The organism is Ruegeria sp. CH5 (assembly GCF_056537025.1).
In genome coordinates this window covers 1,342,805-1,400,475 of record NZ_JBQFQT010000001.1, presented here as the reverse complement: position 1 = coordinate 1,400,475, position 57,671 = coordinate 1,342,805, and the positions used below count along the sequence as shown (strand labels likewise).

The 57,671-nt window shown below is 62.7% G+C and carries 45 protein-coding genes (2 of these 45 running past the window's edge); 24 read left to right on the top strand and 21 right to left on the bottom strand.

Features of this window, described 5'->3' with window-relative positions:
* On the top strand, positions 1-754 hold the 3' portion of the coding sequence (locus ACR0JC_RS06925; RefSeq protein WP_217357408.1) for a haloalkane dehalogenase. It extends 170 nt beyond the left edge of the window; only the last 754 of its 924 coding nucleotides appear in the window; its start codon lies beyond the left edge, outside the window; it ends in the stop codon at positions 752-754.
* Positions 755-763: 9 nt separating this feature from the next.
* On the opposite strand, the gene ACR0JC_RS06920 is transcribed toward ACR0JC_RS06925, so the two are convergent.
* Positions 764-1,228, bottom strand: a complete 465-nt coding sequence (locus ACR0JC_RS06920; RefSeq protein WP_244952386.1) for an SH3 domain-containing protein — start codon at positions 1,226-1,228, stop codon at positions 764-766.
* A 191-nt stretch (positions 1,229-1,419) separates the two neighbouring features.
* Between ACR0JC_RS06920 and ACR0JC_RS06915 the strand changes: the two genes are divergently transcribed.
* The 4 genes from ACR0JC_RS06915 (at position 1,420) to ACR0JC_RS06900 (ending at position 8,508) form a co-directional block, all read left to right on the top strand.
* The gene (locus tag ACR0JC_RS06915; protein ID WP_170339979.1) at positions 1,420-2,406 is read left to right on the top strand and encodes a 2-hydroxyacid dehydrogenase; all 987 of its coding nucleotides are present in this window, start codon (positions 1,420-1,422) and stop codon (positions 2,404-2,406) included.
* A gap of 138 nt (positions 2,407-2,544) precedes the next feature.
* Positions 2,545-4,338: a gamma-glutamyltransferase gene (gene ggt / locus ACR0JC_RS06910; protein ID WP_170337774.1), complete on the top strand. Its 1,794-nt coding sequence runs from the start codon at positions 2,545-2,547 to the stop codon at positions 4,336-4,338.
* 88 nt (positions 4,339-4,426) lie between these two features.
* Positions 4,427-5,824 carry an FAD-binding oxidoreductase gene (locus tag ACR0JC_RS06905; RefSeq protein ID WP_170337776.1) on the top strand — a complete coding sequence of 466 codons (1,398 nt, stop codon included), beginning with the start codon at positions 4,427-4,429 and terminating at the stop codon, positions 5,822-5,824.
* A 176-nt stretch (positions 5,825-6,000) separates the two neighbouring features.
* The gene (locus tag ACR0JC_RS06900) at positions 6,001-8,508 is read left to right on the top strand and encodes a GcvT family protein (protein ID WP_170337778.1); all 2,508 of its coding nucleotides are present in this window, start codon (positions 6,001-6,003) and stop codon (positions 8,506-8,508) included.
* A gap of 40 nt (positions 8,509-8,548) precedes the next feature.
* Here ACR0JC_RS06900 and ACR0JC_RS06895 read toward each other — a convergent pair whose 3' ends face one another.
* The 4 genes from ACR0JC_RS06895 to ACR0JC_RS06880 all read right to left on the bottom strand — a co-directional run bounded on the left by ACR0JC_RS06895 (position 8,549) and on the right by ACR0JC_RS06880 (position 11,609).
* A complete protein-coding gene (locus tag ACR0JC_RS06895) occupies positions 8,549-8,884 on the bottom strand; it encodes a carboxymuconolactone decarboxylase family protein (protein ID WP_170337780.1) in 336 nt (111 codons plus the stop codon).
* 69 nt (positions 8,885-8,953) lie between these two features.
* Positions 8,954-9,607 (bottom strand): DUF938 domain-containing protein, encoded by a 654-nt coding sequence (locus ACR0JC_RS06890; protein ID WP_170337782.1) that lies wholly within the window; start codon positions 9,605-9,607, stop codon positions 8,954-8,956.
* On the bottom strand, positions 9,607-10,671 hold the full coding sequence (locus tag ACR0JC_RS06885; protein ID WP_367647262.1) for an NAD(P)/FAD-dependent oxidoreductase: 1,065 nt from the start codon (positions 10,669-10,671) through the stop codon (positions 9,607-9,609). The genes ACR0JC_RS06890 and ACR0JC_RS06885 overlap by 1 nt, the downstream gene beginning before the upstream one ends.
* The gene (locus ACR0JC_RS06880) at positions 10,668-11,609 is read right to left on the bottom strand and encodes an aldo/keto reductase (protein ID WP_254430687.1); all 942 of its coding nucleotides are present in this window, start codon (positions 11,607-11,609) and stop codon (positions 10,668-10,670) included. Before ACR0JC_RS06880 ends, ACR0JC_RS06885 begins: the two co-directional genes overlap by 4 nt.
* A gap of 126 nt (positions 11,610-11,735) precedes the next feature.
* Here ACR0JC_RS06880 and ACR0JC_RS06875 point away from each other — a divergent pair, with 126 nt between their 5' ends.
* From ACR0JC_RS06875 to ACR0JC_RS06865, 3 genes are all read left to right on the top strand, one after another.
* Positions 11,736-12,137 carry a hypothetical protein gene (locus ACR0JC_RS06875; RefSeq protein ID WP_437342829.1) on the top strand — a complete coding sequence of 134 codons (402 nt, stop codon included), beginning with the start codon at positions 11,736-11,738 and terminating at the stop codon, positions 12,135-12,137.
* Positions 12,138-12,140: 3 nt separating this feature from the next.
* Positions 12,141-13,373 carry an HlyD family secretion protein gene (locus ACR0JC_RS06870; protein ID WP_170337786.1) on the top strand — a complete coding sequence of 411 codons (1,233 nt, stop codon included), beginning with the start codon at positions 12,141-12,143 and terminating at the stop codon, positions 13,371-13,373.
* A 70-nt stretch (positions 13,374-13,443) separates the two neighbouring features.
* Positions 13,444-14,064, top strand: coding sequence for a CDP-alcohol phosphatidyltransferase family protein (locus ACR0JC_RS06865; RefSeq protein WP_170337788.1), 621 nt, complete (start codon positions 13,444-13,446; stop codon positions 14,062-14,064).
* A gap of 53 nt (positions 14,065-14,117) precedes the next feature.
* Here ACR0JC_RS06865 and ACR0JC_RS06860 read toward each other — a convergent pair whose 3' ends face one another.
* From ACR0JC_RS06860 to xdhA, 7 genes are all read right to left on the bottom strand, one after another.
* Positions 14,118-15,191, bottom strand: coding sequence for a BMP family ABC transporter substrate-binding protein (locus tag ACR0JC_RS06860; RefSeq protein WP_170337473.1), 1,074 nt, complete (start codon positions 15,189-15,191; stop codon positions 14,118-14,120).
* A 32-nt stretch (positions 15,192-15,223) separates the two neighbouring features.
* A complete protein-coding gene (locus ACR0JC_RS06855) occupies positions 15,224-16,144 on the bottom strand; it encodes an ABC transporter permease (protein WP_170337790.1) in 921 nt (306 codons plus the stop codon).
* 2 nt (positions 16,145-16,146) lie between these two features.
* Positions 16,147-17,229: an ABC transporter permease gene (locus tag ACR0JC_RS06850; protein ID WP_170337792.1), complete on the bottom strand. Its 1,083-nt coding sequence runs from the start codon at positions 17,227-17,229 to the stop codon at positions 16,147-16,149.
* A gap of 62 nt (positions 17,230-17,291) precedes the next feature.
* Positions 17,292-18,809: an ABC transporter ATP-binding protein gene (locus tag ACR0JC_RS06845; protein WP_170337794.1), complete on the bottom strand. Its 1,518-nt coding sequence runs from the start codon at positions 18,807-18,809 to the stop codon at positions 17,292-17,294.
* Positions 18,806-19,741, bottom strand: coding sequence for a xanthine dehydrogenase accessory protein XdhC (gene xdhC / locus ACR0JC_RS06840; protein WP_170337796.1), 936 nt, complete (start codon positions 19,739-19,741; stop codon positions 18,806-18,808). The genes ACR0JC_RS06845 and xdhC overlap by 4 nt, the downstream gene beginning before the upstream one ends.
* A complete protein-coding gene (xdhB, locus tag ACR0JC_RS06835; RefSeq protein ID WP_170337798.1) occupies positions 19,741-22,143 on the bottom strand; it encodes a xanthine dehydrogenase molybdopterin binding subunit in 2,403 nt (800 codons plus the stop codon). The genes xdhC and xdhB overlap by 1 nt, the downstream gene beginning before the upstream one ends.
* Positions 22,140-23,501, bottom strand: coding sequence for a xanthine dehydrogenase small subunit (gene xdhA / locus ACR0JC_RS06830; protein ID WP_170337801.1), 1,362 nt, complete (start codon positions 23,499-23,501; stop codon positions 22,140-22,142). Before xdhA ends, xdhB begins: the two co-directional genes overlap by 4 nt.
* A gap of 345 nt (positions 23,502-23,846) precedes the next feature.
* Here xdhA and dnaE point away from each other — a divergent pair, with 345 nt between their 5' ends.
* Complete coding sequence (gene dnaE, locus ACR0JC_RS06825) at positions 23,847-27,347, top strand: DNA polymerase III subunit alpha (protein WP_170337803.1); 3,501 nt, start codon at positions 23,847-23,849, stop codon at positions 27,345-27,347.
* Between the two features lie 20 nt (positions 27,348-27,367).
* Here the strand turns inward: dnaE and ACR0JC_RS06820 are convergent, their stop codons facing one another.
* The 3 genes from ACR0JC_RS06820 to ACR0JC_RS06810 all read right to left on the bottom strand — a co-directional run bounded on the left by ACR0JC_RS06820 (position 27,368) and on the right by ACR0JC_RS06810 (position 34,639).
* A complete protein-coding gene (locus tag ACR0JC_RS06820) occupies positions 27,368-31,459 on the bottom strand; it encodes a translocation/assembly module TamB domain-containing protein (protein ID WP_170337805.1) in 4,092 nt (1,363 codons plus the stop codon).
* Positions 31,456-33,183 carry an autotransporter assembly complex protein TamA gene (locus tag ACR0JC_RS06815; protein WP_254444928.1) on the bottom strand — a complete coding sequence of 576 codons (1,728 nt, stop codon included), beginning with the start codon at positions 33,181-33,183 and terminating at the stop codon, positions 31,456-31,458. Before ACR0JC_RS06815 ends, ACR0JC_RS06820 begins: the two co-directional genes overlap by 4 nt.
* 232 nt (positions 33,184-33,415) lie before the next feature.
* Positions 33,416-34,639: a urate hydroxylase PuuD gene (locus ACR0JC_RS06810; protein ID WP_170337809.1), complete on the bottom strand. Its 1,224-nt coding sequence runs from the start codon at positions 34,637-34,639 to the stop codon at positions 33,416-33,418.
* A gap of 95 nt (positions 34,640-34,734) precedes the next feature.
* Here ACR0JC_RS06810 and ACR0JC_RS06805 point away from each other — a divergent pair, with 95 nt between their 5' ends.
* Positions 34,735-35,649, top strand: a complete 915-nt coding sequence (locus ACR0JC_RS06805) for a LysR family transcriptional regulator (RefSeq protein ID WP_170337811.1) — start codon at positions 34,735-34,737, stop codon at positions 35,647-35,649.
* A 4-nt stretch (positions 35,650-35,653) separates the two neighbouring features.
* Here the strand turns inward: ACR0JC_RS06805 and uraH are convergent, their stop codons facing one another.
* Complete coding sequence (gene uraH / locus ACR0JC_RS06800; RefSeq protein WP_093963044.1) at positions 35,654-36,010, bottom strand: hydroxyisourate hydrolase; 357 nt, start codon at positions 36,008-36,010, stop codon at positions 35,654-35,656.
* 202 nt (positions 36,011-36,212) lie between these two features.
* Here uraH and puuE point away from each other — a divergent pair, with 202 nt between their 5' ends.
* From puuE to ACR0JC_RS06785, 3 genes are all read left to right on the top strand, one after another.
* Positions 36,213-37,631, top strand: coding sequence for an allantoinase PuuE (puuE, locus tag ACR0JC_RS06795; protein ID WP_170337814.1), 1,419 nt, complete (start codon positions 36,213-36,215; stop codon positions 37,629-37,631).
* A complete protein-coding gene (locus tag ACR0JC_RS06790) occupies positions 37,628-38,116 on the top strand; it encodes an ureidoglycolate lyase (RefSeq protein ID WP_170337816.1) in 489 nt (162 codons plus the stop codon). Before puuE ends, ACR0JC_RS06790 begins: the two co-directional genes overlap by 4 nt.
* A 66-nt stretch (positions 38,117-38,182) precedes the next feature.
* Positions 38,183-39,610: a uracil-xanthine permease family protein gene (locus ACR0JC_RS06785; RefSeq protein WP_093962810.1), complete on the top strand. Its 1,428-nt coding sequence runs from the start codon at positions 38,183-38,185 to the stop codon at positions 39,608-39,610.
* Between the two features lie 40 nt (positions 39,611-39,650).
* Here ACR0JC_RS06785 and ACR0JC_RS06780 read toward each other — a convergent pair whose 3' ends face one another.
* The 3 genes from ACR0JC_RS06780 to ACR0JC_RS06770 form a co-directional block, all read right to left on the bottom strand.
* Positions 39,651-40,640, bottom strand: coding sequence for a type I glyceraldehyde-3-phosphate dehydrogenase (locus ACR0JC_RS06780; protein ID WP_170337818.1), 990 nt, complete (start codon positions 40,638-40,640; stop codon positions 39,651-39,653).
* Positions 40,641-40,694: 54 nt separating this feature from the next.
* A complete protein-coding gene (locus ACR0JC_RS06775) occupies positions 40,695-41,018 on the bottom strand; it encodes a hypothetical protein (protein ID WP_170337821.1) in 324 nt (107 codons plus the stop codon).
* Between the two features lie 111 nt (positions 41,019-41,129).
* Positions 41,130-41,963 carry a bifunctional allantoicase/(S)-ureidoglycine aminohydrolase gene (locus ACR0JC_RS06770; protein WP_170337823.1) on the bottom strand — a complete coding sequence of 278 codons (834 nt, stop codon included), beginning with the start codon at positions 41,961-41,963 and terminating at the stop codon, positions 41,130-41,132.
* Positions 41,964-42,140: 177 nt separating this feature from the next.
* Here ACR0JC_RS06770 and ACR0JC_RS06765 point away from each other — a divergent pair, with 177 nt between their 5' ends.
* Entirely contained in the window at positions 42,141-42,497 is a 357-nt protein-coding gene (locus tag ACR0JC_RS06765) for a hypothetical protein (protein ID WP_170337825.1), read from the top strand.
* Between the two features lie 7 nt (positions 42,498-42,504).
* On the opposite strand, the gene ACR0JC_RS06760 is transcribed toward ACR0JC_RS06765, so the two are convergent.
* Positions 42,505-43,440 (bottom strand): 2-hydroxyacid dehydrogenase, encoded by a 936-nt coding sequence (locus ACR0JC_RS06760; protein WP_170337828.1) that lies wholly within the window; start codon positions 43,438-43,440, stop codon positions 42,505-42,507.
* Between the two features lie 129 nt (positions 43,441-43,569).
* On the opposite strand from ACR0JC_RS06760, the gene ACR0JC_RS06755 reads away from it, so the two are divergent.
* The 4 genes from ACR0JC_RS06755 to ACR0JC_RS06740 all read left to right on the top strand — a co-directional run bounded on the left by ACR0JC_RS06755 (position 43,570) and on the right by ACR0JC_RS06740 (position 47,255).
* A complete protein-coding gene (locus ACR0JC_RS06755) occupies positions 43,570-44,805 on the top strand; it encodes an acyl-CoA dehydrogenase family protein (protein WP_170337830.1) in 1,236 nt (411 codons plus the stop codon).
* Position 44,806: 1 nt separating this feature from the next.
* Entirely contained in the window at positions 44,807-45,622 is an 816-nt protein-coding gene (locus ACR0JC_RS06750; RefSeq protein ID WP_254430688.1) for a thioesterase family protein, read from the top strand.
* A gap of 68 nt (positions 45,623-45,690) precedes the next feature.
* Positions 45,691-46,338: a DUF1007 family protein gene (locus ACR0JC_RS06745; RefSeq protein WP_170337833.1), complete on the top strand. Its 648-nt coding sequence runs from the start codon at positions 45,691-45,693 to the stop codon at positions 46,336-46,338.
* The gene (locus ACR0JC_RS06740) at positions 46,323-47,255 is read left to right on the top strand and encodes a nickel/cobalt transporter (RefSeq protein WP_170337835.1); all 933 of its coding nucleotides are present in this window, start codon (positions 46,323-46,325) and stop codon (positions 47,253-47,255) included. Before ACR0JC_RS06745 ends, ACR0JC_RS06740 begins: the two co-directional genes overlap by 16 nt.
* Positions 47,256-47,257: 2 nt before the next feature.
* Here ACR0JC_RS06740 and truA read toward each other — a convergent pair whose 3' ends face one another.
* Positions 47,258-48,025, bottom strand: a complete 768-nt coding sequence (gene truA / locus ACR0JC_RS06735; protein WP_170337837.1) for a tRNA pseudouridine(38-40) synthase TruA — start codon at positions 48,023-48,025, stop codon at positions 47,258-47,260.
* 112 nt (positions 48,026-48,137) lie between these two features.
* Here truA and ACR0JC_RS06730 point away from each other — a divergent pair, with 112 nt between their 5' ends.
* From ACR0JC_RS06730 to ileS, 6 genes are all read left to right on the top strand, one after another.
* Entirely contained in the window at positions 48,138-49,550 is a 1,413-nt protein-coding gene (locus tag ACR0JC_RS06730) for a YcjX family GTP-binding protein (RefSeq protein ID WP_170337840.1), read from the top strand.
* Positions 49,547-49,990, top strand: a complete 444-nt coding sequence (locus ACR0JC_RS06725; RefSeq protein WP_170337843.1) for a GNAT family N-acetyltransferase — start codon at positions 49,547-49,549, stop codon at positions 49,988-49,990. Before ACR0JC_RS06730 ends, ACR0JC_RS06725 begins: the two co-directional genes overlap by 4 nt.
* A 3-nt stretch (positions 49,991-49,993) precedes the next feature.
* A complete protein-coding gene (locus ACR0JC_RS06720; protein ID WP_480763551.1) occupies positions 49,994-50,983 on the top strand; it encodes a YcjF family protein in 990 nt (329 codons plus the stop codon).
* A 60-nt stretch (positions 50,984-51,043) separates the two neighbouring features.
* The gene (locus ACR0JC_RS06715) at positions 51,044-51,754 is read left to right on the top strand and encodes a VIT1/CCC1 transporter family protein (RefSeq protein WP_170337847.1); all 711 of its coding nucleotides are present in this window, start codon (positions 51,044-51,046) and stop codon (positions 51,752-51,754) included.
* A gap of 107 nt (positions 51,755-51,861) precedes the next feature.
* On the top strand, positions 51,862-54,588 hold the full coding sequence (locus tag ACR0JC_RS06710; RefSeq protein WP_170337849.1) for a DUF2339 domain-containing protein: 2,727 nt from the start codon (positions 51,862-51,864) through the stop codon (positions 54,586-54,588).
* A 166-nt stretch (positions 54,589-54,754) separates the two neighbouring features.
* Positions 54,755-57,671: the 5' portion of an isoleucine--tRNA ligase gene (ileS, locus tag ACR0JC_RS06705; RefSeq protein WP_170337851.1), read on the top strand. It continues 2 nt past the right edge of the window; only the first 2,917 of its 2,919 coding nucleotides appear in the window; it begins with the start codon at positions 54,755-54,757; only part of the stop codon is in view: it crosses the right edge, with 1 base visible at position 57,671.

Sequence of the window (57,671 nt, the reverse complement as noted above, 5' to 3'; positions counted from 1 at the left end):
GCACGGCGAGCCCAGTTGGTCTTATCTGTACCGTCACATGATCCCGCCAGTCGCCGCTGCAGGCCACCGGGTCATCGCTCCGGACCTTGTGGGTTTCGGTAGATCCGACAAACCCGTCGACCGCGACGACTATACCTATGCGCGGCATGTCTTCTGGATGGGTGAGGTCCTGCGTCAACTCGATCTGCAGGAAATCACCCTGGTCTGTCAGGATTGGGGCGGATTGATCGGGTTGCGCCTATGGGCCGAGATGCCGGACAGGTTCGCCCGGGTCGTTGTCGCCAACACGGCCTTGCCAACCGGGGACCAGCCCTTGGGCGAGGCGTTTGCTGCCTGGCGACAGTTCAGCCAGGAGGTGCCGGACTTCCGCGCCGGGCGCATCGTCTACGGCGGAACGGTTTCAAAGCTGACCGAGGCCGAGGTCGCCGCCTATGACGCGCCGTTCCCTGACGATCGTTACAAGGCCGGGGCACGACAGTTTCCGATGCTGGTGCCTGACCGCCCCGACGACCCCGAGTCGGAACCGAACCGCCAGGCTTGGAACGTTATCCGCGGTCTGCAAACTCCTGTCCTGACGGCTTTTGGCACTGAGGACAGGATCATGGCCGGGGTGGATGGGGTTTTTCAGAAGCTTTGTCCTGGTGCGGCGGGACAGAACCATGTTGTGCTGCCGAAAGCCGGTCACTTCCTTCAGGAGGACGTGCCCCAGGAACTTGCGGAAACGGTTCTGGCCTTCATCCGCGAGACGGCCTGAGCAGGGGTCTCACTCCCGGATTTCGTCGGGCTCCACGCCCCAAAGATTGCTTTTGAGGGTCCAGCCGCGATAGCCACCGGCCGAAATGCGGCACCAATCCACCGTGCAGGTGCCCAAGCGGGCCACGACGCCTGTTTCGAAATGAGCGTTGACCGGGGATTTGGGATCGGGGCTGGCATAGACCGGCAGCATGTCCGATTCAATCAGAACCGTGCGGACACCTGACAACAGAGCGTAGTGGACCCATCCGCCGGCCCCGTCGCGATCCTGAACCTTGCGCCAGTTGCCGTATTCGGCCGTCACCTGAAGTGGCATGCCACGGCGCTTGAAAACCCAGTCAACACGATGAGTCAGCGAAGGGCCGCGGCGTACGTTCGCCTCGGCCGCCTTCATCGACACGTAGCGCGGCAAAGGCAGGTTGGTCACCTGCCCACGTTTTTCCTGCGCATGCGCGATTGCGCCTGTCAGGAACAGAAGCGTTGTTAGAAATGCCAGAACCGGGCGTTTCGCCCTCAAGAAAGCACTCACTGCCTGCCCGCTGATTTGCCTGTCTGCCGTGTTTCAAAAAAGGTTGGGGCGATGCCCATGGGGTTCTTGTGCCCCGGCTGATCCTGCGCCACGATGCCATGACGCGCATCGGAATGCAAAGCGGTAGGAGGGCTGAAGTGCCAAGAGAACGTCTGAGTGTTGTTGTAACGCGACGGTTGCCCGAAGTGGTCGAGACACGTCTGAGCGAGTTGTTCGACGTCCGTTTGCGTGACACCGATACTCCGATGACGCGCGACGAGTTGGTCGAGGCGGTCAAACAAGCCGATGTGCTGGTCCCAACGATCACGGACACGATCGACGCGGGTATTTTGGGCCAGGCCGGAGAGCGGCTGAGGCTGATTGCGAATTATGGTGCCGGTGTCGACCATATCGATGTCGCGACGGCGCGTCAGCGCGGCATCCTGGTCTCGAACACGCCGGGTGTTCTGACCGACGATACCGCCGACATGACGATGGCGTTGATCCTTGCCGTAACCCGCCGGATTCCCGAGGGTCTGTCGGTTATGCAAAAGGGGGACTGGACCGGCTGGGCGCCGACGGCATTTCTTGGCGGGCGGATAGGAGGCCGGCGTCTGGGCATTCTGGGTATGGGGCGGATAGGACAGGCCGTCGCGCGCCGCGCCCGTGCCTTCGGAATGCAGGTCCACTACCACAACCGTCGCCGGTTGCGTCCCGAAATCGAACAGGATCTTGAGGCGACCTATTGGGAAAGCCTCGATCAGATGGTGGCGCGTATGGACGTGATCTCGATCAACTGCCCATCAACGCCGTCGTCATTTCATCTGATGAACGCGCGACGTCTTAAGCTGATGAAGCCGACGGCGGTCATCGTGAACACGTCGCGGGGCGAGGTGTTGGACGAAAACGCGTTGACGCGGATGATCCGGGCGGGCGAGATCGCCGGGGCCGGGCTGGACGTCTACGAGCACGGAACCGACGTGAACCCTCGACTTCGGCAGTTGCCGAATGTCGTGCTGCTGCCGCATATGGGGTCGGCGACGCTCGAGGGGCGCATCGAGATGGGCGAAAAGGTCATCATCAATATCAAGACGTTTGAAGACGGGCACCGGCCGCCCGATCAGGTCGTTCCCGCGATGCTGTAAGAAAACGCCAAGGCATACGATTTCCTGCTGTTTGGAAGGCAGAGCTTCGCCGTCTTTGGGGGTCGTCCCCGCACATGGTTGCGGGGCAGCACGGTGGCGTGCACTGTCAGATTCAGTATTTGGATAAGGAGGTTTTTTATGTGCTCCAATTGGTTCCCTACTGTTGTGGCCTGCGCGCTGACCCTGGCGAGTCCAGTGTTTGCCCAGCAAACCGCCGATGAGGTCGCGCCCGAGGGTGCATCCGACGGCCAGGTTCAGGCCTTGACCGACGAGGTGATCGCCGCGCTGAAGGCCAAGGCCGACGGCGTGCCTGTCAAAGCTGAAACCTGGATGGTTGCGGCGGCCAACCCGCTGGCCGTCGAAGCGGGTGCCAAGGTTCTGGCAGCAGGTGGAACGGCAGCGGATGCAATGATCGCCGTTCAGGTTGTCTTGGGCCTGGTCGAACCGCAGTCCTCGGGATTGGGCGGGGGCGCCTTTCTGGTCTGGTACAACGCGGCCAGCGGACGCCTGACCACCTTGGATGGGCGAGAAACCGCGCCGAGAGAGGCAAGCCCGACCCTGTTTCTGGACGAAAGCGGCGAGCCGCTCAAATTTTTTGACGCGGTTGTTGGCGGGCTTTCGGTCGGGACACCCGGCACGCCTGCATTGTTGGAGGAAGCCCATCGGCGCTGGGGGCGCAGCCCCTGGCCCGGTCTGTTCGAGGATGGTATCCGCCTGGCTGACGAGGGGTTTGTCGTTTCGCCGCGGCTGGCGGGCTTGATTCAGGCCGACGCTGAACGTCTGGCACGCTTCCCTGACACGGCCAACTACTTCCTGCCGGACGGCGAGCCGCTGGCCCAGGGTCAGCGCCTCACCAACCCAGACTATGCCGAAACCCTGCGCGTTCTGGCGTCCGAAGGGGCTGCGGGCTTTTATGGAGGAGAGATCGCGGCGGACATCGTGCGGACTGTCCGAAACGCTCCGGGCAACCCGGGGGTTCTGTCCGGAGTTGATCTGGCGTTGTATCAGGTGATCGAGCGCGAGCCGATCTGTGCCACCTATCGCAGCTATGAAGTCTGCGGGATGGGTCCGCCGTCCTCGGGTGCGCTGACGGTTGGGCAGATCCTTGGCATTCTCGACAATTACGATTTGGCGGCGATGGGTCCCGAAAGCGCCGAAGCGTGGCGGCTGATCGGCGATGCCTCGCGCCTGGCCTTCGCGGATCGCGGTCGCTACATGGCCGACAGTGATTTCATTCCGATGCCGACGCAGGGCCTGATCGATCCGGGCTATCTGGCCGAGCGTGCCGCGTTGCTGAATGACGCTGGGGCGTTGACCGAGGTTGCGCCGGGAAATCCTGAGTTTGACCACGCGCTGAACTGGGCAGACGATGCGTCGATCGAGCTGCCGTCGACGTCCCATATTTCGATCGTGGACGCCTATGGAAACGTGCTTTCGATGACCACGACAATCGAGAACGGTTTTGGTTCGCGTCTGATGACCAACGGCTTTCTGCTGAACAACGAACTGACCGACTTTTCCTTCCGGACCCACAGGGACGGGGTTCCGATTGCCAACCGGATCGAACCGGGCAAACGCCCCCGTTCCTCAATGAGTCCGACGATTGTCATGCAGGACGGGTCTCCGGTTCTGGCGATCGGGTCTCCGGGTGGCAGCCGGATCATCGGTTATGTTGCAAAATCAATCATTGCCTGGGCGGACTGGGGTATGGACGTCCAGCAGGCGGTCGCCCTTCCTCATCTGGTGAACCGTTTCGGGACCTATGATGTCGAAGTCGGCACAAGCGCCGAAGGCTTTGCGGACATGTTGGGCGAGCTGGGCTTTGAAGTGAACGCGCGGGATCTGACCTCGGGCCTTCATGCCATCGAAATCCGCGACGGTCTGCACGGCGGAGCTGATCCCCGTCGAGAAGGGATCGCACTGGGCGAGTGATCACGTCGCAGCGATGGGTATTGCCCCTGTGGCGTGGGCCTTCTAGTCATTGTCTGGGCCTGCGCCACTGCACCAAGGGAGGGTTGCCATGGTTGAAGCGACAGCATTGTTCCGCAATGCGGCGGGGATCGACACCGCCATCAGCATTCTGAAACAGCGGTTCGGGGACCGGTTGCAGACCGGCGCCTCGGTCCGCGAGCAGCACGGACACACCACGACCTGGATCGAAAACCAAAGCCCGGATGCGGTGGTCTTTCCCAATTCGACCGAAGAGGTCTCGGACATCGTCAAGACCTGTGCGGCGCACAAGGTTCCCGTGATCCCTTTCGGCACCGGAACGTCGCTGGAAGGTCACGTAAACGCGCCGGCCGGCGGCGTTTGCATCGATCTTGGCGAGATGAACCGGGTCTTGGCCGTGAACGAAGGTGATCTGGATTGCGTCGTGCAGCCCGGGGTCACCCGCGAGGACTTGAATACCCATCTGCGCGACAAGGGGCTGTTCTTTCCGATTGATCCCGGAGCCAATGCCTCATTGGGCGGGATGGCGGCGACCCGAGCGTCCGGTACCAATGCGGTTCGCTATGGAACGATGAAGGACAATGTCCTGAGCCTCGAGGCGGTTATGCCCGATGGCAAAATTATCCGTACCGGTCACCGGGCCAAAAAATCTTCGGCAGGCTACGATCTCACCCGCTTGCTTGTCGGTGCCGAGGGCACGCTGGGCATCATTACCGAACTGACTCTGAAACTGCACGGCATCCCCGAGGCGATCACCTCGGCCCGGTGTTCTTTCCCGACGGTGGATGCGGCCTGTCAGGCCGTGATGACGACCATTCAATTCGGCGTTCCGGTTGCCCGGATCGAACTGCTGGACGCGATGTCGGTCAAGGCGGCCAACGCGTATTCCGGGCTGAAGCTGCCGGAAACGCCGTTGCTTCTGCTCGAGTTTCATGGCTCGGAGGCCGGCGCAGCGGAGCAGGCCGAAACCTTTGGCGAAATCGCCGAGGATTTTGGCGGCACCGGCTTTGTCGCTACGGCCAGCACGGAAGAAAGGTCCAAGCTCTGGCAGGCGCGGCACGACATGTATTGGGCGTCCCTCCAGCTTCGGCCCGGAGCGCGTGGAATCTCGACGGATGTCTGCGTCCCGATCTCGCGCTTGGCCGAATGCGTCACCATGGCTCAGGACAAGGCAGCCGAGTTGGACCTGCTGGCCCCGGTCGTCGGTCATGTCGGGGACGGAAACTTCCACACGCTGGTGCTGATCGACATGGACGATGCCGACGAAGTGGCGCGGGCCAGTCAGTTTGTCGGATGGCTCAATGATCTGGCGATCTCGATGGACGGGACCTGCACGGGTGAGCATGGAATCGGGCAGGGCAAGAAACCGTATCTGGTCCGGGAACTTGGGGATGCGACCCGGTACATGGCGGCGATCAAGGCCGCGCTGGATCCTGACAACATCATGAACCCCGGCAAGATCGTCTGACCAGGCCGGGAAAGCGCACGCAACCATCGGCTGTTGGTGTATGCCTGTTCGCGGATTCGCGTCCCAACGTGTACGGCAGGTCGGTTTTGCACCGTTTTGCGTCGGATGGACTTGGCGCTGATTGGTCTCGTTCGGCATAAACCTTGCCAAACAGACTCAATCCGGAGAGCGGGCGTATGAAAACCCAAGTCAAAGCACTGGTCGTTGGCGGTGGCGCCGTTGGGACCTCGATAGCCTATCACCTGGCCAAGGCGGGCTGGGATGATGTCATGCTGATCGAGAGGGACGAGTTGACCTCGGGCTCGACCTGGCACGCTGCGGGTCTGCTTCCGCTGTTCAACATGTCCTATGCGACAACCCATATCCACAAATACTCGGTGGATTTCTACAAGACGCTGGAAGAGGAAACCGGCCTGAATGCGGGGTTCGCGGTGGTCGGAAACCTGCGCATGGCGCAGACGCAGGACCGCATGGATGAGTTCATGCTCTATGCCTCGACTGCGGAGACCTGCGACGTCAAATATGAATGGTTGACGCCCGAGCAGATCAAGGAGCGCTGGCCGCTGATCGAAACCTCGGATCTGAAGGGCGCGCTTTACCATACCGAGGACGGTTACATCAATCCGGCCGACGTGACCCAGGCGATGGCCAAGGGTGCCCGCCAGCGCGGTGTCGAGATCGTGCGCAAGATGCAGGCCGATGCGTTCCATTGGAACGGAACCCATTGGGAAGTCACCTGCACCAAGATGGTCGAAAAGGGCGGCAACCTTGTCCCCAGCGACGAGCAGGTGGTCATCACCGCCGAGCACGTGGTGACCGCTTCGGGAAACCATGCCCAGCGTACCGCCAAGCTGCTGGGCATCAAGATGCCCGCGATCCCGGTCGAGCATACCTTCATTGTCATGGACAAGGATCCGGAACTGGTGAAATGGCGTGAAGCCGGCAATCCGGAACACCCGGTCGTGCGCGACGCCGACAACGAATCCTACGCACGTGAGGAGCGCGGCGGCTGGATCCTCGGCATCTACGAGCACGGTGCCCCGGCACGCTTCGAATACGGTGTGCCCGACAGTTTCCGCGCTGACCTGTTCCCTCTGGATCTGGACCGGATCGCCGATCAGTACATGGCCATGGCCGAGCGTGTCCCGTCCTGTGCCGAGTCCGGCCTGAAGGACGATTTCAACGGTCCCATCTGCTATACGCCTGATGGCAACCCGCTGGTCGGCCCGGCGCCGGGCCTGCGAAATATGTGGCTGGCCGAAGGGTTCAGCTTTGGCATCACCGCCGCCGGCGGCACCGGCTATTATCTGGCGCAGATGATGGTCGATGGCGAAGCCGAGATCGACATGGCTTCGCTGGACCCCAAACGCTATTCGTCCAACTGGATGACCACCGAATTCGCCGCGCGCAAGAATGAAGAGTGCTACGAGCACGTCTACATTCTGCACCACCCGGACGAAGAGCGCGAGGCCTGCCGTCCGCTGCGCACCGTTCCGGCTTATGATCGTCAGAAAGCCCGTGGCGCGCAGTTTGGGTGGGTTAACGGTTGGGAACGCCCCAACTATTTTGGCCCGGTCGATGCCTCCGACAACTTCGACAAGGAAAGCCGCAGTTTCCGCCGTGGTGGATGGTGGCAGTATGCCGTCGAAGAAGCCAATGCGATCCGCAACGGTGTCGGCCTGATCGACGCGTCAGCCTTCACCAAGCATGTCGTCAAGGGCCCCGGCGCCACGCAGTTCCTCGACTGGTTCACCTGCAACAAGCTGCCCAAGGTCGGCCGCATCAACCTGACCTATGCGCTGACAGACCACGGCACCACCCGCACCGAATACACCATCGTGCGGCTGAAAGAGAACGAGTACTACCTCGTCTCGGCCGGTGCCTGGACCGAGTATGACGCCGACTTCCTGCGCAAGGCGGCCGAGGACAAGATAGACGAGTTCGGCTACATCGAGATCCAGGACGTGACCACCCAGTGGGGCGTCTTTGCCATCGCCGGACCGAAATCGCGCGATGTGCTGAGAGAGGTCATCAAGGACGCCGAGCCGGAAACCGCCCTGTCGAACAAGCGCTTCCCGTGGCTGTCGGCACGTCAGATCGAACTGGGCATGTGCCCGGTCAACGCGATCCGCGTGGCCTATACCGGCGAGCTGGGCTGGGAACTGCATCATCCGATTGAGATGCAGAACTACTTGTTCGACCTTCTGGAGACGGCCGGCGAGAAGCACGGCATGAAGCTGGTAGGTGCCCGCGCCCAGAACTGGCTGCGGCAGGAGAAATCCTATCGCGCCTTCGGCACCGAACTGGGCCGCGACGCCACCCCGCTCGAGGCCGACCTGCCGCGTTTCGTCGATCTGGACAAGGAGTTCCACGGCAAGGACAAGCTGATCGAAACCGGCGTACGGGTGAAATGCTGTACCCTGCTGATCGACGGGCCCGAGGATGCCGACCCGTGGGGCCGCGAGGCGCTGTATACGCCCGAAGGTGAGCGCGTGGGGCGTCTGACCTCGGGCGGGTATTCGGTTGCTTTTGAGAAATCCATCGGCATGGGCTATGTAAAGCCCGCACTGGCCGTGGAAGGAACCAAACTGAAGGTCAAAATGCTGGACCAGCTGTGGGATGCGGTCGTGACGTGCGACAGCCCCTATGACCCCAAGAACGAGACCATCCGCAAGGACGGTTGATCGGACAGAGGCCCCGGACAACTCCGGGGCCTTTATTTGGCTATGCGCTGAGTTCGTCGAAGCACTCCAGCGCCTTGGCTGCGTACATCATCGACGGACCGCCACCCATCTGGATCGCCATGGCCAGAACGTCCGAGAATTCCTCACGCGAAGCGCCGGCCTTGACCAGTGTTTCGGTGTGCAACGAAATGCAGGGTTCGCACCGTACTGCGATGGACATGCCCAAGGCGATGAACTCCTTGGTCTTGAAGTCCAGTGCTCCGCCTTCCTTGACCGATTTCCCGAGCGCGCCGAAAGCGCGGGCGGTATCTGGTATGGCTCCGTTCAGGTTGCGCAATCCGCTGCGCGTTTCAGCAAGCTTGTCTGACCAGGTCATGTCTTGTGCCTCTTTTACATATTACATCTTGCATATGTATCAGCGGCGTCGGAACGGCTTTGATCTTGATCAGATCGAGGGCTTTTCTGCGACAAAAGCCAGATTGTTCGCAGGCATTGGAACCACTCCGAAAACCCGCAGCCCTGTGCTTTCCAGATAGTTGCTGATCTGGCTGTCGTCCTTGTAGCCTATCTCGGGGTCTCGCCGGGTCAGGTCGGCATGAAAGCGTCGGTCGCCGTCGCTGATCAGCTTGCCCTGGCGCATGAACGGTCCGTAGAGAACGAACCGCCCCCCGGGGCCAAGGGCCAATGCGGCCTCGGACAGAACATTCCGGGCTTCTTTCCAGCTGATCAAATGCAGGAGGTTGATCAGAATGATAAGGTTCTGGTTGCCAAAGTTGTGGTGCCACCCGGGCAGGGTTGCGTCCAGCTCGACGGCGGGAATGATGTTTGGCAGGTCCTCCCCATAGGCGTCGATGCTGGCCCGGCGGGCGGGATCGATCTCGCTCGGCTGCCAAGTGAGGTCGGGAAAGATACGGGCAAATGCGGCGACGTGTTGGCCCGTGCCGCTGGCCAGTTCCAATGCGTTTCCAGTTGCGATGGGCATCTCGGCCAGCAACGCGCACAGGGCGTCCGTATTTCGGCTGGCCGCAGGGGCGATCATCTTCGCGCCGTCACCCTGAGAGGCGACGCTTGCCGTCGGAGGCAGTTTCCGCCCGCCCATCAGCGTAACCGGGACACGGTAAGCGCGGAGACCATCGCAGCATCCAACTCGGGCGCGCGGCCAAGCGCAAGATCCGCAACCAATCGCGATGCTGCCGGTGCGGTTTGAAACCCGTACCCTCCCTGACCGGCAGACCAGACAAAAGTTTCATCCGACGGGTCGGGGCCCAGAACAAGCGTGCCATCCGGGGCAAAGCTGCGCAGCCCGGCCCAATTGGTCTCGACACGGGTGACCGGGCTGGTCACCATTTCTTCGTATCGGGCTAGGCCCTCGGCCAGCACCATATCGTCGGCATAGGCGTCATGCGGTTCGACCGGGTCGGCCTCGGACGGTGACACCAATAGCTTGCCGGCATCCGGTTTGGCGTACCAGGTCTCACCCGCGCCCAGCATCATCGGCCAATTTTTCACCTCATTGCCCCCGGGTGCTGGCAGTCGGGCCATGGAACGGCGGCGCGGCGTGATCCCGATCGGTGCGATCCCGGCCATCCTAGCGACCTCGTCCGCCCAGGCGCCAGCGGCATTGACGATAGAGCGCGCTTGAAAGACCTCGGCCGCTTCCACCAGCCAATGGCCGTCCTTGCGGATTCGCACCACTTTCTGGCGGGTCAGTACCGATCCTGCGTTGGCGCGAATGGTGCGGGCGAAATCCTGCAGCACGCGGTCGGTGTCGATGTCGTAAGCGCCCTCACTCAGCGCCGCGTATGCGACGGTTTCCGGGTTCAGGACCGGAACATGGACCATCGCATCGGCGACTGAGATTTCTGTCATTCCCAGCTCGCTCAGGTCTTTGCGGAACTGCTCGGCCTGATCACTTTTGGCCACCAGCATCAACCCGCGCGGGGTCAGATAGTCGTTCGTAAAAAAGAACTCGGCGCTGGCCTTGTTCAGAGCCACGACCGAAGGTGGGCCATAACCTTCTTCGAACAATGCCGCCGATCGCCCCGAGGCGTGATAGCCCAGCGCGTCCTCGGCCTCGAGTACGGCTACCGTCCCATGCTCGGACAGACGCGCGCCGGCGCTGAGGCCGGCAATGCCGCCGCCGATGATCAGAAAATCAATCACTGGACCTCCTCCAGCCGGTCCGTCGCCGGTGGCGGTGTCTGGCTGAGCGCCGTGATGCGGGCATAGAGCTCGGCCGGTAGGTCGAACGTTAGAGCAGCGAGCGACGGCGCCAGCTGTTCGGCAGATCTGGCCGATATGATCGGCGACGGGGCAAACGGGCTGGCGGCAACCCAAGCGACGGCAAGCGTCGCCGGATCCACACCGGTCTGATGCCCCAAGAGGGCCAACTCGGCAGCTGTTTCGGCCATCCATTCAGCCCCATAGCGGCTGGCGTATCGGTCATCTTCGGACAGTCGGCCGACTGCACTGCCATCGGTGTACTTTCCGGTCAGCAACCCGCCACCCAGCGGCGAGTAAGCAAAAACCGAGATACCTTGATCCGCACACATCGGCAGGATCTCGACCTCGGCCTGCCGCTTGACGAGGTTGTACATCGGTTGCAGCGCGTCGATTGTCAGGTCGAAATCTGCGGCGACGCGTACGGCTTTCATCACTTGCCAGGCGGCAAAATTAGACAGGCCGACATAGCGGATCTTGCCCGCGTCTTTGAGCTGGGCAAAACACTCCATCGTTTCGGCAAGATCGGTGTCCGGATCGAACCGGTGCAGGTACAGCAGGTCGACCATGTCCTGATCCAGACGTTTGCGGGACATGTCGAACTGCGCACGGATGTTGGCCGCGCCGGCGCCGCCTGTGTAGCCCGCTTTGGTGGCGATCGTCAGTTGCTCGCGCTGAGACGCGATCATCTGGCCCAGCAAGGTTTCCGACGCACCGTCGGCATAGACATAAGCCGTATCGAAATGCGTGATGCCGGCCGCGCGACAGGCGTCGAACATGGCCCGGCTTTGTTCGGCATCGGCGCGGCCCCCGAACTGCATCGTGCCAAAAGTGAAACGGCCAATGTCAGTGCCGTCGGGATTGGAAAGCCTGAGTGTCATGAGAGTGCCTGAAATGAGCCCGACAAACGGGGGACTTTGATCAATTGTCGTCCCAAGTTTTAATCAGGGTTGAATTTGAGCATCAACCCTTCCAAACATTCACAACCAAAAACGCAGGAGGGCAGGGTGACCACCGCAGACCTACACCCAATGGCCACAGGGCACATTCCGTCATATGTGACCCAGGCGGATGGCAGCGATTTTCTCTTCAATTTCATGGTGATCTTCACGGTTGGTCTGATCCTGCTGATCGGTGTCGCCTATTTCACATTGCACTCGATCCCCGAGAAGATGGCCCATGAGAACAACCACCCGCAGTTTCAGTTGGTTGGTATCCTGGCGTTGTTGGCCCTGTTTACGCACAACGGATTGTTCTGGGTTGCCGCCATCCTGGTTGCGGGTTTTCAGTTTCCGGACTTTGCAGCGCCCCTGCGCGCGATTGCAGATGCAATTCGGTCGCTGTCACCCGGTGCGTCTCCTCCGCCCGCCGAGCCCGACCCTGAGCCCGCCGCTCCGCAGGAGCACTGACGCATGATCGAAACATTTTTGTGCGCACTGGTCACCGTTCTGCCCGACTTTCTGTTCCGGCGCTTCGTTCAGGGAAAGCGCATTGGTCACGAAATCACGCTGTTCACCATGTGGTACGAACTGCGCTGGGGGCTGACCGCCTGCGCGATCCTTGCGCTGACGGTGATTACCACGCTGTTCTACTTCCATCCGGCAAGCAAAACGGCGGCGTCCTATTTCCGGACCGTGACGATTCTTCCGCAACTGGGTGGGCGGGTGTCCGAGGTATATGTCACCAACAACCAGATGGTCACCGCGGGCCAGCCGATCTTCCGTATCGAGGATTTCACCCAGCGCGCGCAGGTCGAAGCCGCACATGCCCAGATCGCGCAGATACAGGCCTCGCTGAAGGTTGCGCAAACGGATCTGGCCGAGGCCGAAGCCGGCATTGCAGGCGCGCAGGCGGCGCTGGCGCAGGCGCTCGAGGATTTGGAGCGCAACACGACACTGCGCGACCAGGGATCCAGCGCAGTCCGCCTGACCGAGATCGAGCGACTGGAGAACCTTGTCGCCGAGCGCGAGGCAAAGGTTCTGGCCGCGCAATCCCAAAAGGCGGCCGTTGTTCAGAAGATCGAAGAACTGATCCCTGCCCAGTTGGCCAGCGCCGAAGCGCAGCTGGATGCCGCTCTGGCCGAATTGGACAAGACGACAATCAGCGCCGGTGTGACGGGCCGTGTCGAACAGTTCGGGCTACGGGTCGGCGATTTTGTCAGCCCGCTGATGCGCCCGGCGGGGATTCTGGTTCCGACGGATTCCGGCCGCGACCGGTTTCAGGCGGCTTTCAACCAGATGTCTGCGCAGGTGATCAAACCGGGAATGATCGGAGAGCTGGGCTGTATGACACGGCCATTCACGGTGATTCCGGTCGTTGTGGTCCAGGTGCAGGATGTGATCCCTTCGGGACAGATCCGGCCCACCGACGAATTGCGCGACGTTCAACAGAACACAACCCCCGGATCAATCCTCGTGTATCTCGAGCCGCTTTATGAAGGGCTGGCCGACAAGGTCCCCCCGGGCAGCAACTGTCTTGCCAATGTCTACACCGACAATCACGACAGGCTTGAACACGAAGATTTGGGTTTCTGGGAAAGGGCATTCCTGCATGTCGTGGACACGATCGGTGTGGTTCATGCGGCAGGCTTGCGACTGCGTCTGATCCTGATGCCGGTGAACACGCTGGTTCTAAGCGGTCACTGATGGCGGGAACGTGAGTGTTCTCGCGCTATTGTGTCTGGAAATGGCGCCTGTCCCCGGTTAACTGCCGCACATGTTTGATGCGCAAATCCGCCCGATTATCGACCCGGCCCTGAACGCTCAGGGCCGTTTTCTCGCGCGGTTGGGCTTTACGGCAAACCAGGTGACGCTGATTGGGCTGGCTCTCGGTTTGGTCGCAGCGGGCCTGATCGTGACAGGCGCGACGTACTGGGCGCTGCTGCCGTTACTGCTGTCGCGTCTCGCGGATGGCTTGGACGGTGCTGTTGCGCGTGCCCGGGGCGGGACCGATTTCGGCGGCTATCTGGATATCACCTGCGACTTTCTGTTCTACGGCGCGATCCCCTTCGCATTTATTCTGGCTGACCCGGCTGCCAATGGCGTGGCCGGTGCTTTCCTTTTGCTGTCCTTCTATTTCAACGGCACCAGTTTTCTAGGCTTTTCGCTGCTGGCCGACCGGCACGGTTTGAAGACCGACGCCAGAGGGCAGAAGGCCCTGTATTTTTCCGGTGGTTTGCTGGAGGGGGCAGAAACGATCGGTTTCCTTGTTCTTTTGTGTCTGGTGCCAGATGCGTTTGCCGCTTTGGCGTGGATATTCGGCAGCTTGTGTTTCCTGACCGCCATATCCCGGATCGTGTTGGCAGCGCGCAGTTTCGGCAACCGTTCCGGGAACTAAAAAAGCCCGCCGTTTCCGGCGGGCTTTGGGTTTGCTTACAGTACATGCCGCGCTTATTGCGGGATGTCGCCTTCCAGCCCTTCGACATAGAAGTTCATGCCGGCCAGAGTGCCATCATCGGCCACTTCGCCCTCGGCCAGCCAGGCGCTGCCGTCCTGCTTGTTCAGCGGTCCGGTGAACGGGTGATAGCTGCCATCTGCAATCGCGGCTTTCAGGGCCAGCGCCTCTTCTTTTACGTCGGCCGGCACGGCGTCGGAAATCTCGCCGATTTCAACCATGCCTTCCTTGATGCCGTCCCAGGTGTTCACCGACTCCCAGGTGCCGTCCATCACGGCTTGGGTGCGTGCGATGTAGTAAGGCGCCCAGTTGTCGATGATCGAGCTAACGCGCGGCATCGGAGCATATTCGCTCATGTCCGAGGCCTGGCCGAAAGTGATCACGTTGCCGGCTTCTTGTGCGGCCGCCTGCGGTGCGGTCGAGTCGGTGTGCTGCAGGATCACGTCTGCGCCCTGTTCTATCAGAACCTTCGCCGCGTCGGCCTCTTTCGCCGGATCGAACCAGGTGTAGGCCCAGACGATCTTGAACTCGACATCCGGGTTCACCTTCTTGGCGTGGATGAAGGCCGAGTTGATGCCGCGGATCACTTCGGGGATCGGGTACGAGCCGATGTAGCCGATGATATTCGACTTGGTCATCTTGCCGGCGATATGACCTTGGACAGCGCGACCCTCATAGAAACGCGCCGAGTAGACCGACACGTTGTCGGCGGTCTTGTAACCCGTGGCGTGTTCAAATTTCACGTCCGGGAATTTCTTGGCCACGTTGATGGTCGGGTCCATGTAACCGAACGAGGTGGTGAAGATCAGGTCCGCACCTTCCAGCGCCATCTGAGTCATGACGCGCTCGGCATCCGGGCCTTCGGGCACCGATTCCACGTACACGGTTTCGACCTTGTCGCCAAAGTGCTTCTCGACGGCCTGACGGCCCTTGTCGTGTTCATAGGTCCAGCCGCCGTCGCCCACCGGGCCGACATAGACGAAACCGACCTTTGTCTTGTCCTCGGCCACGGCGCCCGTGGCAAGGCCAAGTGCCATGGCGGCGCTTGCCAGAAGTGAAGTGAATTTCATTTAGTTACTCCCCAAGTTGGTACAGTTGGCCCCTAGTGCGAGGCGTGGAAGGTCCGGCCCAGTGAGGCAGGTGCGCTGCTCTTGTCGGCCGAAAGGATCACAAGCACAAGGATCGTGATGATGTAGGGCGACATTGCCAGATACTCGACAGGTATGGCAACGCCCGCTGCCTGCAGATTAAGCTGCAAGACCGTGATTCCGCCAAACAAATAGGCACCCAGCAAGGCGCGCCACGGTTTCCAGCTGGCAAACACCACCAGAGCCAGAGCAATCCACCCGACTCCGGCGGTCATGCCTTCGGTCCACTGAGGGACCCGGATCAGGCTGATATATGCACCGCCAAGCCCCGCACAGGCCCCGCCGAACAGGATCGCCATGATGCGGATCTTGATGACCTTGTAGCCGAGGGCATGCGCCGCATCATGGTTCTCACCCACCGCACGCAGGATCAGCCCGACGCGGGTGTATTTCAACGTGGCCCACACCGCTGCCGTCAACGCGACTCCGACATAGAGGATCGGATCATGTTGGAACAGGATCGGGCCGATGACCGGAATATCGCTGAGCAGCGGGATGTGGATGTCCCCCATGCTGGGCGGTTTGATGCCCACATAGCTTTGGCCTAGAAGGGCACTGAAGCCCAAGCCAAACAGCGTCAGCGCAAGACCGCTGGCCACCTGGTTCGCCAGCGCGAACTGGGTCAGCAGAACGAACAGCAGCGACAGTAGCGCACCGCCAACGGCCGCCGCGACGAAACCCAACCATGGCGAGCCTGTCTCGACCGAGATGGCAAATCCGCTGATTGCGCCCACGATCATCATGCCTTCGACGCCGAGGTTCAGAACGCCGGCCTTTTCGACGACAAGCTCTCCGATCGCCGCGAGCAGAAGCGGGGTTGCGGCAACCATCAACGAGGCCAGCAAAAGAACGGGATTGATTTCTCCAAGGTCCATGGTCACGCCACCTCGCTACGGGCCGCACGGATGCGGTAGTTGGTCAAAAGATCGAAGGCCAGCAGGAAGAACAGAAGCATTCCCTGGAACACCTGGATGGCCGCAGCGGGCAGCCCCAGCTGGGATTGTGCGATTTCGCCACCGATATAGGTCAGCGCCATCAGGCCGCCGGCCAGCAGGATGCCCACCGGGTGCAGACGGCCCAGAAACGCAACGATGATCGCGGTAAAGCCGTAGCCCACGTTGAAGTCGATGCTCACCACGCCGGACGGGCCCGAGACCTCGAACATGCCGGCAAGACCGGCCAGCGCGCCCGACAGCCCCAGGCAAAACAGGATCAGCCGCGGGGGATTCACGCCAGCAAATCGCGCCGCGCGCGGAGCTTCGCCCGTGAGGCGGATGTGAAACCCCAGCATGTGCCGGTTCAGCAGGACATAGGCAAAGATCACCGCGATAAAGGCCGCGACGACGCCCCAGTGCATGCCTGTTCCGGCGAACAGTTCAGCATTGTGGGCGCTTTCATAGGACTGCAGGTTGCGCGAGCCGGGAAATCCGAACCCTTCAGGGTTTTTCAGCAGACCCAGCGACATCGAGGCCAGAAACTGCTCGGCCACGTAAACCAACATCAGAGAAACGAGAATCTCGTTGGTTCCGAACCGAACCTTGAGAAGGGCCGGGATCATCGCCCAGATCCAGCCGCCGAATGCGCCGGCGATCACCATGATGGGAAAGACGTACCACGCATCCAGAGGGTAGAAGGCCAGGCCGGCCGCGGCGCCGAAGATAGCGCCCATGATGTACTGGCCCTCGGCGCCGATATTCCAGATACCGGCGCGGAAGCCCAGCGATAGACCGATGGCGATCAGAACCAACGGTGCGCCCTTCACCAGCAGTTGCGGTCGGTAATAAAATGAGAACTCTCCGAACAGGGGTTCCCAGAAGATGGTTCCGATCGCTTCGACCGGGTTCTTGCCCAGAATTGCAAACAGCAACCCGCCGAAAACCATGGTTGCCAGCACTGCGACCAGAGGGGTGGCATACGACCACGCCTTGGACGGCTGTGGCCTTTTCTCCAACACTATCATTTGCTCATCCCCCCAAAGTCTTCGTCTTTTTTGGATTTTTGCGCCAGAGGCGGCAGCTTAGGTTACACATGGGCCACCTCCATCCCATGCGCGCCGCCCATCATCAGACCGATCTCTTCGACGGTCAGGCCAGTTGTGGGACGCGGAGCGCTGAGGCGCCCTTCGTTCAAGGCGGCGAAACTGTCGGAAATCTCCATCAGCTCATCCAGATCCTGGCTGATGCAGACCACCGCCGTTCCCTTGGCCGCAAGGTCCAGAATGGCCTGACGGATCGCAGCGGCTGCGGCGGCGTCGACGCCCCAGGTCGGCTGGTTCACGACCAGAACTTCGGGGTTTTGCAGGACTTCCCGGCCGATGACGAATTTCTGCAGGTTGCCGCCCGACAGCGACCGCGCGGCGTTTTCCGGCCCCGGGGTCCGCACGTCGAATGCCTGAATGATCTTCTCCGCAAAAATGCGGGTGTCAGCCCATTTCAAAAAACCGTTCTTCTCCAAAGACTCGCGCACCGAGCCGGTCAGCAGAGCGTTTTCTGTTAGGCTCATGTCCGGCGCCGCGGCATGTCCCAACCGCTCTTCCGGGGCCGTCAGCACACCCAGTCTGCGCCGGGCCGTCGGACCCAGTTTGCCAATCGGCTGGCCGTTGAAGCGGATCGCATCCGCGTCCGTCAGGATTTCACCGGACAAAACGCCCAGCAGTTCGTCCTGACCGTTGCCGGCCACGCCGCCGATGCCTAGAACCTCGCCCTTGCGGACGGTCAGGTGCACGTTCTTCAGCGCGGTCCCGAATTCGGAAGGGGACGGGACCGAAAGCCCGGTAACATCCAGCGCGACGGGTCCGAACTCGCGCCCAGACCGTTCAGGGGTCTGAAGGGCTGATCCCACCATCATTTCGGCCATGTCGCGGGCGGATGTTTCGCTGGGTGTGCATTCACCCACATTCTTGCCCAGCCGTAGAATGGTGGCGTGGTCGCACAGCGTGCGGATTTCCTCCAGCTTGTGCGAGATGTACAGGATCGAGGTCCCCTCCGACCGCAGCTTTTTCAGTGTTTCGAACAGGATATCTACCTCCTGCGGCGTCAGGACCGAGGTCGGTTCGTCCATGATCAGCAGCTTTGGGTCCTGCAGCAGGCAGCGGATGATCTCAACCCGCTGGCGTTCACCGGCAGACAGGTCACCAACCCGACGATACGGATCCAGTGGCAGGCCATAGGTCTCCGAGACCTCGCGAATGCGCGATGCCAGATCACCCATCGGCGGCGGGCTTTCCATGCCCAAGGCGATGTTTTCGGCCACGTTCAGCGCGTCAAACAGAGAAAAATGCTGGAACACCATGGCGATGCCATCGGCACGGGCCGCGCGCGGCTCGGCCGGCGCATAGGGTTGGCCGCGCAACAGCATCGTGCCGCTGTCCGGCTTGACCAGCCCGTAGATCATCTTCACCAGCGTGGATTTTCCTGCGCCGTTTTCGCCCAGCAGGGCGTGAACTTCGCCCTCACCGATATCAAAGGACACGTGGTCGTTGGCCACGACGCCGGGATAGGCCTTGGTCAGCCCCTGCAAGCTCAGTAGTGGAGTGGTCACGCGCTCTGGTCCTTCTTCAAGTCGTTCTGTCGGGCGGGGCGCAGGATTTGCGCTGCCACACCAACTGCGATCATCTGCGGGTGCTTGCCCAACGATGGGTCACCGATCGGGCAGGTGATCCGGGCGATCTGAGCCGGTGAGTGACCCAGCGCAGCCAGGCGCGAGCGGAATCGCGCCCATTTCGTAGCCGAGCCGATCAGCCCGGCAAAGCGAAAACCGTGCGTCAATAGCCGGTTGCACAGTTCCAGATCCAGATTGTGTGAATAAGTCAGCACCAAGTGCTCGGCTTGAACCGGTGCGTGGTGTACGAGCTCGGCCGGGTTCGCTGCCGGAACCACGGTTACACCTGCTGGGATGTCAGCTGGAAACCGGTCGGCGGCGGTATCCACCCAGGTGATGGCAAGATCGGGGAGAGGCGACAGCACATCCACAAGCGCCCGTCCGACATGACCGGCCCCCCAGATCCACAATTGGCGGGTCGGTGTGTGCACCGGCTCGATCATCCAGCCGTCAAGCAATTGCGGGTCAGGCGCGATACCCTGTGCGCGTGCGGTTGCCAGCAGCCGCTTGACCGACAATGGCATGTCACCACCGGCAGTCGGGCGTGCGATGACGGTATCGTCCAGGGCCTCGATGGATTTCAGGTCATAGACCTCGCTCAGCAGCGTTACGGCACCGCCACAGCATTGCCCGAGGTCGGGACCCAGCGCATGGCGGGACAGGCAGGTTGGGCTTTGCTGGACCCGGGCGGCCTCAGTCGCCTGATACTCCAGCGTGCCGCCCCCGATCGTGCCGGATTGCCCGCCCTTCCAGACCAGCATCGCGGCGCCGACCTCGCGCGGGGACGAGCCTCGGATTGCGGCAATGACCACGCGGGTCACCTTGCCATGCGTCTTGACCGCCTCCCTCAAAGTCTCCCGGTCAAATCCCATCAGGTACCTCCACGCATGCGTTGAATGGCGGTCCAGACCTCTTCGGCGGTGGCCGGGGCATTGATCGCAGGATACCCGTCGCCGCAGGCCGCAACCGCGTTCGACAACGCCAGCCAGGCCGAGATGCCCAGCATGAAAGGCGGCTCGCCCACTGCTTTTGAGCGATAGATGGTGTCTTCGCGGTTCTGACCATCCAAAAGCGCAACGTTGAACACACCCGGTCGGTCCGAACAGGCGGGGATCTTGTAGGTCGATGGCGCATGGGTGCGCAGCCGGCCTTTGTCGTCCCAGACCAGTTCCTCGGTCGTCAGCCAGCCCGCACCTTGCACATAGCCGCCCTCGACCTGCCCGATATCCAGCGCAGGGTTCAGCGAAGCACCTGCGTCATGCAGGATATCGGTCCGAAGGATGCGGTTCTCGCCGGTCAGAGTGTCCACGGCGACTTCGGTCACCGAAGCTCCATAGGCGAAGTAGAAGAACGGGCGCCCGCGTCCGGCAATCCGGTCCCACTCGATCTTGGGGGTCTTGTAGAACCCGGTTGCCGACAGGCTGACACGCCCCTGATAGGCCAGCGCCGCCGCCTCGGCAAAGCTGTAGCTTTCCTCGCCCACGCTGACCCGGCCATCGGCAAAGACGACCGCCGATGGATCGGTCTGATGCCGCTCGGCCAGATAGGCGGCCATCCGGTCGCGGATCGTGTCGCAGGCGGCCTTGACCGCCATCCCGTTCAGGTCGCTGCCCGACGAGGCCGCCGTGGCCGAGGTATTCGGCACCTTCGCGGTATCGGTCGCGGTGATCTTCACCATCTCCAGCGGAATGCCGAACCGCGCGGCCGCTACCTGCGCCACTTTCTGGAACAGGCCCTGGCCCATCTCGGTGCCGCCATGGTTCAGATGCACCGAGCCGTCCTGGTAGACATGCACCAACGCCCCGGCCTGGTTCAGATGGGTGAGCGTGAAGGAAATCCCGAACTTGACCGGTGAAAAGGCGATGCCCTTCTTGATCACGCGGTTTTCGGCATTCCACTTCTCGACCGCCGCCTTGCGGGCTGCGTAATCGCAGGACTCCAGCAGGGCTTCGGTCATTGGGTGCAACTCGAAATCGGTGACTTCCATACCGTAGGGGGTGGTGTTGCCACCCGCGGGGACGGGGCGCACCACCGAGCGGCCGGTTTCGACCGCGCCGCGGCTGGTCAGATCCTCATGCGGATCCGGGTGGCCCAGCGGCTTGTCCCGCACCGGTTCTTCAACGCCTGCGTGCGCCGGTTCATAGTAGTTTCGCCGCCGCAGCTCGACCGGGTCCAGACCCAGCACATGCGCGGCGTGATCCATCACCCGCTCGATGCCGACCATGCCCTGCGGCCCACCAAAGCCGCGATAGGCGGTTGCGGACTGTGTGTTGGTCTTCAGCCGATGGCTCTCGATCCGCGCATTGGGCAGAAGGTACGCATTGTCCGAATGCAGCATCGCGCGGTCGGCGACCGGCAGCGACAGGTCCTGCGCCCAACCGCAGATGGCGTAGTGCAGGAAGGAAACACCCTGAATATGGCCGTTTTCGTCAAAGCCGGCTTTGTAGTTGATGCGGAAGGCGTGACGCTTGCCGGTGATGGTCATGTCATCATCCCGGTCATAGCGCATCTTGCAGGCACGGCCGGTTGCCCGTGCCGCAACTGCGCAGGCCACGGCCAGCGCGTTGCCTTGACTTTCCTTGCCGCCGAACCCGCCACCCATCCGCCGGGTTTCGACCCGCACCGCGTGCATGGGAACGCCCAAAGCGTCGGCCACCTTGTGTTGAATCTCGGTCGGGTGCTGGGTCGAGGAATGCACCAGCATGTCGCTGCCTTCATTCGGCACCGCCAGCGCGGCCTGACCTTCCAGGTAGAAATGCTCCTGCCCGCCGATCTCGAACGTGCCTTCGATCACATGCGACGCCTGCGCGATGGCGGCATCCGCATCACCCTTGGCATAGATGCGGGGGCCGTCCTCGAACCGGCTGTCTGCGGCCAGAGCCTCTTCGATCGTCAGGATCGGCGTTTCCTCGGCATAGTCGATCTTGCCCAGCCGGGCGGCCTTGCGCGCCGCCAGATGGCTGGTGGCGACAACCAGAAACACGGGCTGGCCCACGTAATGAACGGTGCCGTCGGACAGCAGCGGTTCGTCATGGATCGAGGGCGAGACGTCATTGGCAAAGGGCAGGTCCTCGGCGGTCATCACCATCACGACCCCCGGGGCCGCGCGGACATCTGACAGGTCCATCGCCGTGATCCGGCCCTTGGCGATCGGGCTCAGGCCGAACGCCAGATGCAACGTGCCCTTGGGGGTCGGAATGTCGTCAACATAACGGGCGACGCCGGACACATGCAGGGGTGCGGCGTCATGGGGCAGCGGCTTGGTCACGCTCATGCCGACACCTCCAGCACATTGGTCAGCTCGCCCTGGTCTTCCAGGAAATAGCGTTCGAGCATGGCCTTTGCGGTCTCCAGCCGGTAGCGGGCCGAGGCACGCATGTCGCTCATCGGGGCATAGTCCTCGGCAAAGGCCGGCAAAGCGCTTTGAACGGTTTCCGCCGTCCACGGGCGACCGGTCAGCGCGGCCTCAACCTGTGCCGCGCGTTTCGGCACACCGGCCATTCCGCCAAAGGCGATCCGGGCTTGCGAGACGACGCCGCCCGAAACGATTATGTTGAAACAGCCGCATACGGCCGAGATATCCTGATCGAACCGTTTGCTCAGCTTGTAGCATTTCAGCCGGTCGGGTTGACGCAGAAAGCTGACCGCTTCCACGAACTCGCCGGGCGCGCGATCCTGCTTTCCATAGTCAATGAAGAAATCTTCGATAGGGATCGACCGCCTCTCGTCGCCCTTGCGCAGGTGCAGCGTGGCCCCCAGCGCGATCAGCGCGGGCGGATTGTCTCCGATGGGCGAGCCGTTGGCGATGTTGCCGCCCACTGTGGCCGCGTGGCGCACTTGAACGCTGGCATAGCGCCGGATCATCTCGGCATAGGACGGATGCAGATCGGCCATCGCCGCGCCCATGCGGTTCATGTCCACCATCGCGCCGATGTGCACCTCGTCTTCGGTGATCGAGATCTCGTTCAGATCGTCGCAGCCGCCCAGAAAGATCACCGGATCAAGGTCGCGCAGCTGCTTGGTGACCCAAAGGCCGACATCGGTGGCACCCGCGATCAAAGTTGCACCGGGATGGGCGGCAAAGACTTTGGCCAGTTCGTCGGATGACTTTGGGAGAAGGGGCGAGGCCGGCTTGGCCGCGACCGGCTTGTCCTTGACCCAGACCGGCACCGGCTGGTTTTCGACGACCTTTGCCGCGCGGATGATCGGCGCATAGCCGGTGCAGCGGCACAGGTTGCCGGCCAGTTGCGTGTCATGATCCGTCGTGCCGTTGGCGTGGCTGGCCACCATCGACATCACGAAACCGGGCGTGCAGAATCCACATTGCGAGCCATGAAGGTCCACCATCGCCTGCTGCACGGGATGCGGCTCGCCGTCGGGCCCGCTCGCCCCCTCGACCGTGCGCACTGCCTTGCCGTGCAGTTGAGGCAGAAAAAGAATGCAGGAATTCAGCGCCTTGGCGCCGGCCTCATCCGTCACCATGACGGTGCAGGCCCCGCAATCGCCCTCGTTGCAGCCTTCCTTCGTGCCGGTCAGACCGCGATCCTCGCGCAGCCAATCCAGCAATGTGGCCGTCGGATCGACATCCGCCAGCTCCACTGTCTCTCCGTTCAGAAGAAACGTGATATTCATTCTTGAAACCCGTCGCCTTACCCGGTTGCGCCCATGGGTGCTCCTGTCTCGATGCGACGTAGAGAAAGAAGCGGGCTTGTAGCTTGCCTGAAGATGTTAGAAACAGCCTGTGCGCGCTGGCAAGAAAAACTGCCTGCCGAATGTACCATTCCCGATCCCATGCCTTGATATGCACCACGTCATTATTATCTAGGCATCTGAATTGAAAGAGATTTTGGTGTAACCCAGGTGGCGTCGACTGAAGCACCTTCTGGAATCTCCGAATAATGCGCGACTATTTTTTCAGCAATCAGCCCTAACTGTTCCGGCTTTTTCCCGGGTCGCGAGTGCGATAGCCTGCCTCGTATGAGCAGTACTCCTCGATTCATCCACCTCCGAGTTCACACCGAATACTCCCTTCTTGAGGGGGCGGTGCGCCTGAAGAAACTGCCAACGCTGTGCGAGCAGATGGACATGCCCGCAGTTGCGGTGACAGACACCAACAACATGTTCGCGGCGCTGGAATTCTCGGTCACCGCAAGCGGTGCGGGTGTGCAGCCGATCATGGGCTGCCAGGTTGATCTGGCGTATGTTCAGGCGCAGCCGGGGGAAAAACCCAAGCCCCCTGCGCCGATTGTACTGCTGGCACAGTCTGAGACGGGGTACGAGCATCTGATGAAGCTCAGCTCGTGCCTGTATGTGGACAAGGGCGGGCAGTTGCCGCAGGTCACGCTTGAGGAGTTGGCTGCGCATTCCGATGGGCTGATCTGCTTGACCGGCGGACCGGACGGCCCCGTTGGCCGCCTGTTGCAGCAGGGCCAGCGTCCGGCGGCCGAGGTGCTGGTAGATCGGTTGGCCGCGATGTTCCCCGATCGCCTTTATATCGAACTGCAACGTCATCCCGGAGAGGATGGCCAGCCCGAGGCCGAGCGCCTGACCGAGCGCGGCCATGTGGAAATGGCCTATGCCAAGAACCTACCTCTGGTGGCCACGAATGACGTCTATTTCCCGACCTCGGATATGTATGAGGCGCATGATGCGCTGATCTGCATTGCCGAGGGTGCCTATGTCGATCAGCAGGAAGGTCGCCGCCGCCTGACCGCGCAGCATTACTTCAAATCGCCGCAGGAAATGGCCACGCTCTTTGCCGATCTGCCCGAGGCGATCGACAATACGGTCGAGATTGCCAAACGTTGCGCCTTCATGGCCTACAAACGGGATCCGATCCTGCCGAAATTCGCCGATGACGAGGTCGAGGAGCTACGCCGCCAGGCCAACGAGGGTCTGCAGGCCCGACTGGCGGTGATCCCGCACGCTGTCCCACCCGAGGAATACCAGAAGCGTCTGGATTTCGAATTGGACATCATCGAGGGCATGGGGTTCCCCGGTTACTTCCTGATCGTTGCGGACTTCATCAAATGGGCCAAGGATCATGACATCCCCGTCGGTCCGGGCCGTGGCTCGGGCGCGGGTTCGCTGGTGGCCTATGCGCTGACGATTACCGACCTTGACCCGCTGCGCTACAGCCTGCTGTTCGAACGCTTCCTGAACCCCGAACGTGTGTCGATGCCCGACTTTGACATCGACTTCTGCATGGACCGCCGCGAAGAGGTGATCCGGTATGTTCAGCAGAAATACGGCCGCGACAAGGTTGGCCAGATCATCACCTTCGGCGCGCTCCTGTCCAAGGCTGCGGTGCGCGATATCGGACGGGTACTGCAGATGCCCTACGGCCAGGTGGACCGCCTGTCCAAGATGATCCCGGTCGAAGGCGTCAAGCCGGTGTCAATCGAGAAGGCCCTGAAAGACGAACCGCGCCTGCGCGAAGAGGCCCGCAACGAAGAGGTGGTCGACCGCCTTCTGACTTACGGCCAGCAGGTCGAGGGACTGCTGCGCAACGCTTCGACCCACGCCGCCGGTGTGGTGATCGGCGACCGGCCGCTGGACGAGCTGGTACCGCTCTATCAGGACCCCCGCTCGGACATGCCTGCCACCCAGTTCAACATGAAGTGGGTTGAACAGGCCGGTCTGGTGAAATTCGACTTTCTGGGCCTCAAGACTCTGACGGTCATCCAGAACGCCATGGACCTGATCTTCAAATCCGGCCGGCCATTGCACGTGGCGGCCGACGGCCGGCAGCTGTACGAGCCGGCCGAGGGGGCCGAGAACCAGATCAACGCCATCCCGCTGGATGACCCGGCCACCTACAAGCTTTATTCCGCGGCCAAGACCGTGGCGGTGTTCCAGGTTGAAAGCTCGGGCATGATGGATGCGCTCAAGCGCATGAAACCCACCTGCATCGAGGACATCGTGGCCCTCGTCGCGCTCTACCGCCCCGGCCCGATGGAGAACATCCCGACCTATTGCGAGGTCAAGAACGGCCAGCGCAAGATCACTTCGGTCCACCCGCTGATCGACCACATTTTGGAAGAAACGCAAGGCATCATCGTCTACCAGGAGCAGGTGATGCAGATCGCGCAGGTCATGGCGGGCTACAGCCTCGGAGGCGCCGACCTGCTGCGCCGCGCGATGGGTAAAAAAATCAAAGAGGCGATGGACGCCGAGCGCCCGAAATTCGAGGCCGGGGCAGCCGCGAACGGGGTAGATGCCAAGAAGGCGTCCGAGGTGTTCGACCTTCTGGAGAAATTCGCCAACTACGGCTTCAACAAATCTCACGCGGCGGCCTACGCGGTGGTCAGCTATCAAACAGGCTGGCTGAAGGCGAACCACCCGGTCGAATTCATGGCCGGTGTCATGAACTGCGATATCCATCTGACCGACAAGCTGGCGATCTATTTCGAAGAGGTCCGCAAGGGTTTGGAACTGCCCTATGTGCCGCCTTGCATAAACCGGTCGCAGGCGACGTTTGATGTGGTGGATGGCAAACTGGTCTATGCGCTGGGCGCGCTGAAAAACGTGGGCGTCGAGGCGATGAACCTCGTGGTGCAGGGCAGGGGCGACAAGCCTTTCGTCAACCTCTTTGACTTTGCCCGCCGGGTCGATCTGAAGAAGGTCGGCAAACGGCCGCTGGAGATGCTGGCCCGTGCGGGGGCCTTTGACGAGCTGGACAAGAACCGCCGCCGGGTCTTCGAAAGCCTGGAACAGCTGGTGCAGTATTCCGCGGCGATCCACGAACAGAAGAACTCGAACCAGGTGTCGCTGTTCGGCGAGGCGGGCGACGATCTGCCCGAACCGCGCCTGTCGAAATCGCCCGACTGGCTGCCCGCCGAACGGCTGAGCGAAGAATTCAAGGCGATCGGCTTCTACCTGTCCGGCCACCCGTTGGACGACTACATGCCGGCCCTGAAACGCAAGCAGGTGATGACGCTGGACGAGGTTACCGAAAAGGCACGCTCGGGTCCGTTGATCGCCAAGATGGCCGGTGTGGTCGCCGGGCGACAGGAGCGGAAATCGGCCAAGGGCAACCGGTTCGCCTTTGCACAGCTGTCCGACCCGACGGGGGCGTACGAGGTGACGCTGTTCTCGGAAGCCCTAGAGAAATCACGCGAATACCTGGAAACCGGCGCGCAGGTCGTGCTGACGGCCGAAGCCACGATGGAGGCCGACCAGCTGAAGCTGCTGGCGCGCTCAGTCGGGCCGGCGGATTCAGTCGTGGCCGAGGCTGGCGCGACCGGGCTTCGTATCTTTTTGGACCAATCACAGGCGCTGTCGACGGTCGCGAGCGTTCTCGCGAATGCTGCGGGAGCGGCCAAAAACGCCTCGAAAGGGCCGATCCATTTGTGTCTGCTGGATCCGGGTTTGCCGGGCGAGGTCGAAATGGATCTGGGGCAGGAATTCCCGATCAATCCCCAAATCAAGGGTGCCATCAAATCACTGGATGGGGTCTTGTCCGTCGAAGAGGTCTAGGGTGGCGGTCCCGCCCAACCCTAGTAGTCACGCTCGAAGAAAATCCCGATGCCGGTATCGCCGCGCCCATCTACGGTGCCGCGCACCGTCACGCTGTCGCTGACGTCCAGGTTCAGGTTCACCTCGGTGTCGCCTTCGGTGTTCACGGTGAAATCGGTGTACAGGTTGTCGCTCAGATAAGCGCCGGCGCCCAGACGCCCGCCGCCGCCCTCGGTCGCGCCGACGTCGACGGTATCTACGCCCGTGGCCTCCCGAACGCCCTTGGTGGCATCGCCACCGGCACCGCTCAGCTGGGCCAGCGACGCGGCCATCTGGGCAATGACAAACGGGGACAGTTCGGAAAAGCGGTTGCCGAACAGCAGCATGGCCAGCGCCTCTTCGGCGGGGCGTTCGGGGTCCGAGAACACATCGACTGTCGGAGAATCCAGCGGGCCCGCGATTTCCAACGTCGCGGTTCCATCCGAAGTGCTGGCCGAGGATTCGAATTCGATATACGGCGTCAGGTCGCCCTGCAGGCTGACCACGCCTTTGGTCAGCGCCAGCCTCCGGCCAAGGATGTCCAGATTACCGCGGATCAGTTCGATCTGGCCCGATGGGATGACGGATTTGGTGGTGCCCTTGATGAAGATCGCACCGCCCAATTCAGCATTCACACCGCGGCCCCGCACGAAAACCGCCTTGGGGGCCAACAGGCTGATGTCGAGAGAGATGCGAGAGTCCGATTGCGACGTTTCCTCTTTTTCAACCAACTGCGCCCGTTCCCGAGTGACGTAGCTGGCATTGCTTTCGTTCACGTGTTCGATCTTCGGGATCGGCGCGGCCCCCACCGCGCCAGATGCCGCGGCCAGGTTGATGTTGGTCTCGCCAAACGTGATCTGCCCGACCAGCGAACTGTTCCCTGCCAAGGCGCCCGTCATTGCGATCTGGCCGTTCAACGTGGTCTCGTACAGAAGATTGTCCGTCAGGACGAGATTGTTGATTGCAGTTGTGATCTGCGCGTTGAACGGCGGTGTAAGGTCGACCGGGCCACTGACCGTAAATCCGCCTCCGGCGCGCATGCCGCCGCGCATCGAAATCGTTGCGCGGCTGTTGGCAAGGTCTACAGTTCCTCCGATATCGGTGATGGTCTGCCCAACGCTGGGGATCGCCATCGACGTCCCTGAGGTGGTGATCTGACCACTCAGTGACTCCAGCGCCGGCTTGCCCTTCAACGCCAGGTCGAACCGGGCCGATCCGTCGATCTTGTTGGGCGTGATGAAGATGTTTGCAATGCCCAAATTGACGCCGCCCTGTGCGGAGATGTCGGCATTGCCCGAGGCTTCGTCGTAGGTGCCTTTGACTGCACTGCTGATCTCGGCCGGTCCGGCGGCGTCGGCATCAATGGTCCACACGCCGTTCTGGCGCGTTGCATTGCCTTTCGCCGTCAAGCTGCCCGGAAACTCGGGCGCAAAACGTTCGACCCGATCGAACTTGGCGTCAAAGTCCAGGTCGGCCGAGCCATCCGTATTCACGCTGCCGACAAGATTGGCGTAGGACGTCTCCGGGCCGGTCACTCTGACCGTGCCCTCGACACCGCTGGATGTGGGGGCCACATTCCCATTCACCTTCAGCGGTCCAGTCAGGGTCTGTGAAACCCGGGCGAGGTCGTCCAACGCGGCGGAGAAGCTCAGCCCGCCGCTTTCGCGGCTCAAGATGCCGGATGCGTTGGCGGACAAGGCTGTCCCTGCAAGCCGGAAGTTGCGGATGTTCAACCCTTCCTCGCCGTTCGATGCGTCGACTGTCAGCGTCGTCTGTCCGGGGATCAGCGCATCCACCGCTTGGATTCCGGTCAGAATGTCCTTTGCGTTGGTTTTGCCCTGTACATCGAAGACTTTGCTGCCACGGGCCCCTCGACCGGTCACATCCGCCGTGACCGCGCCCGCCAACGTACGGCCTGCCAGTCCGGAAAAGACGGACAGGTCGGGGGCATCGACCTGCGCTTGACCGTCAAAGGCCAGGTTTCCGGTCGGATCGTCGATGGTTGCCGCGACTTGGGCATTCAGCGCGGCTGCGTCAACGGTCGCCTTGCGAATTTCGATCCGGTCACCCGTGCGCGCGCCGTCGAAGTTCAGGACGACGCGCCCGGTCACAAGCGGATCCACCTGATCCAGGCCGGTTTGTAGGTCAGTAGTAGTCACCTGCGCAGTGCCATCAAACTCAAGGGTCTGCACGGTGCCCTTGCCATCCACTTGGGCCTGAACGGCCCCCGCAAGGTCGCGCTTGGCGAGGCCGGAGAATACCGAAAGGTCAAAGGCATTGACGCGGGCCTGGCCGTCGATGGTCAGATTGCCGTTCGGAGTGGTGACCGCGCCATCCGCCTGTGCGTTCAGGGTTTCGCCGTCGATGGTGAAAGCGCGGATCAGGATGCCGGTTGCATCCCGCTTGGCGTCCAGCGTGATGTCCGTCTCGCCCGCGATGATGGGGTCGATATCGTCCCGACCAGTGGACAGGTTTTGTCCGGAAACGGCCAGCTTGCCGTCAAAACTGCCCTCCAACGGCGAGCCCGCCCCCTCGACCCGGACCGATGCCCGGCCGCCCAGATCTAATTTGGCGACCTCAGAGAAACGAGACAGATCGGACGCCGTTACCTTTGCCGATCCGTCAATCTTCAGACCGCTTTCAAGCCCGCTGACGACAGCATCGGCGGTCGCCGAATAGTCGGTTCCCCCAAGTTCGAGACCCGAGAGTCGGAGCGATTTGTCCCGTCCGTATTCGAACTGGCCATCCAAGGTGACGCGATCGCCCACCGCTGTGTTCAGAGCAGGGTCAGCCAAGTCCAAACCGTCCAGAGAGGCTTGAAGATCTCCGGTCAGGTCCAGACCGCCAATCTGAGTCAGGGTGCCCTGTGCGGTCAACCGCGTGTGCGCAATCTGGACTTGGGGTGTGACAACATTCTCGGTCGTCAGGCTCAGGTCCCAATGATTGCCGTTTTCGTGGTCGAACAGGGCAGAGAGCTGTGCGGCCTTGACGGATGTGTCTCCTCCACCGAATGGCAGGACCACGTCGTCCCCGGCCGGTGGCGAGATCCGTGCCTGGACGGCTGCCAGTTGCAGCGCCCCGCCTGTTCCAAGGCTGAGCTGCGCTTCCAGTTTCAAAGCTTCGGACGTGATGTCCGCCTCGGTAATCTCCAGCGCACCTTCGGCTCCGGTACGGCCATCGACATACAGACGTGTATCCGTACCGAAGAAGGTATCCATGTTGGCGGCCAGAAATGGGGTCAGGTCGCCGCCCAGGTCGGCGGTAAAGGCAATGCCTTCGTCTGCCGCCCCTTCGGTCTTCTCGATCCCGCGCAGGCGCACCTGGCCCGAGACACGGTCGACATTGTCACTGCTCAGCCCGATATCCGCCGTGAAGTCGGTGATCGGACCGGACCCTTTGGCCGTCAGGCCGATGGGCGGGCTGTCCGGTATATTCAATGCGGTCGAAATCAGCCCACCTGACGCCTCGGAGACGGTCAAGTCCAGGTCGATTTGCCGGCTTTCGTTCTGGAAACCGGCCACAAGATTTATCTGATCGCCGGCCCGGTCCAACCGGTTGATGTCCAGCTTGGTGTCCAGCGCGCCATCGGCCAGATTCAGGTTTCCGTCCACTGAAAGGTCTGCTGCAACGCCGATCAGCGGTTCGCCCAGAGACAACTCGTCAATGCGCAGTTCACCGATCTCGATCGCCACGGGCAGTTCGGGCAGTTGAAAGGGTTTGGTCTCGGCGGTGGCGGCCGGTTCGTCCGTGGTGGTCTTGCCGGGCGCGCGTGCGATGTCGATTTCTTCGGCGGTCAGGGCGTTCACGGAAAACCGGCCGCGGATCAGGGCCAGCCGGTTCCAATCCAGCTCGGCGTTCTTGATGGTCAGCCAGACCCCTTCGTCGTCGGCCACCGTGATCTCCTGGATGCGTGCGCGAGAGCTCAGCGCGCCCTCCAGCCCGATGACCCGGATATTGCGGTTGTCCCCGGATAACGTGTTCTGCAGGAAATCGGTCAGCAGACCACCGCTCTCTTCCTCTTGCGCGGCCACGGGGCCGGACAGGGCAAAGGCGGTTGCCCCGACCGCCAGAGGATATGAAAGGTAACGCCTCAAAATGCTTGCCCAATCCCGATATAGAACTGCAGCCCGTTGCCCGTGTCACCTTGCACAGGCACCGCCAGGTCCAGCCTCAGCGGGCCGAAGCCGCCCAGATCGTACCGAACGCCAAGGCCCGCGCCCGCGTGGTACTCGGCGCCACTGCCGATGAACGAGGACGTGTCTACGATACCGTAGTCGTAAAACCCAACAAGAGACAGCTTTTCAGTGACCTTGCCGCGCACCTCGCCCGACAGGCCAAGAAAGGACTTACCGCCGGCAATGCCCGTGCCGACGGGGACACCAAGGCTTTCATAGGGCTGACCGCGAACGGTGCCCGCGCCGCCGGAGAAGAACAGGAAATCCGGTGTGACACCATCCGCCGGGGGGCCGAGAATCGATCCAAGTTGCACCCGACCGGCCAGCACGATCCGGCCGCCAGTGCCCAGGCTGGTATAGGCGCGACCGTCGAAAAACAGGCGCAGCCCGGTATCCGTGCCCGAGATGCCGACAAAGGGCATGAACTGGCTGTCCAGGTAATACCCGCGGGTGGCGCTGACCTTGCTGTCGCGTTTGTCCCACTCGGACCGGAACGGAATGATGAAATATCTGAACTTGCGGCCGTCACCATAGGCGTCGTCAGCGTTCGAGATGGAAAAGCCCACAGCCGCCTCGGCATACAACTCGTCCGAGAACGTCCGCCGCGCACCATAGGTCAGCGAGGCAACCGACACGCTGTAATTGTCGGTATTTCGGCGCTCGAGCAGCGCGCTCCAGAAGGTGTTGTCGTCCGGGCCCAGTCGGTCGGGCTGATCCAGACGCAGACCCAACCGCCCGTCGATATCCTCAGACCCGCCGATGTTTCGGATGGCGGCCTCAAAGCGCAGCCGTTGAGCGCGGCGGAACACGTTGCGGTGGGTCCAGGTCGCGGTCACGTCCAAGCCATCGCGCGAGGCCAGTTCGACCCCAAACGTCAAGCGGCGTTTGGGCAAGTCCTCGAAGGTGGCGTCGAAATCCAGCGTGCCGTCCGGGTTCGGCGTGTCCCGTTCCTGGATCGAGACGGTGCTGAACGTACCGGTCCGCCGCAGCCGTGTGCCGACCTTTTGCAGCTTTTCGGGCGAGTAGACCTCGCCCGACGGGAAACCGGCGATTTTCTCGATCGAACTGTGGCGGACATCGGTGCCGCCTTCGATATACATCTTGCCGAACTTCAGCCGCGGCCCCTGATCCAGGTCGATCCGGGCGTCCAGCTGGGCCTGTGCGTGCCGGGCGATGATCTGTTGATCGCGCAGTTTCGCTTTGGCGTGGCCCGCGTCCTTCCAGGCCTGAATCCCGGCCGAAGTCGCCTGTTGAATGGCGCCGGTCGTGGCCAGCTTGCCGGGGGCAAACTCTTCGGGCAATTCGGTGTCGGGGGCCAACGGCTGTACGACCGCGGTTCCGAAATTGTACGCTTTGCCGGGGCGAATTGTGATCGTTGCCCGATTGATCTGCGCAGGAACGCTCAGCGAGCTGAGATCTGCCGCTTCCTTCCCGTCCAGCTTGATGCTGACCGACGGGCCGAAATATCCGGCATCATAGAGGATTTGCACGATCGTTCGGTAATCCGACAACGCGGCTGACAGAACTTCAAGCGGCGTGTCCAGACCCCGGTTGTCGGCAGTCATGACCGAGGACGTTTCCTCAATCTGCTTTTTCAAGTCGTCCGACAAACCTGGCGCTGCAAGCGATGTTTCCAGTGCCATCGCACAGGTCGGGGCGAGGGCAAAAAACACACCCGCACACCAGTTCTTCAGACCGCCCCTACGTCTGCTCGCCTGCATCAAATGGCTCCACCTGTCCCGGGCCGCATTGATTTGCGCTGCTTGTCGCGGCGCCGCGATCCCTTGGGAAACAGTTAGACCATCTCAAACCGCTCAGGCAAAGAAATAAACGCGGTTCTCCCAGTTCCCATGCGAAGTTGTGGAAAAGCTGCCGCTACAGGCCCGCGTTTCGGAACCAGCGGATAATGGCCTCGCGGTCCTCGGGTTCCATATAGGTGACGTTGGCCGGCGGCATCGCGTGGCTGACGCCAGCCTGCAGATAGATTTGCTCGGCATTGCGCGCGATGTCACCTTCGGTTTCCAGAAAAACACCCTTGGGTGCCCAGAGGATTCCGTCCCAGACGGGCTCGCGCGCGTGGCACATGGAACAGCGCCCCAAGACTACGTCATGGGCTTCTTCAAAGCCGCTGGCCTGCACAAAGCGCTCCTCGAACGGGGTCAGAGGCTGCGCCTCGGCCTCTTCCAGCGGTTTGTACATCGGCGCAGTGGACAGCCACATGATGGCGATGAACAGCAGGGCCGTCACAAGCCAGGTCCAGGTCGGGTTGCCGGCCCGGGCGTGGCGGGTATTGAAGTAGTGCCGGATGGTGACACCCATCAGGAAGATCAGCGCCGCGATGATCCAGTTGTATTCGGTCGCAAAAGCCAAGGGATAGTGGTTCGACAGCATCAGGAAGACCACCGGCAAAGTCAGATAGTTGTTGTGGGTCGAGCGCAGCTTGGCGATCTTGCCGTATTTCGGGTCCGGGGTGCGGCCGTTTTTCAGGTCGTCCACAACGATCCGTTGGTTGGGCATGATGATGAAAAACACATTGGCCGTCATGATCGTGGCGGTGAAGGCACCCAGATGCAGCATCATCGCGCGGCCGGTGAATATCTGATTGTAGCCCCAGCCCATCGCCACCAGCAGAACGAACAGCAACAGCATCAGCAGGGTCGGACGCTCGCCCAGCCCCGATTTGCACAGGAAATCATAGATCAGCCAGCCCACGGTCAGCGACGCCGCCGAGATCAGGATGCCCTGCCACAGCGCCAGATCGGCCTTCTGTGCGTCGATCAGATACAGCTCGCCGCCCACCCAATAGACGATCATCAACAGGGCCGCACCGCTGAGCCAGGTTGCATAGCTTTCCCATTTGAACCAGGTCAGGTGGTCCGGCATCCGCTCGGGCGCCACAAGGTATTTCTGGATGTGATAGAACCCGCCGCCATGCACCTGCCATTCCTCGCCATCCGCAGGACCGGGGATGTCGCGGTTCAGGCCGAGGTCCAGCGCGATGAAATAGAACGACGATCCGATCCAGGCGATTGCCGTGATGACATGCAGCCACCGCACCGCAAATGCCATCCAGTCCCAGAACACGGCGAATTCATACATGCAAAGCTCTCCGATTGCTTGCCGACACACTAGGCAAACGGGGTTTTCTTCGGTATTCCCGTATATTGTCAAACTGTATCAAAAAAAACGAAAAGATGTCCTATCTCGACAATATCCGTACCTTTGTCCGGGTCTATGATCTTGGCAGCATGTCCGCGGCCGGACGCGATCTGCGAATCTCGCCAGCGGTGACTTCGGCGCGGATTTCCCAACTCGAAGATCATTTGGGTGTGCGATTGTTCCAGCGTACGACCCGAAACCTCAGCCCGACCGAGCAGGGCCGGGCGTTCTACCCCGGTGCGGTTGCGGTTCTGGATGCCGTGAACGAGGCCGAGGCGCAGGTCGTGCACCTGACCGAAGCGCCCCGGGGATCGCTTTTCGTAGCGGCCCCACTGGGGGTCGGGCGACGGCTGTTGGCGCCTCAAGTCCCTGAATTTCTTGCCGACTACCCCGAGATTGACGTGCGGTTGCGCCTGACGGACAGGTCTGTTGATCTCACGACCGAAGGGCTGGATCTGGCGTTCTTCATCGGTCAACCCGAAGACAGCACTTTGCGGATCCGCAAAATCGCGGATTGCCAGCGTGTCTTGTGTGCGGCGCCAGACTATGTCGCGCGCCGAGGCATGCCCCGGACCGGGGCGGAGCTGATCTCGGACCGGCACGAATGTCTGAACCTGCGATTCCCCGGGGCGACCGAGTTCCAATGGCTGCTGCAGACAGCCGAAGGACCCAAACGGTTTGCAGTGTCCGGGCGGTTCGAGTGCGACGATGGCGATGTTCTGACTGATTGGGCGCTGGCTGGGCAGGGGATCGCTATGAAACCCGTTTTTGAAGTGGCCGAGCATCTCAAGGCCGGGCGATTGGTGCCCGTCGCCGTCGACACGCCACCGGTTTCGGTCCAGATGGCGTGTCTCTACACGCATCGGCGACATCAAGACCCCAAGGCGCGCCTGTTCATGGATTTCATGATCTCGCGGATCGGCGACGTGGTGCGGATGTCGCAGGTCTGAGGGGTCAGCTGCCCCGGTAGGTCGAATACCCGAATGGCGACAGCAAAAGCGGCACATGGTAATGCGCCTCGGGGTCGGACATGCCGAACCGGATCGGTATTTGATCAAGGAAAAGAGGGTCTTCAACGGCTTGCCCGGAGGCCCGCAGGTAGTCGCCCGCAAAGAAGATCAACTCGTAGATACCGGTCTTGAAAGTCTTTTCCGGCAGGATCGGACTGTCGGTGCGCCCGTCCGCATTGGTTTCCATCTCAACCAGTTTCCGGTGCGAATTGCCGGACACGCGGTACAACGCGATTTTCAGCCCCTCGGCCGGACATCCCCGCGCCGTGTCCAGAACATGGGTCGTCAGATAGCCTGCCACGAGTTGCTCCTGCTGTTGTCTGCACGTTTCGTCTTCGGATGCCATTTTAAGCAATCCGGTTTGCATTGCCCACCTTGCGGCAAAGGCCATGGCGCAGGGAACGCCGAAACAACCGGAAACAGCGTTCGGATTGATTTGATAATCCATCACGGTTTTATGGGATAAACCGAATGGAAGCCTGAAATTGAAGACGGAAAGCAGAATGCAGCCCCCCCGATACCCCCGCGACATGATTGGATACGGAGCCAACCCGCCAGAAGCCCAGTGGCCGGGCGGGGCCAAGCTGGCAGTGCAGATCGTGCTGAACTATGAAGAGGGCGGCGAAAACTGCGTTTTGCATGGCGACGCCGCGTCCGAGGCGTTTCTGTCCGAAATCGTCGGTGCCGCACCCTGGCCCGGCCAGCGTCATTGGAACATGGAATCCATATATGAATACGGCGCTCGCGCCGGTTTCTGGCGGCTGCATCGCCTGATGGCCGACCTGCCGGTGACCGTCTATGGCGTGGCCACCGCGCTGGCGCGCTCGCCCGATCAGGTGGCGGCGATGAAATCCGCCGGGTGGGAAATCGCCAGCCACGGGCTGAAATGGGTCGAACACAAGGACATGCCCGAAGACGAGGAGCGCGCCCAGATCGCCGAGGCGATCCGCCTGCACACTGAGGTGGTCGGAGACCGTCCACGCGGCTGGTACACGGGGCGGTGCTCGGACAACACCGTGCGGCTGGTGGCCGAGGAAGGCGGGTTTGCCTATGTGGCCGACACCTACGCCGACGATCTGCCCTATTGGATGCACACCGGCGGGCGCGACCAGCTGATCGTGCCCTATACGCTGGACTGCAACGACATGCGATATGCCACGCCGCAGGGGTTCAACTCGGGCGACCAGTTCTTTGCGTATCTGCGCGACAGTTTCGATGCGCTCTATGCCGAGGGGCAGGCGGGCGCGCCCAAGATGCTGTCGATCGGTCTGCATTGCCGCGTGATCGGTCGGCCGGGCCGGGTGATGGCGCTGAAGCGGTTTCTGGACTATGCGCGCGGCTTTTCCGATGTGTGGTTCGCGACCCGGTTACAGATTGCCGAACACTGGGCCGCGCATCATCCGCCGCAGGACCGCCCGCGCCCCTCGCAGATGGACCGCGACGCCTTCGTGGCGGCCTATGGCGGCATTTTCGAACATTCGCCCTGGATCGCCGAGCGCGCCTGGGCGCTGGAACTGGGCCCCGCCCATGATACGGCGGGCGGGCTGCACAACGCGCTGGCGCGGGTGTTCCGTTCGGCCTCGCCTGAGGAACGCCTCGGCGTTCTGACCGCGCATCCGGATCTGGCGGGAAAGCTGGCACAGGCCAAACGCCTGACGGCCGAAAGCACCTCCGAGCAGGCCTCGGCTGGGTTGGACGCCTTGACCGACGCCGAGCGCGAAGCCTTCACCGATTTGAACACGCGTTACACCGAAAAATTCGGCTTTCCCTTCATCATCGCGGTGCGCGACCACGACAAGGCCTCGATCCTGCATGCGTTCCAGCGGCGCATCGAGAATGACCGCGAGACCGAACTCGCCGAGGCTTGCCGTCAGGTCGAGCGCATCGCCGAGTTCCGGCTGCGCGACGTGCCGCCCTCATGACGCGGATCATTCCTATCGCGCCGCTGACGGCCCAAGCCTTTGCACCGTTCGGCGATGTGCTTGAGGTTTCGGGCACGCCGGACAAGATCATCAACCAGGGTCAGTGCGGGCGATACCATGACCGGGCGGTTCTGGATTTCGCGGATGGGCGCGCGGGGATCAGCCTGTTCGATGCCAATCCGCGGGCATTGCCCTATCAACTGGACATGGTCGAACGTCACCCCCAAGGCAGCCAGGCTTTCGTTCCCATGACCAACCAGCCGTTCCTGGTGATCGTCGCGCCGGATGAGGATGGCGTTCCCGGCCGGCCGCTGGCCTTCGTGACGCAGCCGGGGCAGGCTGTGAACTACCATCGGGGCACGTGGCATGGCGTGCTGACGCCGCTGCACGCGCCTGGCCTGTTCGCTGTAGTCGACCGTATCGGTTCGGGTGCAAACCTCGAGGAGCACTGGTTCGACACCCCTTACGAGGTGGTTGAACGCTAAGCCAATTTTGAAGCCGTCGGAGAAGCGGCAAGACCCCCATGAGAAAACAGGGAGACAGTTGAGATCATGGCCGAAACTTCGATAGGAACACCCGATCAGCTTCGGGATCCGAATTACACGCCTGCGCTGCACAAGGCGATACCACTTGGGATTCAGCACGTTCTGGCAATGTTTGTGTCAAACGTGACCCCCGCCATCATCGTGGCCGGTGCGGCCGGGTTTGGCTTCGGGTCGAACTCGCCCGATTTTCCCGAGCTGCTGTATCTGATCCAGATGTCGATGCTGTTTGCAGGGCTGGCGACCTTGTTGCAGACCATCACGCTGGGCCCGGTTGGTGCGGCATTGCCCATCGTTCAGGGAACAAGCTTTGCGTTCCTGCCAATCATGATCCCATTGGTGGCTGGCAAGGGCGTCGAGGCCCTTGCCGCGCTGTTCGGAGGCGTTCTGATCGGCGGTATCTTTCACGCCTGCCTTGGGATGTTCATTGGCAAGATCCGCTTCGCTCTGCCGCCATTGGTCACCGGCCTTGTTGTGACGATGATCGGATTGGCACTGGTCAAGGTCGGCATCCAGTATGCGGCGGGTGGTGTCCCTGCGATCGGCACGCCGGAATACGGATCGCTGCTCAACTGGTCTGCGGCACTGGTCGTCGTGATCGTCACGCTGGGCCTCAAGTTCTTTGCCCGCGGAATGCTGTCGGTGTCTGCTGTTCTGGTCGGACTGGCTGTCGGCTATGTCTACGCCCTGATGGTCGGGATGGTGACGTTCGAAGCCATTGGAACAAGCTGGTCGCGGGCTGCTGGTTTCGCGCTGCCGGTGCCCTTCAAATATGGGTTCGAGTTTTCGCTGGCGGCGGTGATCGGCTTCTGCCTCATGGCTTTCGTGTCAGCGGTCGAAACCGTCGGTGACGTTTCGGGCATTACCAAAGGTGGCGCGGGTCGCGAGGCCACGGACAAAGAGATCGCGGGAGCGACCTACGCAGATGGTGTTGGTACGGCGGTTGCCGGTATCTTTGGCGGTTTGCCGAATACCTCGTTCAGTCAGAACGTTGGTCTGATCGCGATGACCGGTGTCATGAGTCGCCATGTCGTCACGATTGGTGCGCTGTTCCTGATCCTGTGCGGACTTGTTCCCAAGGTCGGCGCAATAATACGCACTGTTCCGATCGAAGTTCTGGGGGGCGGCGTGATCGTCATGTTCGGCATGGTGGTGGCTGCCGGTATTTCGATGTTGTCTGACGTGGACTGGAATCGCCGCAACATGGTGATCTTCGCTATCTCGCTGTCGATCGGGCTTGGCTTGCAACTGGAACCCGGCGCGGTTCAGCATTTGCCGGACACAATCCGCATCCTGATGACAAGCGGACTGCTGCCCGCAGCGCTGATCGCCATCGTGCTGAACCTCATTCTGCCGCATGAACTGGCCGAGGAGTCGACCGAAGAGGTCTCGGGCGGAATGGCCGGTCACGGCGCTGGCAGTCTGCCGCACGACTGAAACCTGTAGCTCAGCCCTGCAGCGCCAAGCGCGCTGCGGGCTATTCCGACTGGGCCATCATCCCGGCGACATCGAGCATACGGGCCGAAAAACCCCACTCATTGTCGTACCACCCGAAAACCCGAACCTGGTTTTGCCCGACGACCCGCGTTTCCGGTCCGGCAATCACCAGCGATTCCGGTCGCGCACGTAGATCAGACGAGACCAGCGGCAAGTCGGTCCAGCCGAGCACCTTTGATGCCTCGACGGCGCGGCGCAATTCGGCCGAGAACAGCTCGGGTTCCATTCCTTTTTGCAGGGTCACAACCAGATCGATGGCCGAGACGCTGGCAGTGGGCACCCGCACCGCCGCACCGGAAATTCTCCCGGCCAGATGCGGCAGAATCACGTCGATCAGATGGGTCGCGCTTGACGTTGTGGGCACCATCGACAAGGCCCCAGCCCGCGATCGCGCTAGGTCGCCGCGCGGAGCGTCCACCATCGGCTGGCTGTTGGTGTAGCAGTGAATCGTGGTCATGTGCCCAGATGCGACCCCACCGATCCCGTCCAGAAGTTTGACCAGCGGCGCCAGCGCGTTGGTGGTGCAGGACGCGTTCGATACGATCCGGGCATTGCCCAGCATGTCTTCGTTGGCACCCAGAACGATCGTTGTCTCGGCGGCCGGGGACGGGCCGGAAATCAGCACTTTGCCAGCCCCTGCCTGGAGGCCCCGGATCGCCACGTCCGAACTGCGCGCGATACCCGTGCAATCCAGCATCACGTCCACGCCGGACAGATCGACATCGGCAAGGTCGTCGCTGTGGCTCAGTGGAATCGAATGTCCATCCACCTGTAAGGCCCCGGCGCTGGTTTCGACCGAACCGGCATAGGGGCCGAACGTGCTGTCGTACTTGAACAGATAGGCACAGGTCTCCAGCGGTGCGATGTCGTTGATCAGCACCACCTGAACATCCGAACCCGCTGGCAGGGCCATGACCTGCCGCAGGATCGTGCGGCCGATGCGGCCGAATCCGTTGATTGCGAGTTTCATGCGCAAGCTATGGCAGGCCGTTTGACCGACCTCAATGCCCGTATGGCGTCGCCGCTATCCGCAGCTGACCTGCGAGAAGAACTGGCCCGAAATATTCTGGTACATGCTTGACCGGATCACCTTGCACCCGGTTGCCTGCTGGATGGCCGCAATGGCCTGAACCGTGCGCAGGCGCGGTGGCGGGCCGAACGGGTTGAGGTTGTTGTTGTCGCGGGTCGCACGATACACGACAGGGGCATCCGCAACCTGCGTCACAGCCCATGTGCGGCTCATGACGGATACGGTTTTGGTCGCTTCCTTCGCCACGACCGGGGCGGTGTCGACGGCGACCATGAGGCCGATCATGGCCAGTGCCGTCAGAGGGGCGCGCAGTTTCATCGACCAATCTCCACGAATGAACAAAGCGAAATCACCTCTGATTTCAGCAAATTCCGCCGTCCCTGTGAACCCCTGCCGACGCAAAAGCCCGTTTTCAGGACCTTTTGCAGGTCATCGTGTGGACAGTTTCAACGGCATGTGCCGATTGACGTCCTTGTACAGTAGGTACCGGAATCGCCCCGGCCCACCCGCGTAGCAGGCTTGAGGACAGAACGCGCGCAACCACATGTAGTCACCGGCCTCGACCTCGACCCAATCCTGGTTCAGTCGATAGACGGCCTTGCCCTCAAGCACATAAAGCCCGTGCTCCATGACATGCGTTTCGGCAAAGGGGATGACCCCACCTGGTTCAAACGTGACAATGTTCACATGCATGTCATGGCGCAGATCACTTGGATCCGCGAAGCGCGTGGTGGCCCAGCGACCTTCGGTGCCGGGCATTGGGGTTGGGGCGACGTCGCGTTCGTTGGTGATGATCGGATCGGGGGCCGGCAATCCGGGTACGGCCTCATAGGCCTTGCGCACCCAATGGAACCGGGCCACGGCGTCAGAGCGGTTCTGCAAGGTCCAATCGGACCCGGGCGGAATGTAGGCATAGCCGCCTTTGTCCAGCACGTGGACCTGCCCCGCAAGGGTCAGGGTAACCGACCCTTCGACGACGAAGACCACGCCTTGAGCCTCCGGGTCCGTCTCGGGCGTATCGCTGCCGCCGCCCGGCTGGACCTCCATAATGTATTGCGAAAACGTCTCGGCAAACCCGCTGAGGGGGCGCGAAAGGACCCACAGTCGGGTCTGTTCCCAAAACGGCAGAAAGCTGGTCACGATGTCGCGCATCGTGCCTTTCGGGATGACGGCATAGGCGTCAGTGAACATGGCGCGGTCGGTCAGCAGCTGAGTCTGGTCCGGAAGCCCGCCGGTGGGCGCGTAGTAGTTTTGATGAGCCATTCCTGTGCCTCAAGCTTGGTTTCCGGTTACTATGGTCGCATCAGCGGCGGGCCGATAGCGCCGGCAGTCCGATAGGTTTGTTCGGCATTATTTGAAGGTCCGGCCGCGGGGGCTTGGCCCTGATTGCATGGATGTATATTCTTGGTGCAGATCAATTTTCACGAAAGCGAGTTTCGCATGACTGTCCGGTTGCCTGCTGCCCTGTTTGCGCTGTTTTTGTCGGGTGTCGTGGGGGCGGTCGATGCCAAGCCTCTGTCCCGGATCATCGCTGAAACGGGGCTGAGCCCGGAAGACTATCAGGTTCTGGACGCGACGACGTCTTCGATGCTGTCAGGCGGAACCCCAAGCGTCGGGCAGGAGCGGAACTGGGTCAACGAGAAAACGGGCACCAAAGGCACGGTCAGGATACGGGACGTGAAGGACAACTGCGTTCACTTCCAGCACTTTGTGCAGCCGTCCGGGGCGGCGCCCAACCCGGAAATCCGCACTCGCCAGTGTAAGGATGCCAGCGGTAATTGGGTTCTGACGCCGTAATCGCGGCTCAGTAACCGCGGCTGCGATCAACCTCGTGCAGCAGGGGCTGACCTGCGCTCAGCCGCAGATAGTTCTGGGCGACATCCGCCAACGCATCACCCAGATGCCATCCCGACACATGCGGTGTGATCGTGACCGCCGGGTGCCGCCATAAGGGGCTGTCTTTGGGCAACGGCTCTTGTGCGGTCACATCGAGAACCGCGTGCCCAAGACGACCCCGGTCAAGTGCCTCGATCAAGGCCTCCTCGTCGATCAGGTCGCCACGTCCCGCATTCAACAACTGGCTGCCGTCCTTCATCGCGCCGAGCATTTCTGCGTCAAACAAGCCGATGGTTTCGGGGGTCGAGGGCAGGATCGCGCAGACATGGTCGCAACAGCGCAGTATTCCCGGCAAAGCATCCTGCCCGTGCAGACAGGTCACATCTTCGATTTGCTTGGGCGACCGGCTCCAGCCGATGACCTGGAACCCGACATCGCGCAGCATGAGGGCGGTACGGCTGCCGATATGGCCCAGCCCCAGAACTCCGACTACGGTGTCAGATGTCAGCACCGGCGCTTTCGGCCGCCACTCGGCCCGCCGCTGAGCGTCCGCGTGAAAGCCCATGTTCCGGTGAGCGTACAGGATATAGGCCAGAAACCACTCTGCGATGCCTTGCGCCGGGGCGTCCGGCTTCAGGCGGGCCACGCGGACATGCGCGGGAAGGGCGGGGTTCGACACGATTGTCTCGACCCCGGCGCCCAACTTTTGCACCAGCTGCAGATTGGGCAGGCGGCTCGCGTGATCGTCCCGCAGGCCGACAACCGCCACCATGGTGACCTCGGCCGGGTCACCAATGGTGCTTGGCGTGCGCACATCGGCAGTTGGTGCATGTCGCCGTACTTCTTCGGCAATCTCGGCATCGCTCATCCAGTCGGACAGCCCGGTATCGATCAACAACGCCATCTGCGCCCCTCTTCCGTTTCAAATTGATTGCAAGTGACGTGCCGTCACGCGGCTGGACACAGTTGCCGCAGCTAAGCCATCCTCGGCGCAAAGGTAAAGCCCGGTTCCGGGATCTACGGAGGATTCTTCATGAACATGTCATTCGTCTTGCGCGAGGAGAACCGGGCACTGCTGGAGCGGGTCCGCGACATGATCCGCAACGAGATCATGCCCTTGGAAGAGGAATACCAGGCCGAGATCAACAAAGGCGACCGCTGGCAGTATACCGAACGCCAGGCCGAGATCCTTGAAGGCTTGAAGGCCAAGGCCAAGGCGGCCGGTCTGTGGAATTTCTGGCTGACCGACAGCGAAAAGGGGTTTGGCCTGACCACAGTCGAATACGCCTATTTCGCCGAAGAGATGGGCAAGACCCCGCTGGGCGCCGAGGTGTTCAATTGTTCCGCCCCCGACACCGGCAACATGGAGGTGTTCGAGCGCTACGGCACCGAGAAGATGAAAGAACAGTGGCTCAGGCCGCTGCTCGAGGGCGAGATCCGCTCGGCCTATCTGATGACCGAGCCCGACGTGGCCTCGTCGGATGCCACGAATATCTCGATGTCCTGCGTGCGGGACGGGGATGACTATGTTCTGAACGGCGAGAAATGGTGGTCGTCCGGTGCGGGCGATCCGCGCTGCAAGGTCTACATCGTGATGGTCAAGACCGGCGGCGACGACCTGCCCAAGCACAAGCGCCAGTCGATGATCGTGGTGCCCGCCGACACGCCGGGGATCGAGGTGCTGCGCCCGATGGAAGTGTACGGCCATGACGACGCGCCGCACGGGCACATGCATATCCGGTTCACCGATGTCCGAGTGCCGGCCGAGAACATCCTGCTGGGCGAGGGCCGCGGGTTCGAAATCGCGCAGGGGCGCCTCGGGCCCGGTCGCATCCATCACTGCATGCGCGCGATCGGCCAGGCCGAGATGGCGCTGGAACAGATGTGCAAACGCGCCCTGCAGCGCGAAGCCTTCGGCAAGAAACTGGCGCAGCTGGGTGCCAATTTCGACATCATCGCCGAGTGCCGGATGGAGATCGAGATGGCCCGCCTGCTGTGTCTGAAGGCCGCGTGGTTCATGGATCAGGGCGATGCGCGCGCGGCGGCCCCGTGGATCAGCCAGATCAAGGTCGTGGCTCCGCGCGTTGCGCTGAAGGTCATTGACGAGGCGGTGCAGATGTTCGGCGGGCAGGGCGTCAGCCAGGATACGCCGCTGGCCACCGCCTGGACGCATGTGCGCACGCTGCGGCTGGCCGATGGCCCGGATGCGGTGCATCGCCGTCAGGTGGCGCGGGCCGAACTGAAAAAACATACCCAGGAAAAGATCTGAGATGCAGGACGCGGCGATGCAGCCAGTGGTGGGTGAGACCGCCTATTTCCGGGTCGCGCCCGACGGGGCCTTTGTCGGCAATGACCCGGCGCGTGGGCCGTGGTCGGCTGACCACTGTCATGCCGGCCCGGTTGCGGGCCTGATCGTGCGCGCGGCCGAGATCGAGGTCGGCCCTGACAAGATGCTGACCCGCCTGACCGTCGATCTGCTGCGCCCGCTGCCTCTGTCCGGTCTTCGCGTGGCCGCCGAGACCGTGCGCCACACCAAGACGCTGGCCACCACGCGCGTCACCGTGCATGATCTGGACGACACGCTGTGCGCCACCGCCACCACGATGCATTTGGCGCGCCGGGATTTGGGGCCGGTGCCGAATGTGGCGATCCAAGGCCCCGACCTGTCGCAGATCGAAGACGGCCCGTTTCCCATCGGTGAAATGCGGCATGACCTGCCCGGCTTTGCCCATCATTCCGAGGTGGCCTATCCCAAAGGCGGCAACCAAGGGGCGGGGCCAAAAACCATCTGGATGCGTACCCCGCCTCTGCTGCAGGGCGAAACCCCCTCGCCGATCCAGTCGCTGTGCCCGCTGGCCGATTGCGGCAACGGAATTTCGTGGAATGCGCCGACCTCGGAAATGGGGTTCATGAACACCGACCTGACGGTGCAGATCCACCGCGAGCCGACCTCCGACTGGCTCGCCTCGGACTCCGTGTCGCACTGGCAGCCCAGCGGCATCGGGATGTCGCAGTCGGTTCTGTACGATACTCAAGGCCCGATCGGCACGGCGCTGCAGACGCTGGTCCTGTTTCCGCCGAAATGAGCGGCAAAATCCGTGCTTACCGCCGAACCGCGTTGCCAGCGCCGGTCGGGCACCCTATCTTCGCGTTCATGCGCTGGATACCCACCTTGTTCGCCTGTTGCCTGCCGTTTACCGCGGTGGCGCACCCGCATGTCTTCATCGACACCGGGCTGGAATTCATCGTGGACGAGTCGGGCAACCTGACCCATGTCCGCGTCACCTGGGCCTATGACGAGTTCTACTCGCTGCTTGTGCTCGAAGACATGAGGTTGGATCAGGACGGCGACGGCGTACTGTCCGAGGCGGAGGAGCAGCGCCTCGCCGGTTTCGACGCGCAGTGGGTCGAAGGATACAACGGCGATCTGGTCATCCTGGCTGCCGATCAGCCGGTTGCCTTGTCCGGCCCGCTGGAGCCACGCGCTACGACCGAGGATGGCCGCATCGTGACCACCCATCTGCGCAAGGTCGAGGGCGACCCGGTGGTTGCCCAAAGCCTATCGGCCAAACCCTATGACGAGACATTCTATACCGCCTACGAAGTGACGCGTCCGGTCACCGTTTCCGGGCCTGAATCCTGCCGGATCGACAGGTTCGAGCCGGATATCGACGGCGAGCTGGCCCAGATGCAGGCCTTTCTGCTGACCCTGGACGCCGACTATGACCTCGAGGAGAACGACATCCCTCTGGTCGGTGAACGCTTTGCCACCGAGATCCGCGTTTCATGTCCCGCTACCTGATCCTGCCGGTCGGTCTGGCGATTGCGCTGCTGCTGTGGTTCTGGGGCAGCGGTGGTTTTGACAGCCTCGCGTCCTGGGCCGCGGGCGAGCAGCGGGAATTTCAGAACCAGATCGCCCGAGCCCTGCGGGCCGCGCGGGCCGAACAGCCCGAAGCCGTGGCCACGCTGCTGGCCGTCTGTTTTGCCTATGGGTTCTTCCATGCGGTGGGGCCGGGCCATGGCAAGGTGCTGATCGGAGGGTACGGGCTGGGCCGCAATGTCGCCTTTCTGCGCCTGTCGGCGATCAGCGTACTGTCCTCGCTGGGGCAGGCCGTGACGGCGATCGTTCTGGTGTATGCAGGCGTTCTGGTGTTCCAGATGTCGCGGCAAAGCCTTGTGGGCGCCACCGAACAGATCATGGCCCCGGTCAGCTATGGTGCGATCGCGGCCATCGGGCTGTGGCTGGTTCTGCGATCGCTGCGCAGTTTCGCCCGGCGCGGTCGTTCGGACAGTGCCCCGCATGACCATCAGCATCATCATGATCACGGGCATCACCATCACGACGGCGAGGTTTGTTCCGATTGCGGGCATCGTCATGGCCCCACCGCCGAAGAGGTGGCCCAGGTCGGCAGCCTGCGCGAGGCGTTGATCCTGATCGCCGGCATCGCCGCGCGGCCCTGTACCGGAGCTTTGTTCGTGCTGATCCTGACCTGGCAAATGGGCATCGCGGTGGTCGGCATCGCCGGGGCCTTTGCCATGGCGCTGGGCACCGCGACCGTCACCACCCTGGTTGGCTGGACGTCGTTCGGGTTGCGGGGCGGGTTGCTGGCCTCGGCCTCGGCCACGCGGTTTGCGGCCGTGTTGGCACCCACGATCGAACTGGTGGCCGGGCTGCTGATCGCGGTGATCGCGGGCGGATTGCTGCTGCGCGCGCTCTGACGTCAGTCGAAAACAGGATCGGGGTAGCCCACCCGCGCTAGGTACAAACCTTGCGGCGGGCAGACCGGCCCGCAGGCCGCGCGGTCGGCGGCCTCGAGCGCATCGCGCACGTCCTGCGGTGTCCAGGCACCTGCGCCGACCCGTTCAAGCGTGCCGACGAAACTGCGTACCTGGTTGTGCAGGAAGGACCGGGCGCGGACATGAAAATGCACCTCGGGGCCGGAAAAGCCCTGAACCTGTTCGACGCGCAGCTCGTCCAGCGTCTTGACCGGGCTGGCCGCCTGGCAGATCGAGGACCGGAAGGTGGTGAAATCGTGCCGCCCGATCAGCATGTCGGCCCCTTCCTGCATCGCGGCGACATCCAGCGGATGCCCGATCTGCCAGACCTGGCCCTTGTCATGGGTCGCGGGCGCACGGCGGATCAGGATGCGGAACAGGTATTGCCGCTCGATGGCCGAGAACCGCGCATGCCAGTCATCCGCCACCCGCGCGGCCTTGAGAATCGCCACCGGCAACGGCTTGAGGTGATAGTTCAGCGCCTCGGACAGGCGGAACGGGTCCCAGTCTTTTTCAAGGTCGCAATGGGCCACTTGCCCCAGTGCGTGAACACCCGCATCCGTGCGACCCGCGGCCGCGATCGTGTGTGACCCGGGCTGCAGTTTCGACAAGGCCGCCTCGATGGCGCCCTGGACCGAGGGCAGCTCTTTCTGCCGCTGCCATCCGGCAAACGGCTCACCTTGGTATTCGACTTTCAACGCGTATCTGGGCATGCGCTGCTGGTACCCTGCCGGACGCGCCCGGGCAAGGGCAGGCGGCAAAAGCGCTGGCAACCGGGGCAGCGGCTACCTATCTTGGGACAAACAAGAAATGCGGGGCGGCGGTTTGGTCATCTCATCACTGGCAGACAGTCTTGTGCGCGGCGTCGAATCCGTCGGCGACCGCGTGTCCGAGACGTTTTTCGAACCGGTCGTGCGGCTGGGCGTCACCGGTCTGGCGCGGTCGGGCAAGACGGTGTTCATCACGTCGCTGGTGGCCAACCTGCTGGACCGGGGGCGGATGCCCGGCCTGGTCGCCCAGCAGGAGGGGCGAATCAACGCCGCCTACCTGCAGCCGCAGCCCGACGACACTGTGCCCCGGTTCGACTATGAATCGCACCTGTCGGCCCTGACCGGGCCGCAGCCCCACTGGCCCGACAGCACCCGCGCCGTGTCCGAGCTGCGCCTGTCGTTCAAGGTCCGCCCCGCCGGGCTGCTGGCCGGCCTGCAGGGGCCGCGCACCGTGCATCTGGACATCGTCGACTATCCCGGCGAATGGCTGCTGGATCTGGCGCTGCTTGATAAATCCTATGACGACTGGTCGCGCGAAACGCTGGAGCGGATCGCGCAGCGTCCGGCTGCGGCCGATTTCCTGGCTCAGATCAAAGCCGTTGATCCGGCCGACCCCCATGATGAACCCACCGCGCAGGCCCTGGCGCGGGGCTTTGCCGACTATCTGACCGCCGCGCGGGATGCGGGGTTTTATGACTGCACGCCGGGCCGATTCCTGCTGCCGGGCGATCTGGCCGGGTCGCCGGTGCTGACTTTTGCGCCGTTACCGGTCGAGGGCGCCTCGCGCCGCCGCAGCCTGCACCGCGAGATGGAGCGCCGGTTCGAGGCCTACAAATCGCAGGTCGTGAAGCCCTTTTTCCGGGATCATTTCGCCCGAATCGACCGGCAGGTGGTGCTGGTGGACGCGCTGGGCGCGATCCACAAGGGGCCGCAGGCGGTCGAGGACATGCGCCGCGCCATGGGCGACATCCTGTCGGCCTTCCGGCCCGGCCGCAATGCATGGCTCAGCCAGCTGCTGCTGGGAAAGCGGGTCGAACGCATCCTGTTCGCGGCCACCAAGGCCGATCACCTGCACCACCTGCAACACCCGCGCCTGACCGCGATCATGGAGGCCCTGACCCGCGAGGCGCGCGACCGCGCCAGGTTCGCCGGGGCCGAAACCGCCGCCATGTCCATCGCCGCGCTGCGGGTGACGACCGAAGAAATCCGCACCCACAACGGCGTCGAACTGCCCTGCGTGCGCGGAACTTTGGAGAATGGAAAACAGGCGGCCTTCTATCCCGGAGAGCTGCCCGAAGACCCCGCCCATCTGCTGGGCCCTGCGCGCAAGGGGGCCGACACCTGGTTGGGCGAGGATTACGGGTTCATGACCTTTGCCCCGGCGCATCTGTCGCTGCGTCCCGGTGACGGCCCGCCGCATATCCGGCTGGACCGCGCCGCGCAGTTCCTGATCGGAGACCGGCTGTGACTGTTACCCTCAGGCCCGCGCGCAGCCTCGACGCCGGGGCGGTCGGAGAGATCCTGCACGGCTTTGCACGCGAAAACGACTGGATGCCCGAGCTGCATTCGGGGGCCGAGACCATCGCCTTTTGCGGGCGGATGATCGACAATGGATGGGTCACGGTTGCCGAACAGGGCGGCAAGGTCGCAGGCTTTCTGGCCGTGGACGGGACCGAGGTGCATTGCCTGTACCTGAGCCCCGCTGCGCGGAATCAGGGGATCGGCACACAACTGCTGGACAGCGCCAAGGCAGGTCGCCGAGAACTGGCGCTGTATGCGTTTCAGGCAAACACGGGCGCGTGCCGGTTCTACGAACGGCACGGTTTTGTCGAAGTGGCCCGCAGCGACGGGGCCGGCAATGATGAACATTTGCCGGACATTCGGTTCGTCTGGCGGAAAAAGGAGTGACGCATGGCCAAGGGTCCGGTTCTGATCGAGCTTGACGAGGATGCCCCGGCCGCCGACGTGGCGAAGGCCGCGCCGGTACCGGATATCGCGCCACCCCAGGGGCAGGCGATGCAGGCCGCGGCACGGCTGGCCGCGCGCAAGCCGTCGGTTCTGGGCCGGTGGTTCTGGGGGCTGGCGGTTGCGGTCGTGGGGGCGGCGGTCTCTGTCGCTGCATGGAATTTCGCCACCTCGTTGATCGCCAGCGTGCCGGTGCTGGGCTGGATCGTGACCGGCCTGATCTGCGCGCTGGTGCTGGTGGCCCTGCTGATCGCGCTGCGCGAACTGGCCACGCTGGGCCGGCTGTCGCGGGTGGACGGGATGCGCCGCGCCGCCGATGCCGCGCTGGCCGATGCCGATCTGACGCAGGCCCGGGCCGTGACGCAGCGCCTGATCGCGTTCTATCGCGGGCGCGAGGATACGCGCTGGGGCCGCGGCCGTCTGGGCGGCCGGATCGAGGAACAGTTCGACGCCTCGGGGCTGCTAGGACTGGTCGAGGACGAATTGCTGGCCCCGCTGGACGCCGCCGCCAGCCGCGAGGTCGAGGCCGCCGCGCGCCAGGTCGCGACGGTGACGGCGCTGGTGCCGTTGGCGCTGGCCGATGTGGCGACGGCGCTGCTGGCCTCGTTGCGGATGATCCGCCGGATTGCCGAAATCTATGGCGGGCGGGCCGGGTTTCTGGGGGGCTGGCGATTGACCCGAGCGGTTTTCGTTCACCTGGTGGCCACCGGTGCGGTGGCCGTGGGTGACGACCTGCTCGAACCGGTTCTGGGCGGGTCGGTCCTCAGCAAGCTGTCGCGCCGCTTTGGCGAAGGGCTGGTCAACGGCGCCCTCAGCGCCCGTGTCGGCGTGGCCGCGATGGAGGTCTGCCGTCCGCTGCCCTTCTCGGACCGGCACAGGCCGTCGACCCGCGGCATGGTCTCGCGCGCGCTGAGCGGGCTGTTTTCCAAGGGTTGATCTGCCGCAAAGCCAACGGGCCGCTGCACAGGGCACAATCTTCCGGAAGGGAGACCAGCCATGGCGGATCACGGCCACAGCCAACAGGAAATCGCAGACCGGATCGACGCCCCACCCGGGCGCGGGGTCCTGCGCGACGTGGTCTATGGCGGGATCGACGGATCGGTGACCACGCTGGCCATCGTGGCGGGCGTGGCCGGGGCCGGGCTTTCGCCCTTTGTCATCGTGGCCTTGGGCCTGGCCAACGTGCTGGCCGACGGATTTTCGATGGCGGCGGGCAACTACTCGGGGACCAAGGCCGAGCTGGACAATATCCGACGGATCCGCGCCATCGAAGAGCGCCACATCCGCCTCTACCCCGACGGCGAGCGTGGCGAGGTGCTGGAGATCCTGTCCCGCAAGGGCTTGTCGGGCCGGGTGCTGGAACAGGCAACCGACGCGATCACCGCCGATCGGGATACCTGGATCAACCTGATGATCGAGGGCGAATACGGGCTGGGCAGCGTCGATCCGCATCCGCTCAAGGCTGCAGCGGCCACGTTCGCGGCCTTTGTCGTGGCCGGCATGGTTCCGCTCGTGCCGTTCCTGTTGGGGGTTGAGGGCGCGTTTGCAGCCTCGGTCCTGATGACGCTGGGCGTGTTCTTTGCCATCGGCGCGATGAAAAGCCGGTGGTCGCTGGCGCCCTGGTGGCGCTCGGGGCTTGAGACGCTGGCGATTGGTGGAGCGGCGGCGGCAATCGCCTATCTCGTCGGGTCCATGTTCCATCCCTAGATCACTGGCGTCAGATCGCAACAGGCTGAAACCATTCGGGATTTCCAGACTGTCTTACCGCACCTGCACAGGATAGCCTGTAATGCAGATTTGCCCGGAGGTGCGGTTTGGAATCTCTGCTTGTTCTTGTAGGCCTGGTCGTTTTGGCGATGCCGGTATCTATTGTCGTCTTGCTGGTCGGCCATGCCCGTCTGCGGCGGCGGGTCGAGCAGTTGGAGAGTCGGTTGGGTGCCGGGCCGCAACCGGACGCGGAGCGGCCACCACAGACGCAGTCCGCGCAGATCGACGCGCCGACGCCTGAACCGCGACCGGCTCCTTGGGGTCCGCCGAAACAGGCAAGCCCACCTTCACCGGACCAACAGCCCGAGCCTGAAAAACCGGCAAGCCTCGCCGAGAGCGCATCGCCTCCGGCCGCAGTGGTGTTCCGCGCCGAGCGGTTCGACGATCTGAGCGCGTGGCTGCGCGAGAATTGGTTCTATGTCGTATCCGCTCTGTCGCTGGCGCTGGCGGGGATTTTCCTCGTGCAATACGGGGTCGAGAACGGGTTGCTGCCGCCCACCGCGCGCGTGTTGGCGGCCCTCGGCTTCGGCGCGCTGCTGATCGTGGCGGGTGAAATCGTGCGGCGCCGATACGGCGATGACGAGTCGTCGGCGACTGCCTATCTGCCTTCGGTGTTTTCCGGCGCGGGGCTGGTCACGCTGTTCGGCGGCGTTCTGGCGGCGCGCCAGCTCTATGACCTGATCGGCCCAGAGGCGGCCTTGGCGAGCATGATCGTCATCGCCCTTGTCGGGCTGGTTCTGGGTTGGTTCCACGGCCCGCTGCTGGCGGCGATCGGGTTGATCGGAGCCTTTGCCGCACCTTTCGTCGTGGGTGGCGACTCGGCTGACCCGTCCTGGCTGTACGGATATTTCTTCGTGATCACTGGGCTGGGGCTTGGGATCGACACGGTGCGGCGCTGGGCCTGGGTTTCGGTGCTATCGCTGGTAGGCGCCTATTTGGCGGGCCTTTTGCTGGTGACGGGTTCGCCGATCACGGAACCGGCTTTCCTCGTCTACGTGGCCGCCGTTGCCGTGATCGCCATTGCCATTCCCGTGCGCCGGATCTGGCCCGATCACGACGGGGCGATGTTCAGTGAACTCCTTGTCAGAAAATCCAGCGGTCCGTGGCCCGAATTTCCGACGCGCCTGGCCTTCGGAGCGGTGATGGCAAGCTCGGCCATTCTGGCACTGCAATGGGCGGATACGAGCGGTGAGTTCTGGCTGGCTGTGATCCTGCTGGCGGGGCTGACTTTCGCCCTGCTGATCTGGGCAAAGGACGCACCGGCCCTGCAGGACATGACCGCGCTGCCTGCCCTGGGGCTGGGTGGTTTCGTGTTCACGCATGGATTTGATGGCGGCGCGGTGGCGCGTGGGTTCTGGCAGACCTATTCCGAAACGCCCGAGGCCGCATTTCCGTTGGCCGTGACCTGGCTGGTTGCGCTGGGCGCGGTGATTTCTCTTCTGGCGGCATGGCGGTCGTTCCGGGGCGGGCGGTACCCGTTTGTCTGGGCCGGTGCCGCCGCGCTGTACGCTCCGACGCTGGCCATAGCTCTTGAGCTTGGCTGGCGTCCGGCCAGCGTGATCGGCGCCTATCCCTGGGCCTTGCATGCGGTTGCGCTTGCGGCGCTGATGGTGGTGCTGGCCGAGCGCTTTGCGCGTGTGGATGGCGAGGCCCGGATGCGTCCGGCTTTGGCCACGCTGTCGGCTTTGTCCTGCTTGACCTTCGGCTGCGTGATCGTGCTCAGTTCGGCGGCGCTGACTATCGCTTTCGTGGTCACGATCATCGCGGCGGCGGCGCTGGATCGGCGGTTCAACCTGCCACCGATGAGCTGGTTCATCTGGGCCGGCGTTGCCACAGTCACGTTCCGGCTGATCCTGAACCCGGGTCTGGACTGGGCGCTGCACGCGCCGGTTCCGGAAATGGCGCTGGTCTATGGGGCTGCGGTTGCAGGCTATCTTGCCGCATGGTGGATGCTGCGCTCGTTGGACCGCCCAGTCGCCAATGTCATGCTAGACAGTGCAGCGTGGGCGACGGGCGGCGTTCTGGTGTCTCTGCTGCTGTTGCGCTGGCTGGAAGGGCTGGGCGAGGGCGGGGCCGACGACAGCCATTGGGGTTTGGGCCTGCTGTCGGCCATTTGGCTGCTGCTGGCCTTTGCGCAGGTGCAGCGCTTTGCGCTGGGCGGGCGGCTGAACTGGGTTCGGGTCGCACTGGGCGTGTTCTTTGCCGCGCATGGCCTGTTGTGGCTGGCGCTGGCTGCGACAGTGGCCAACCCTGTTTTGCGTTTTGGGGCAGATCCTGTTCTGGGGCCTCCGGTGGTTAACACGCTTGCCATTGCCTATCTGCTGCCGGCCCTCGTCATCGGCCTGTCCGCGTGGCGGATCCCCAAGATGCCGGCGCAGTTGCGGCTGGCCTGTCAGGGGGTGGCCATTGTGCTGAGTGCCTTGTGGCTGGGCCTGACCATCCGGCATTTCTGGCAGGGTGCGGCAGGGATGTATGAAGGCAACGGCGTATCCCAGCCCGAGCTTTATACCTATACGCTCGCCCTGCTGGTGATCGGCGCGGCGCTGTTTTATCAGTCGCTGGCCCGTCGGTCGGACCTGATGCGCAAGGCCGGGCTGGCGGTGATCGGGTTGGCGGTGGCCAAGGTGTTCCTGATCGACATCTCGGGGCTGGGCGGTCTGATCCGTGTGTTTTCGTTGTTGGCCTTGGGGCTGGCGCTGGCGGGTCTGGCATGGCTGAACCGTTGGGCCAAGCTGCGCCATTCGCCGCAGGGGCCGGAAGCTCTGGACCAATAGGCGCAACCGGCCTATAAGCCCGGCCATGCAAGACGTTCTGGCCATTATCATTCGAATTATATCCCCGGCGCTCTGAGTTTCCGAGACGCCGGGCAAAGGTGCTTGAGCTCATCGCACCGACCGCTTCGATCCAAACACGCCAAGATCATCCAAGGGACGCCTCTCCATGTGCGCCGACACGACCCAGACACCCGACTACAAAGACACGCTGAACCTGCCCCGAACCGAATTCCCCATGCGCGCCGGCCTGCCCAAGCGCGAGCCCGCATGGCTGGACCGCTGGGAGAAGATCGGCGTCTATGACCGCCTGCGCGACAAACAGGGTCGCAAGCCCTTCACGCTGCATGACGGCCCGCCCTACGCCAACGGGCACCTGCATATCGGCCACGCGCTGAACAAGACGATCAAGGACATGATCGTGCGCAGCCACCAGATGATGGGCTTTGACGCGCGCTATGTGCCCGGCTGGGACTGTCACGGCCTGCCGATCGAATGGAAGATCGAGGAACAGTACCGCAAGAAGGGCAAGAACAAGGACGAGGTTCCGGTTATCGACTTCCGCCAGGAGTGCCGCAAGTTCGCCGACGGCTGGATCGACATCCAGCGCGAGGAGTTCAAGCGTCTGGGCATCACCGGCAACTGGGCCGATCCCTACGTCACCATGGACTATCACGCCGAGGCGGTGATCGCGGACGAGTTCATGAAGTTCCTGATGAACGGCACGCTGTATCAGGGCTCGAAACCGGTGATGTGGTCGCCGATCGAAAAGACCGCCCTGGCCGAGGCCGAAGTCGAGTATCACGATAAGGAAAGCTTCACCATCTGGGTGAAGTTCAAGGTGGTGAACACCGGCGACACCACGCTGGACAACGCCTACGTGGTGATCTGGACCACGACGCCCTGGACCATGCCGTCGAACAAGGCGGTGGTATACGGCAAGGACATCTCGTACGGGCTGTACGAAGTGACCGGCCGCCCCGAGGATTGCTGGGCCCGGATCGGTGACCGGTACCTGCTGGCCGACAATCTGGCCGCCGACGTGTTTGCGCGGGCGCGGCTGGACGACACCATGTACCGCCGCCTGTGCGACGTCACGCAGGACGATCTGGCCAAGATCCAGCTGCAGCACCCGCTGGCAGGGGCCGAAGGGTCCAACGGTGAATGGGATGACATCCGCGATTTCCGCGCGGCCGATTTCGTGACCGATACCGAAGGCACCGGCTTCGTTCATTGCGCGCCCTCGCACGGGATGGAGGAATTCGAGCTGTACCGCGATCTGGGCATGCTCGAGCAGGTCATCACCTACAACGTGATGGACGACGGCAGCTTCCGCGCTGACATGCCGTTCTTCGGCGGCAAGTACATCCTGTCGCGCAAGGGCGGCGAGGGCGATGCGAACAAGGCTGTGATCGACAAGCTGGCCGAGGTCGGCGGGCTGCTGGCGCGTGGCAAGATCAAGCACAGCTATCCGCATTCTTGGCGGTCCAAGGCGCCGATCATCTATCGCAACACACCGCAATGGTTCGTGTCCGTCGACCGCAAGCTGGACGATGGCATGGACGAAATGGGCGGCACTATCCGCGAACGCGCCCTGCGCTCGATCGACGAGTTGGTAAAATGGACGCCGCCCTCGGGCCGCAACCGCCTGTATTCGATGATCGAGGCGCGCCCCGACTGGGTTCTGTCGCGCCAGCGTGCCTGGGGCGTGCCACTCACGTGCTTCACCAAGAAGGGCGCTCTGCCCACCGACCAGGACTATCTGCTGCGCAACCCGGACGTGAACACCCGCATCAAGGCCGCGTTCGAAGAATACGGCGCCGATGTCTGGTACACCGACGGCTTCAAACAGCAGGTGCTGGATGGCATCGTGAACCCCGACGATTATGACCAGGTGTTCGACGTTCTGGACGTGTGGTTCGACTCGGGCTCGACCCATGCGTTCGTTCTGCGCGACCGTGAAGATGGCACCGTCGACGGCATTGCCGATGTCTACATGGAGGGCACCGACCAGCACCGTGGATGGTTCCATTCCTCGATGTTGCAGGCCTGCGGCACGATCGGCCGCGCGCCGTATCGCAACGTGGTCACGCACGGGTTCACGCTGGACGAGAAGGGCAACAAGATGTCCAAATCGCTCGGCAATACCATCGTACCGGAAGAGGTCGTCAAGCAATACGGTGCCGACATCCTGCGCCTTTGGGTGGCTCAGACCGACTATACCGCCGACCAGCGGATCGGGCCGGAAATCCTGAAAGGTGTCGCCGACAGCTATCGCCGGCTGCGCAATACGATGCGCTTCATGCTGGGTTCGCTGGCCGACTTCACCGAGGCCGACCGGATCGACCCGGCCGAGATGCCGCGTCTGGAACGCTGGGTGCTCAGCCGCCTGGCCGAGTTGGACGAGCAGGTCCGCAAGGGCTATGCCGCGTTCGACTTCCAGGGCGTGTTCAGCGCGGTGTTCAACTTTGCCACGGTCGACCTGTCGGCCTTCTATTTCGACGTGCGCAAGGATGCGCTGTATTGCGACGGGGACACCCCGCGCCGCCGGGCCGCGCGCACGGTGCTGGACATCCTGTTCCACCGTCTGACTACCTGGCTGGCGCCGATTCTGGTCTTCACGATGGAAGAGGTCTGGCTCGAGCGGTTCCCGGGCGAGGACGGCTCGGTGCATCTGGTCGACTTCCCCGACACGCCTGCCGATTGGCGCGACACCGGGCTCGAGGCGAACATGGCCAAGATCCGCCGTGTACGCCGTGCGGTGACCGCCGCGCTGGAAGTGCAGCGCCGCGACAAGGTCATCGGCTCCAGCCTCGAAGCCGCGCCGATCGTGCATGTCGAGGATGCGGAAACCCGCGACCTGCTGGCGACCTTCGACGTAGATGACCTGTGCATCACCTCGGGCCTGACCGTCACCGCCGACCCCGCCCCGGCCGAGGCGTTCCGCCTGCCCGAGATCGAGGGCGTCGGTGTCGTGTTCGAAAAGGCCGAAGGGGCCAAGTGCCAGCGCTGCTGGAAGATCCTGCCGGATGTGGGACGCCACGCCCACCCCGGCGTCTGTGGCCGATGCGATACGGCGCTGAGCT

Excerpts from the sequence above, each read along its gene's own strand:
- ACR0JC_RS06790 (WP_170337816.1), top strand. The coding sequence starts at position 37,628 with ATGACGCGGATCATTCCTATCGCGCCGCTGACGGCCCAAGCCTTTGCA.
- ACR0JC_RS06865 (WP_170337788.1), top strand. The coding sequence starts at position 13,444 with ATGTTTGATGCGCAAATCCGCCCGATTATCGACCCGGCCCTGAACGCT.
- ACR0JC_RS06750 (WP_254430688.1), top strand. The coding sequence starts at position 44,807 with ATGCAGGACGCGGCGATGCAGCCAGTGGTGGGTGAGACCGCCTATTTC.
- ACR0JC_RS06775 (WP_170337821.1), bottom strand. The coding sequence starts at position 41,018 with ATGAAACTGCGCGCCCCTCTGACGGCACTGGCCATGATCGGCCTCATG.
- xdhC (WP_170337796.1), bottom strand. The coding sequence starts at position 19,741 with ATGGGATTTGACCGGGAGACTTTGAGGGAGGCGGTCAAGACGCATGGC.
- ACR0JC_RS06745 (WP_170337833.1), top strand. The coding sequence starts at position 45,691 with ATGCGCTGGATACCCACCTTGTTCGCCTGTTGCCTGCCGTTTACCGCG.
- dnaE (WP_170337803.1), top strand. The coding sequence starts at position 23,847 with ATGAGCAGTACTCCTCGATTCATCCACCTCCGAGTTCACACCGAATAC.
- ACR0JC_RS06905 (WP_170337776.1), top strand. The coding sequence starts at position 4,427 with ATGGTTGAAGCGACAGCATTGTTCCGCAATGCGGCGGGGATCGACACC.
- ACR0JC_RS06720 (WP_480763551.1), top strand. The coding sequence starts at position 49,994 with ATGGCCAAGGGTCCGGTTCTGATCGAGCTTGACGAGGATGCCCCGGCC.
- ggt (WP_170337774.1), top strand. The coding sequence starts at position 2,545 with ATGTGCTCCAATTGGTTCCCTACTGTTGTGGCCTGCGCGCTGACCCTG.
- ACR0JC_RS06815 (WP_254444928.1), bottom strand. The coding sequence starts at position 33,183 with ATGGCACTGGAAACATCGCTTGCAGCGCCAGGTTTGTCGGACGACTTG.
- ACR0JC_RS06785 (WP_093962810.1), top strand. The coding sequence starts at position 38,183 with ATGGCCGAAACTTCGATAGGAACACCCGATCAGCTTCGGGATCCGAAT.
- ACR0JC_RS06715 (WP_170337847.1), top strand. The coding sequence starts at position 51,044 with ATGGCGGATCACGGCCACAGCCAACAGGAAATCGCAGACCGGATCGAC.
- ACR0JC_RS06805 (WP_170337811.1), top strand. The coding sequence starts at position 34,735 with ATGTCCTATCTCGACAATATCCGTACCTTTGTCCGGGTCTATGATCTT.
- ACR0JC_RS06780 (WP_170337818.1), bottom strand. The coding sequence starts at position 40,640 with ATGAAACTCGCAATCAACGGATTCGGCCGCATCGGCCGCACGATCCTG.
- ACR0JC_RS06880 (WP_254430687.1), bottom strand. The coding sequence starts at position 11,609 with ATGACACTCAGGCTTTCCAATCCCGACGGCACTGACATTGGCCGTTTC.
- xdhA (WP_170337801.1), bottom strand. The coding sequence starts at position 23,501 with ATGAATATCACGTTTCTTCTGAACGGAGAGACAGTGGAGCTGGCGGAT.
- ACR0JC_RS06755 (WP_170337830.1), top strand. The coding sequence starts at position 43,570 with ATGAACATGTCATTCGTCTTGCGCGAGGAGAACCGGGCACTGCTGGAG.
- truA (WP_170337837.1), bottom strand. The coding sequence starts at position 48,025 with ATGCCCAGATACGCGTTGAAAGTCGAATACCAAGGTGAGCCGTTTGCC.
- ACR0JC_RS06765 (WP_170337825.1), top strand. The coding sequence starts at position 42,141 with ATGACTGTCCGGTTGCCTGCTGCCCTGTTTGCGCTGTTTTTGTCGGGT.
- ACR0JC_RS06760 (WP_170337828.1), bottom strand. The coding sequence starts at position 43,440 with ATGGCGTTGTTGATCGATACCGGGCTGTCCGACTGGATGAGCGATGCC.
- ACR0JC_RS06855 (WP_170337790.1), bottom strand. The coding sequence starts at position 16,144 with ATGGACCTTGGAGAAATCAATCCCGTTCTTTTGCTGGCCTCGTTGATG.
- ACR0JC_RS06895 (WP_170337780.1), bottom strand. The coding sequence starts at position 8,884 with ATGACCTGGTCAGACAAGCTTGCTGAAACGCGCAGCGGATTGCGCAAC.
- ACR0JC_RS06740 (WP_170337835.1), top strand. The coding sequence starts at position 46,323 with ATGTCCCGCTACCTGATCCTGCCGGTCGGTCTGGCGATTGCGCTGCTG.
- ACR0JC_RS06870 (WP_170337786.1), top strand. The coding sequence starts at position 12,141 with ATGATCGAAACATTTTTGTGCGCACTGGTCACCGTTCTGCCCGACTTT.
- xdhB (WP_170337798.1), bottom strand. The coding sequence starts at position 22,143 with ATGAGCGTGACCAAGCCGCTGCCCCATGACGCCGCACCCCTGCATGTG.
- ACR0JC_RS06890 (WP_170337782.1), bottom strand. The coding sequence starts at position 9,607 with ATGGGCGGGCGGAAACTGCCTCCGACGGCAAGCGTCGCCTCTCAGGGT.
- ACR0JC_RS06900 (WP_170337778.1), top strand. The coding sequence starts at position 6,001 with ATGAAAACCCAAGTCAAAGCACTGGTCGTTGGCGGTGGCGCCGTTGGG.
- ACR0JC_RS06850 (WP_170337792.1), bottom strand. The coding sequence starts at position 17,229 with ATGATAGTGTTGGAGAAAAGGCCACAGCCGTCCAAGGCGTGGTCGTAT.
- ACR0JC_RS06810 (WP_170337809.1), bottom strand. The coding sequence starts at position 34,639 with ATGTATGAATTCGCCGTGTTCTGGGACTGGATGGCATTTGCGGTGCGG.
- puuE (WP_170337814.1), top strand. The coding sequence starts at position 36,213 with ATGCAGCCCCCCCGATACCCCCGCGACATGATTGGATACGGAGCCAAC.
- ACR0JC_RS06770 (WP_170337823.1), bottom strand. The coding sequence starts at position 41,963 with ATGGCTCATCAAAACTACTACGCGCCCACCGGCGGGCTTCCGGACCAG.
- ACR0JC_RS06860 (WP_170337473.1), bottom strand. The coding sequence starts at position 15,191 with ATGAAATTCACTTCACTTCTGGCAAGCGCCGCCATGGCACTTGGCCTT.